A 55,193-nucleotide genomic window follows, 5' to 3' on the forward strand; every position below is an offset into this window, starting at 1 on the left:
CCGGTTTGTGCAGACCGGTCAGATCGTCGCCGTCGACGGCACGGTGCTCGACGTCGCCGCCGACTCGGTGTGCCTGCACGGGGACACGCCCGGAGCAGTGGAGCATGCCCGCCGCGTCCGCGCGGCGCTGGCCGCCGCGTCCGTCGACGTGCGCGCTCGATGACGGCAGGCACGACGGCGAAGGTTCCCTCGGAGAACGCCCGCGGAATCGCCGCAGGTTTCGGCGCCTACGCCCTGTGGGGGCTGTTCCCGATCTTCTTCGACGCGCTGCGCCCGTCGGGACCGTGGGAGATCCTCGCCCACCGGATCCTGTGGACCCTGCTGCTCTGCGCGATCGTCCTCGCAGTGCTGCGCGACTGGCGGTGGATCCTGCCGCTGCGGCAGCAGCCACGACTGCTGGCGGGCGTGACCGCGGCCGCCGTGTTCATCGCGATCAACTGGGTGGTCTACGTGGCCGCGGTGACCTCGGGGCACACCAGCGACGCGGCGCTCGGCTACTTTCTCAATCCCCTCACGACCGTCGCCCTCGGTGTGCTGGTGCTGCGCGAACGGCTCCGCCCGCTGCAGTGGGCGGCGGTCACCGTCGGCGTGGTCGCCGGTGCCTACCTCGCATTCGCCGCGGGGACCTTTCCGACGACGGCACTGATCCTGGCGTTCTCGTTCGCGCTGTACGGCTTGGTGAAGAAGAAGGTGGGCGACACGCTGCCCGCGCTGCACAGCCTCTCGCTCGAGACCGCGATCCTCGGCCCCGCCGCGGCGATCATCCTGGTGATCGTCGCATTCAGCACCGCGGGCGCCACGTTCGGCAACGGCGTGACCCACAGCGGACTGCTGGTGCTCTCCGGGGTCGCGACGGCGATTCCGCTGCTGCTCTTCGCAGCCGCAGCGCGGCGCATCCCGCTCGTCACCGTGGGACTGATCCAGTTCATCACGCCGATCATGCAGTTGCTGTGCGCGGTGCTGGTCCTCGACGAGCATCTGCCGCGCGAACGCTGGATCGGCTTCGGCATCGTGTGGATCGCCCTGCTCCTCCTGGCCACCGACAGCGTGCTCAAGGCTTGGTCGACTCGGTCTTCTTCCATTCGCGGCTGATCGACGCCGCCGTCTGCATCAGCCAGGTGCGCACCGTCTGCGCCGCATCCACCACCTGTTTCTGCAGCGCGCCGGCCTCGGGCGTCGGATGCTCGACGACGCCCTCGGCGCCCGGATGCAACTCGATCGTCAGGAACGCCGCCGCCACCATCAGGACCGCCGTGATCAGCAAGAACCCACCGACCACACCGCTCGTCGCCATCTCGACGGCCAGATAGCGCGTCGAGACCAGGATCCCGGTGAACGTCACCGCACCGACGGCGATCACACCGGCACGATGCCGGGTCCACCCCAGTTCCGGACGCGTCAGCGCGGCTTCGAGGGTGAGGGTGAAGATCGCGCCCGCGAGGACGTCGATCGCATAGTGGAAACCGAAGCCCAGCGTGGCCCCGGTGGTCCCGATCAGCCAGGCCGTGCCGAAGATCTTCGACGGCAGCGGTCCGCGCCAGCCGTGCAGGAAGATGCACATCGCCCACGCCGTGTGCAGGCTCGGCATGCAGTTGCGGGCAATGCTCTCGTCGTAGAACAGTGCCGTGGGCTCGCCGATGATCGGCAGGTGCAGCGGCCAGACGTCCTGCCACCCGGCATTCGCGAGTTCGTGCCCGAACGCATAGGTGGGGCCCACCACCGGAAACAGAAAGTAGACCACCGGGCCGATAATGCCGATCAGCAGGAACGTCCGGACGATGTGGTGTCGAGGAAAGCCGTCGCGCGCGCTGTGGCGAAGTTGGAAGAAGGCGATCACCGCGGCGGCGACCGGCAGGTAAACGTACACCTTGCTGAGCACTTCGGTGAGCCACTGCGTCTGTGAGACAAGCGAACCGACCATCCACGACGGACTGCCGAGGGCGCGGTCGGCCAGCTCGACGTACTCGTCGAAGACAGTCGGATTGGCGCGGCTGGACAGCACCAGCCACACGTCGCCGACACGGCCCATCACGATGAGCAGCAGTCCGAGTCCGGCAGCCTTCACTGCGGCGGCACGCTCGGCTCCCCGCAGCCGCCACGCGGCGAAACCGAGGACTCCCGCCAGGACCAGCAGGATCCCGTTGCCGACGGTCACCTCGTGCCCGACCGCCAGGCGCTGCAGATTCCATACCGTCTCCACCGCCACCGCGACGCCGAGCACCGGCAATCGCAAACGCGAGGGCAGACAGACCAGCGCCAGCAGCAGGCCGGCGACCTTGATCTCACCGATCTCCGGACGGCCCACAAGGTCCGTCGCGAGCAGACTCAGCGGACCCCGGATGTGGTTGACCCGGGCGACGATCTCGATGGCGAGGGCAAAGGTGACGAGCACGCCGACCACCAGTGCCCACAGGGCGCCGGAGACCTCGACGCGCCGACCCGAGCGCAGCTGCGCCGACACCGACCGCACGGAATCCCCAGTGAACATTCAGTACACGTTAATGAACAACTACTGAACAGCAAGCACTGGGTGATGCAATCGTCATTCATTTGCTCGACGATCAGCAACCTACATGCGATAGTTTGCCGGATTGGCGAAATTTCACCCGTCCGGTACCGGACAACAGGGTCCCGCCGCAGGTCAGCCGATCCGACGCTGCCGAGCGAATTCGGCGAGCACCACGCCAGCAGCGACCGACGCGTTGAGGCTCTCAACACTGCTGGCGATCGGAATCGACAGGATCGAGTCGCAGTTCTCGCGCACCAGTCGCGAGAGCCCCTTGCCCTCGGACCCGACGACGATCACCACGGGACCGGTGCCGTCGTACTCGTCGAGCGAGACGTCGCCGCCGGCATCCAGACCGACGATCTGCGCACCCGTCTTGGCCCAGTCGACGAGCGTGCGGTTGAGGTTCGGTGCGGTGGCGACCGGAAGTCGTGCCGCGGCGCCCGCGCTGGTGCGCCACGCGACCGCCGTCATTCCAGCGCTGCGTCGCTGCGGGATCACCACGCCGTGTCCACCGAACGCCGCGACGGAGCGAATCACGGCGCCGAGGTTGCGGGGATCGGTGATGTTGTCGAGGGCCACCAGCAGCGGAGCCTGGGCACTGGCCCGCGCGTCGGCCATCAGGTCGTCGGGGTGCGCGTACTGGTATTCGGGCACCTGCAGGGCCAGTCCCTGGTGGAGTCCGTTGGGCGACATCCGGTCCAGTTCGGCGCGGCTCACCTCCAGAATGGAGATGCCACGATCACCGGCGGTCTGCACAGCTTCCTTGACGCGCTCGTCGGCGTCGATGGTGCCCATCACGTAGAGCGCGGTCGCGGGCACCTCGGCGCGCAGGCACTCCACGACGGGGTTGCGGCCGACGACGTGCTCGGGGCCGCCGTCCTCCGACTTGCGGTGGGTACGACGACCGGCGACCTTGGCCGCAGCCTTGGCCTTCTTGTGGGCCGGGTGGTACTCCCGGTCGACGGCCTTCGGTGTGGCGCCGCGACCTTCCAGACCGCGACGACGCTGACCGCCGGACCCGACCGTCTGGCCCTTCTTGCTGCCGGTCTTGCGTGTTGCGCCGCGGCGCTGCGAGTTCCCCGCCATCAGTCTTCCTTCGAGTTGAGCGCCCAAGTGGCGCCGTCGGGAGTGTCGGTGACTTCGATGCCTGCGCGTGCCAGGCGATCGCGGACTTCGTCGGCCACCGCCCAGTCCTTTGCGGCCCGCGCCTGTGCCCTCCGGTCCAATTCTGCCTTGATCAAGACATCGAGCGCAGCATGAGCGTCGTCGTCGGCTCCGGAGGTGCTCGACCACTGCGGATCCAGCGGATCGGTGCCGAGCACCGCGGTCATCGCGCGGATCTGCCCGGCGATCGCTCGGGCACGCTCTCCGTCACCGGCTTCCAGCGCGGTGTTGCCCTCGCGGACGGCGTTGTGGACGGCGGCGAGCGCAGCGGGCACGCCGAGGTCATCGTCGAGTGCGGCGGCGAACTCGTCGGTCACCTCACCGACCGGTACGTCACCGGCCCGGTCGACGACGCGGTGCACGAACGATTCGATCCGCCGGTATCCGGCCGCGGCCTCATGCAGTGCCTTATCCGAGTACTCGAGCATCGAACGGTAATGCGCGCTCCCGAGGTAATAACGCAGTTCGACCGGTCGCACCTGCTGCAGCATCACCGGAATCGAAACGACGTTGCCGAGCGATTTGCTCATCTTCTCGCCGCTCATCGTCACCCAGCCGTTGTGCAGCCAGTACTGAGCGAAACCGTCGCCCGCACCGTGGCTCTGGGCGATCTCGTTCTCGTGGTGCGGGAAGATCAGGTCCATGCCTCCGCAGTGGATGTCGAACTCGGCGCCAAGCAGCGAGGTGGCCATCGCCGAGCACTCCAGATGCCAGCCGGGACGTCCGACGCCCCACGGAGTGGGCCACGACGGCTCACCCGGCTTGGCGGCCTTCCAGAGCGTGAAGTCGAGCGGGTCGCGCTTCCCGGTGCCCGCACTCTCGCCCTGGTGGACGTCCTCGAGCTTGTGCCCGGACAGTGAGCCGTACTCGGGAAGACTGCGGACGTCGAAGTAGACGTTGCCGTCCGCGGCATACGCGTGACCACGGTCGATGAGTCGCTCCATGTAGGTCACCATCTGGGTGATGAACCCGGTGGCGCGCGGCTCGGCGGAGGGCGGCAGCACCCCGAGGGCGTCGTAGGCCTGGGTGAACTCACGCTCGTGGGTCGCGGCCCACTCCCACCACGGCCGGTCCGCGTCGGCGGCCTTGCGCAGGATCTTGTCGTCGATGTCGGTCACGTTGCGCACGAAGAGGACGTCGAGACCGCGGTAGGCGAGCCACCGACGGAGCACGTCGAAGGCGATGCCGCTGCGGACGTGGCCGATGTGGGGAACTCCCTGCACCGTCGCACCACACAGGTACACCGAAGCCGTTCCGGGTCGAAGGGGAACGAAGTCGCGTACCTCGCGGGTGGCCGAGTCAAACAGGCGTAGAGTCACGGCCTGCCATTCTACTTCAGGGTGAGCAGCGCTGTGGCCACCGCCGCGATCCCCTCACCGCGACCGGTCAGCCCCAGTCCGTCGCTGGTGGTCCCGGACACCGACACCGGCGCCCCGAGAAGCTCCGACAGCCGCTGCTGCGCCTCGGCGCGACGCGGCCCGATCTTGGGTCGGTTGCCGACGATCTGCACCGCGGCGTTGACCGGCGCGAAGCCTTCGGCGTCGAGTAGTTCCCGCACGTGCGTGAGCATCGCGGCGCCGGTGACCCCATCCCATTCGGGACGGCCGACGCCGAAGACCGCGCCGACGTCGCCGAGCCCCGCCGCTGACAACAGTGCGTCGCACAGCGCGTGCGCGCCCACGTCGCCGTCCGAGTGCCCGGAGCAGCCGTCGGCGTCGTCGAAGAGCAGGCCGACCATCCAGCAGTCACGGCCCGGTTCGATCGGGTGCACGTCGGTGCCGATACCCACTCGCATGTCCACGTCGGGTCAGCGCTCCTGTTCTCTGGTCTGGTCTTCGCGGGTCTGCATCCGGATCATTCTGGCCAAGGCGAGATCGAACTGCGTGGTCACCTTGAACGCCATCGCATCGCCCGGCACCACCTGAACGCCGATCCCGAGCGCTTCCACCAGCCCGGCGTCGTCGGTCGCGTCGCCCCCGCCATCGTGGGCCTGCCGCAGCACCGCGGCGGTGAAGCCCTGCGGGGTCTGCACCGCACGGAGCGGGCTCCGGTCCGGAGTGTCGAGGACCCGCCCGTCGGCGTCGACCCGTTTGAGAGTGTCGGTCACCGGCACCCCGGGAACGACGGCGCGCGCCCCGCCCGCCAGCGTCTGCACCACGGAGGTGAAGAGCGCGGGCGGCGTGAGCGCGCGGGCGGCGTCGTGAACGAGAAAATAATCGGCGTCGGGCGCTGCCGCGAGACCTGCCCGAACCGAGTCGCTGCGCTCGGCGCCTCCCGCGACGACGACGGCGTCGGGAACGAGTGCAGCCGCTTGGCCGAGGAGCTCGGCGGGTGCGGCGACCACGATCCGATCCACCGATCCCGAGTGGCGGACGGCGTCCGCGCTGAGTTCGAGCAACGTGGCACCGCCGACATCGACGAAGGCCTTCGGGACGGCCTCGCCGAGACGAGTGCCCATCCCCGCTGCAAGAATCAACGCGGCCACCCGGCCGCGACGGTTGTCTGTCAGGACGCTTCGGCCAGGATCTCGTCGAGCATGCTGTCAGCCTTCTCGTCATCGGTGTGCTGAGCCAGCGAGAGCTCGTCCACCAGGACGCGACGGGCACGGGTCAGCATTCGCTTCTCGCCCGCCGAGAGCCCGCGATCCTGCTCGCGACGCCACAGGTCGCGAACGATCTCGGCGACCTTGATGATGTCGCCCGAGATGAGCTTCTCCTGGTTGGCCTTGAAACGGCGGGCCCAGTTGGTCGGCTCTTCGGTATGCGGGGCTCGGAGAACCTGAAAGACCTGGTCCAGACCTTCCTCACCGACGACGTCGCGGACGCCGACGTACTCGAGCTTGCTCGACGGAATCTGAACCGTCATGTCACCGTCGGCAACCTTCAGAACGAGGTACTCGACCTCTTCTCCCTTGATGGTCCGGACGACGATGTCTTCGACGTGAGCCGCACCGTGATGGGGATAAACAACCGTGTCGCCAACTTTGAAATTCAATGTCCACTGCCCCTTTCGAATGTAATCAGTCTAACACGCATCGACCGGGGACCTTGACCAACGGTGCAGGTCAACCTATACGCAAGCAGGTGAAGGGTGGTATAGGCGCCTGGTTCGGTCGGCACTGGACCTGCGATTGCCGCCGGATCCGAGCGGTCGCGGCGCTACGATCATCGAGACGTTTCGGCGACCCGGAAGAACTTTTCCGACGCCTCCCCACTACGCTGCGTAGTGAAGTCCCCCGCATCGGTGGACAACCGCGACGATCACCCGGAGGAAATGGTGTCAGTGCTCAATCGGTCCACCCGACGTCTGGCCTCGACAGTTGCTGTCGGCGCATTCGGCATCGCCATCGCTCTCGGCACCACGGCCTGCGGCGCGGGCAAGATCTCGCAGACCGCGAATCAGGCCCCCGCAGTCCCCGGTGCCGCAGGAACCATCAGCCTCGGTACCAGTGATGTGAACGGCGACGAGATCGAGAACGGCTCGATCGCGATCCGCAACGTTCACATCCTGTACCCGGACGAGAGGGCCGATCAGATCTTCGGCGACGGCGGCCCCTTCAAGGTCGCGTTCCTCGCCGCGAACGACTCGCCGAGTCGGATCGTCCGGCTCGACAGCATCACCGCCAAGACCGGCTCGGTGAAGATCACGCCGCCGTCGACCTCGACGGTCGACGATCCCGCCAAGCTGCAGCCGACCGCCGCGGTGCAGGCAGGCGAGCCCGCCGGAGCGATCACCGGTGCCGACGACAAGACCGAGGTGCCGCGCCTGGACGTCGAGTTGAGCAACACCGGCACCACCGTCGCCGCCGGTGTGACGACCCCGCTGACCTTCAACTTCTCGGTCTACGACCTCTCGGGCAAGCAGCTCGACAAGGTCTCGACCACCATCGACACCCCGGTCGACGGCGGCACGCTGCCCGATCGCCAGGACGTGGTCCGCGACGCCCAGGGCGAGTGACGCCGCACCCTGCTGAGCTTCACCTGCTGCACCCCGGTCCCATTGGGATCGGGGTGCTGTCGTAGGCGTCGCCTACAGTGACTCCCGTGGCGAAGGCGAAATCGATCTTCCGGTGTTCCGGGTGCGGCCATCAGGTGGCGAAGTGGTTCGGGCGATGCCCCGAGTGCGGCGAGTGGGGAACCATCTCCGAGTCCGCGCCGGCGGCGGTGGCGGCACGCACTGGAACCGCCTCGGTCGCGCCGTCGAGCCCCGCCGTTCGCATCACCACGGTGCGGTCGGACGCCGCGACGGCGACGCCGACCGGCATCGCCGAATTCGACCGCGTCCTCGGACGCGGCGTCGTCCCCGGATCGGTGATCCTGCTGGCGGGCGAGCCCGGCGTCGGCAAGTCCACGCTCCTGCTGGAGACGGTGAAACATTGGGCGACGCAGGGTAAGACGGCCCTCTATGTGACCGGGGAGGAGTCGGCCGGGCAGGTCCGACTGCGCGCCGAGCGCACCGACGCGGTGCACGAGAACATCTTCCTGGCGTCCGAGACCGATCTCGCGACCGTCCTCGGGCACGTCGAGGAGGTCTCCCCCACGCTGATGATCGTCGACTCGGTGCAGACCATGGTCGCGACCGGCACCGACGGCGTGACCGGCGGCGTCACCCAGATCCGCGCGGTCACCACCGCGCTCGTCTCGCTGGCCAAGACCAGCGGCATCGCGATCATTCTCGTCGGACACGTCACCAAGGACGGCAATGTCGCGGGCCCGCGGTCGCTGGAGCACTTGGTCGACGTGGTCTTGGCGTTCGAGGGCGACCGGCATTCGTCGTTGCGCATGGTCCGCGGCATCAAGAACCGTTTCGGACCGTCCGACGAGGTCGGTTGCTTCGAACAGCGGGCCGACGGCATCCACCAGGTCACCGACCCGTCGGGAATCTTCGTCCACCATCATCAGTCCGACGTCCCCGGCAGCGCCGCGCTGGTCGCGATGGACGGACGCAGGGCCATGGTCGGTCAGATCCAGGCGCTGCTGAACGACACCCAGATGACCTCGCCACGCCGCGCGGTGTCGGGTCTGGACTCCGCGCGCGTGGCGATGATGCTGGCGGTGGCGGAGAAGCACGCAGGCATCGGCGCCAGCAAGAAGGAGGTCTACGCGTCGACGGTCGGTGGGATGAAGGTCACCGAACCCGCCGCCGATCTGGCGATCTTCCTGGCGCTGTACTCGTCGCACAAAGACGTACCGATCCCGTCATCGACGGTCGCGATCGGCGAGGTGGGACTGGCGGGCGAGATCCGTCGGGTGTCGTCGATCGCCCGACGCGTCGCCGAGGCCAAGCGACTCGGTTTCGACCATGCGATCGTGCCTGCGGGCAGCGACGAGGAGCTTCCTCGCGGCATTCGGGTCAGCCGCGCCACCAACCTGCTCGAGGCGTGGGAGGCGGCCGCGTCGTCGACGCGTGAATTGGCCGACGCCCCGTTCTGAGTCAGCTCGGGTGCACGGCCTTGTCGCGGTAGTCGGCGAAGTGCTGCTCCAGGTCGATCACGATGAACAACGCGTGTGCGCCCGCGACCGGCGCGTCCGGGTCACCGAGGTGCGCGTACGAACGCGTGTAGATCTTGCGGCCGATGCCGCCGATGATCTCGCAGCCGAAGTGAACGGTGCTGCCGAGCGGGATCGGCTTCGCGTAGTCGATCGCCAGGTGGCCGGTGACGACCGGTCTGCGCAGCAACAGCGGCACAGTGCCCATCACCTCGTCGAACGCACCCGACAACACACCGCCGTGAATGACGCCCGGACCGCCCTGCATCCAGTTCTCCACCTGCATCGTCGCAGTGGCCGTGAGACCCTCGCCTGCGGTGACAGCGATGCGGAGCCCCACCTCCGCGTCGGCCCCGCAGCCGTAGCACATGCTGTGGTGCAGATCGATCTTCTGCCCGGGACGGGTGGCGTTCGGGTGACGCGTCAGCGGCTCGATGCCCGTGGGCAGCACGAATGATGTCTTCACGTACCGCTACGCTAGTCCAGGTGAACGATTCCGTGATGCCCGAGCCCCGTCTGGGCGAGCAGCTTCGGTCTGCGCTGCGCCGCGTGGCCCCCGGCACCGGTCTCCGCGACGGCCTCGAGCGGATCCTCCGCGGCGGCACCGGCGCACTCATCGTCCTCGGGTACGACGACGACACCGAGCGCATCTGCGACGGCGGCTTCCACCTCGACATCGAGTTCGCGCCCACCCGACTGCGTGAGCTGTCGAAGATGGACGGCGCCGTCGTGCTGTCCGACGACGGCAAGCGCATCGTCCGCGCCAACGTTCAGCTGATGCCCGATCCGAGCATTCCGACCGAGGAGTCTGGGACGCGGCACCGTGCGGCCGAACGGACGGCGGTCCAGACGGGCGTGCCGGTGATCTCCGTCAGCGCATCGATGTCGATCGTCAGCGTCTACGTGTCCGGCCAGCGTCGCGTCGTCGAGAGCCCCGACGCGATCCTGTCGCGCGCCAATGTGGCCCTCGCGACGCTCGAACGCTACAAGTCCCGACTCGACGAGGTGAGCAGTCAGCTCTCGCGGGCCGAGATCGAGGACTACGTGCTCCTGCGCGACGCGATGAGCGCCGCGCAGCGGATGGAGATGGTGCGCCGCGTCTCCGTGGAAATCGAGGAGTACGTGCTGGAACTCGGCGTCAACGGCCGCCAAGTCGCGTTGCAGCTCGAAGAACTCATCAGCGACAACGACACGATGCGGGAGCTGCTGGTCCGCGACTACCACGCGAGTCCGGAGCCGGCGAGCACCGAACAGGTGCGGCAGATCCTGGAGGCGGTCGAATCGCTGACCGATGCCGATCTGTTGGATCTCACCATGGTCGCAGGCGCATTCGGTTACCCGACGTCACTGGAGGCTCAGGACACGGCGATGAGTCCGCGTGGCTACCGGCTGCTGGCTCGGATCTCGCGCCTGCAGTTCGGCCACATCGACCGGCTGGTCCGCCACTTCTCCACGCTGCAGGCGCTCCTCGCGAGCAGTGCCGCCGATCTGCAGGGAGTGGAGGGCATCGGCAGCATCTGGGCCCGACACATCCGCGAGGGGCTGTCCCGTCTCGCCGAGAGCAGCCTGGAGCGGTTCGACTGACCCGCTGTCTCGAGCGGCGTTCGCGCGAACAGCGTTACGCGCCCGGCGCCTTCGCCGGCTCGACGACGTTGAACGTGATCGGCGCCGACTCGCGTTCGCCGATCTTCGCGATGGCCTGGTAGCCGCCGGCAGCGATCTGCACACGCTTCTTGGTGCAGCCGGGGCTGCTGGTGGTGCCGGACCAGGTGGTGTCGTCGCGGACCTGCTGGCCCGGCTGGAGCACCTGGATGTTCACGGACTTGTCGGGGGCGCAGTCCTGCGCCGACCACAGCGTGCGGGCGCCGTCCAGGGTGCGGACGGTGACGTTCTGCGCGGCCTTGCCGACGTCGCGCGAGCAGGGCGCCAGGCCCCCGTTGGTGGTGACGATGGTGAAGACCGGTTGGTCGCCGACGCTGTAAGTCGGCTTGTCGGTGTAAAGGACCACGGAGAGACCCTGGTCCGAGCATGCTGCGACGCCGGTCTGCTTGGCCGGATCCTCGGCAGGCGTGGTCGCCGGAGTACTGGGTTCGGCGCTCGGGTCGCCGCCCTGACCGTGGTCGCCGCCGCCGCTGGGGGCCTCACTGGTGGCCGGAGTGCTCGCCGCAGTGCTCCGCGGGGCCGGCGCCGCGGTACTGGCTGCCGACTTCGCCGCAGCGTTCTTCGAATCGGGTGCACTGTCGTCCGAACCGCCGCTGAGCGCGATGATCAACAGGATGACCGCAATGACCGCAACCACGATGCCTGCACCGGCGACGACACGTCGACGCCAGTAAACCTCGGGTGGCAATGGTCCTTGTGGTTCGATCACGGCCTCAACGGTAGCGTCGTTGCTCCGGGATCTGGGCCGCCGACCTCGGCGTGTCGTGGAATTGGACGGTCGTCACTCGCCGACGTCGCCGATGGCGTTCACGAACTCCACCTTGCCGTCCTCGAGGTGGTAGGTGAGCCCGACGATCGCGAGTCGTCCGTCCTCGATGCGGTCGGCGATGATCCGGCTGCGCTCGACGAGCAGTTCCACGGTCTCCTGGACGTGCCTGCCGACGAACTCGTAGTAGCCCGTCAGGCCTTCCGCGCGTCCGGCGAGCACGCTCGGCGCCACCTTCTCAACGATCGTGCGGACGTATCCGTTCGGAATGGTGTTGTTGTCGAGCGCCTCGAGGGTGGCTCCGACCGCACCGCAGTTGCTGTGGCCGAGCACGACGATCAGCGGAATCTCGAGTTCGTCCGGTCCGAACTCGATGGTGCCCAGAACCGCTTCGTCGAGGACGTGCCCGGCAGTGCGGACGACGAACATGTCGCCAAGGCCTTGATCGAAGATGATCTCGGCGGCCAGCCGGGAGTCGCCGCAACCGAAGAGGACGACGTGCGGCGTCTGCCCACCGGCGAGCGCTGCCCGTTGCTCACTACTCTGGTTGGGATGGATCACTTGCCCCTGGACAAACCGTTCGTTGCCCTCTTTGATGACCTGCCAGGCCTGTGCCGGGGTTAAATTCTCCATGTCGAAAAGTATGCCACCGCACCTCATCCTCGATTGGTTCGCCCGGTCACAGCGCGACCTTCCGTGGCGCGCACCCGACATCTCGGGCTGGCACGTCCTCATCAGCGAGATCATGCTTCAACAGACCCCCGTCTCCCGCGTGCTCGGCCCCTGGCGCGAATGGGTCGAGCGCTGGCCGACGCCGTCCGCGATGGCCCGTGAGAGCAGCGGCGAAGTAGTGCGCGCGTGGGGCAAGTTGGGGTATCCACGGCGTGCGATGCGCCTGCACGAGTGCGCCGGAATCATCGCCGAGCAGTACGACGACGTGGTCCCCGACGACGTCGACACCCTCCTGTCGCTGCCGGGCATCGGCGATTACACTGCGCGCGCCGTCGCCTGCTTCGCCTACGGGCAGAGCGTTCCGGTGGTCGACACGAACGTGCGGCGGGTCATCGCCCGCGCCGTCGACGGCCGCGAGCAGCCCGGTTCGCCGGCCAAGCGCGACCTCGCCGCCGCCGAACGACTCCTCCCCCGCGACCCCGCCGGCGGCTACGCCGACACCGCTCCGATGTTCTCTGCCGCGCTCATGGAACTCGGCGCGCTGGTCTGCACCGCACGCGAGGCGCGGTGCGACGTCTGCCCGCTGGAGTCCTCGTGCGAGTGGGTCCGCCGCGGCCGTCCCTCACACGACGGCCCTGTCCGCAAGACCCAGAGGTACGAGGGCACCGACCGGCAGGCGCGTGGTCGACTGCTCGACGTCCTGCGCAACACCACCGGCCCCGTCGAACAGTCCGCGCTCGATCTTGCGTGGGAGCGGGATCCTGGCCAGCGGGCCCGCGCCCTCGACTCCCTGCTCGTCGACGGACTGGTGGAGGTCACCGACGACGGCCTGTTCTGTTTGGCGGGCGAGGGCTAGGCGGGCAGTCCGGACAGGAAAGCCTCCACCGCGCCCCGATAGACGTCGGGCTGGTCGTCGTGCACCAGGTGGCCTGCGCCCGCCACTCTCGCGTACCGGGACTGCGGGCCGCGCCGGGACATCTGCTCCATCTGCCCGGCCGGTGTCACCGAGTGCTCGGCCTCGATGAGCAGCGCGGGCGCCTGCACGGCGTCCCACTGGGTCCAGAAGTCACGGGTTCCCCACTCCTCGGCGATCGCGGCCCAGACCGGGATGCTGCCGTGCAGTCGGCCGTCGTCGAACGCCTCGTAGAAATAGCGTCCGGCGACGTCGCCGAACAGTGCAGTGGCCTCGGACAGATCCGCGAATCGCTCGGGCCACGAATTGAACCAGGGAGCCCAGTCACCGGTGGTGCGGCCCTGGAAATCGGGGGCCATGTCCTCCACCACGATCGCGGAGACCAGCTCCGGGAACTCCGCGGCTGCGCACCACGCGTGCAGACCGCCCATCGAGTGGCCGACGAGCACCGCGGGCCCGCGGTCGATCCAGGTGATCACCTCGGCGACGTCGGCGACGAATCGTTCGGTCGCGATCTCCTCCGGCGTCGGCATCGCGTCCGATCCGGACGCACCCTGATGAAAGGCGGCGTCGAAGGTGAACACCTGCCCGTAGCGACGCAGCCACGGAATCTGTCGACTCCAGGTCCGGCCGCGTCCCATCAAGCCGTGCAACAGGATGATCGTGCCGTGCCCGGGCACATCGCCGTTACTGTCGTCGCTGCCGAGTCCGCCGTAGTCGAGGAGACCAATCACACCTTCCGACCCTAATTGGATCCCGTGGCGCGTCAGTAGGCTGGGCGGCATGGCTGTTGTGAAAATCAATGCGATCCAGGTCCCCGAGGGCGCAGGCCCCGAACTCGAGAAGCGCTTCGGCGCCCGCGCGGGCGTCGTCGACGAGGCCGAGGGCTTCCTCGGCTTCCAGCTCCTCCGCCCGGTCAAGGGCGACGACCGCTACTTCGTCGTGACGCAGTGGCGCGACGACGAGAGCTACGAGGCGTGGGCGAACGGTGATGCGCGGGCCGCGCACAAGAGCGATCGCAAGCCGGTCGCCAGCGGTGCCGATCTCCTGGAGTTCGAGGTGGTCCTGGACGTCGCGCCGAAGGCCTGACCGACATTCTCGAGGGTTCATACCCTGGCGGCGTTTTAGAACGTGTTCTAGTATCGGGGCAAACGGTTTCCCGATACTAGGAGCACGCATGACCGAGCCCATCGAAACCACCAAGCTGTACATCGGCGGATCCTGGGTGCAGCCGCACTCCACCGAGGTGCTCGAGGTGTTCTCGCCCGCCACCGGAGAGAAGGTGGGTTCGGTCCCGGCCGGCGACGCCCAGGACGTCGACACCGCGGTCCGTGCCGCCCGTGCATCGTTCGACTCGGGAGTCTGGCGAAACACGCCGCCGGCCGATCGAGCTGCGGTTATCCGCCGCGCAGCCGAGTTGATCAACGAGCGCGGCACCGAGATCGGCGCGTTGGTCTCGGCCGAGATGGGAGCCACTCCCGGGGACGTCGCCACCCTTCAGCAACTCGCCGGGACGGGCTGCCTGAACGCCTACGCGGACGCTGCCGACGAGTACTCCTGGGAGGAGAAGCGGACCGGCCTGTTCGGCGAGACCCTCGTGGTCCGGGAGCCGGTCGGCGTGGTCGGTGCGATCATCGCCTGGAACGTCCCCCTGTTCCTTTTCTGCAACAAGTTCGGGCCCGCTTTGGCGGCCGGTTGCTCAATTGTGCTCAAGCCCGCGCCGGAGACTCCGCTCAACGCCAACCTGCTCGCGGAGATCTTCACCGACGCCGGCGTCCCCGAAGGGGTCATCTCGATCGTGCCCGGCGGAGTGGAGACCGGCCAGGCACTCGTGAACCACCCCGACGTCGACAAGATCACCTTCACCGGATCCACCCAGGCCGGTCGTGCGATCGCCGCAGCGTGCGGCGACCAGCTGAAGCGGTGTTCACTGGAGCTCGGCGGCAAGTCCGCGGCAATCGTCCTGGACGACGCCGACGTCGCCGCCAGCGCACCGATGCTCGTCTTCTCCGGCATCCTCAACTCCGGGCAGGCGTGCGTCGCGCAGACCCGAGTGCTGGTGCCGCGCGCCATGCACGACGAGGTCGTGGATGCGATGGTCGCCGTCGCCTCCACCTTCACGCCCGGACTCCCCGACGACCCGGAGACCAAGGTCGGCCCCATCATCAACAGCCGTCAGCACGAGAAGGTGACCGGCTACATCGCCAAGGGCAAGGAAGAGGGCGCGACCGCAGTTCTGGAGGTTCCCGCTCCCGAGGTGGGTACCGGCAACTTCGTCGGACCGACCATCTTCACCGGCGTCACCAACGACATGACGATCGCCCGCGAGGAGATCTTCGGCCCCGTCATCAGCGTCATCGCCTACGACGATCTCGACGAGGCCATCGCGATCGCCAACGACTCGGATTACGGGCTGGCTGGCTCGGTCTGGACCGCCGACATCGCGAAGGGAGTCGAGATCGCCAAGCAGATCCGCACCGGAACGATGGGCATCAACTGGTACGCGATCGATCCGTCGTCGCCCTTCGGCGGCTACAAGAAGTCCGGCATCGGCCGCGAGAACGGCCGCGAAGGCCTGGAGGGCTACCTGGAACACAAGGCGATCCTGATGCCGATGGGCTACACGTCGTAACCCACCCGGAGACGGCGCCCGCCCCGAATCACCCCGGGGCGGGCGCTATTTTCCGGCGAAACCGACTAACCCAAACGCTACCTTCGCACCCCACCCTGCAAAGATCTGCCCGCACAGCAGCCGCCGAGGGCAATCTGCCCTCGGCGACCGCTGTGCGGGCAGATTTTTGCGTCAGTCTCCAGCAGGTGCGGATCGACGATGCCGAGTCGATTCCAACGCTCGAGGGGTCCTTGCGAGCCCCGTTACAGCGATGAAAGCTCTTGCGTTCCAGCGAAACTCACGAAGGTCTCGATACACCGCCGGCTCGCTCCGCTCGCTGGCGGCACTCGACCAGCGTGGGGGTGGCAGCGTGAGCGCGGGGCGGCAGCGTGGGGGTGTCGATCAGCCGGCGGGCGGCGCTGCTGAGGTGCTCGGCGGGCCGGGGATCGGGACGGCGTTCGACGGCGGGGTGCCGTCGCCGGTCTCGACGTTCTGATCCAGACTGTCGTCTTCGAGGATCTCGATCTCGTTGATCTTCCAGGTGTCGCCCTGCTTCTCCATGGAGAAGATGACGCGGCTGGCCGCGAGTTGGACCTCGGCCGCCTGGTTCCGCGTCGACGACTGGTTGATGAACAGCAGCACCCGTGCGGTGTCGCGCGTGTTCTCGATGACTCCGGAGCCCTGGATGGTCAGCTGGGTCGAGACGCCCTGCTTCTTGACGTTCTCGGCGACCTTCTCCTTGACGATGTTCTTCTGATACTCCGTCTTCGCGGCGCCGATCAGGCGGCCCATCGTCGCGTTCACGTTCGCGTCGATGGTCTTCGGGTTCCAACTGAACATGTCGACCACGTAGCTGCGCGCCGAGTCCAGCGCGGAATCGCGGGCACGTTCCTCGGCTGCGGCATTCGCGTACATCACGCCGAGCGTGACCGTCACCGCGACCACCGTCACGACGATCACGCCGAGGACGGGAAGCAGCCACCGCTGCGCCCGGGTCATCAGGCGACCCAATCGAGGTAGGTCATCTTGAGCGCACCGTTGAGACGGGTCATGTCGACGCGCAGCCGGAACGACGCCGACTGCGCAGACTTCTTGTCCTTGCTCGGGTAGCCTTCCCAATCGAGGACCACCAGCACCGAGCCCTCGTCGGCGGACGCCTTCGAGACGGCGTCGGCGAGGACCGTGGTCTTGGTGACCATGTCGCCTTCGCGGATCATCTTCGCGGTGTTCTTCATGTTGTCTTTGAACATCTGCCGGGCACGACCGCTCGTGTTGTCCATGACGTTCTTGTACATCTGGTCGGCGTTGTCCGGGTTGAGGGTGAACATCGAGACCACCATCTGCCGTGCGAACGACGAGTACTCGGCGCGGAGCTCACGGTCTTTTCGGATCTGGTAGTACTGCACGCCGAAGACCGCCGACAACACGATGCCCGCGACGACGAGCAGCGACGTCAGCGCGAGCGCGACGAGGGTCAACGATGAGCGGTCGCCCGCCTTGCGCCCGGTCGCCGTCCGCCGCACCACTGCACGGTTGCGGCGTCGTTCGCGGTACGCGGCGTTCCTTGCCACCTCATCGGCATCGGGTTCCACACCGGCGGATTCATCCGCATCGGAGTCGTCGGCACCGGGCTGAGCGATCTCGGGCTCGTCGGCGTCGGCCTCGCTCGCGCCGGCCTCGTCGATCCCAGTCTCGTCGATCCCAGTCTCGCCGACTGCAGTCTCGTCCGCGGAACTCGTCGCGGCATCGGCGTCGACCGCAGGCTTCGACTTCTTCCGTCGACCCAGCGGGCTGGATCGACGCACCGCCTGCGGCTGCGGCGTGTCCGGCTTCTCGTCCGGGGAGTTCACTCCACCGTCTTCGTGATCAGGTCGTACCATTTCGTCTTCTGGCCGTTCGCCTTCGGCTTCTGGGCGGCATCGGTCGTGTACGTCTTGCCGTCCGGGCCGATGAACTTGCCGGTCTCGGGGTTGTAGGTGGTCGCGTAGACCGCCGGGGAGGGGTCGTAGTCGCTCGGCGTACCCGGAACGACGTACCCGGCGGGCTGCTTGGGCAGGTTGGTCCCGGGGAAACCGTTCGGCAGCGCCACGTTGTCACGCGCAGACGGCTTGAAACCGGTCTTGCACTCCGCCGGTGTCGGGGCACGGCGGCCAGGGTACTCCACACAGGGGAAGTTGCGAGCGCCGCGAACCGACGTCTGCGCATCCTGCGGGAGGCGGCACAGCATCCCCTCGGGAAGATCCTGTGCGTCCTGCACCGACGGGAACCGCCAGTCCTCCGGCGGCAGGAAGCCGACCGTGCAGGTGGGCGGGTCCTGGAAGCCGAGCGTGAAGTTCACGTTGGGCCCGTGCCGGTTGGAGCCGGAGTTGATGGCCGTGATCAGCGCCGACAGCACGCGGGGATACAGCACGATGGTCTGCCGCAGGTTCGGCAGGTACACGGCCATCGTGTGCGCGGCCACCGACAGATTCGAGATCGCGAGCGGGAACGAGGTGTTCATGTCCTTGAACAACTGCTGGCTCTGCGACGCGACGCCCGGCCCCTTCTCGAGGATGTCGGTGATGTCCGGCCTACTCGCCCGCAGCTGATCGGTGACCCGCGTGAGGTCCTTGGTCCACGAGCGGATCTCGTCCGCGGTTCGGTTCTGGGTCGCCAGGATCGGTCCGGCCTGGTCCACCAGGTCGATCACACTGCCGACGTTCTTGTCGAGTTCGCCGACGAACAGCGTCATCGAGTCCATCAGCCGCTGCAGGTCCTGCCCGGTGCCGTTGAACGCGAGGAAGGCCTCATCCATCACCGAGCGAAGCTTGGTGTCGCTGACCTCGTTGAGAAGGTTGTCGGCTTGGTCGAGCATCGCCGAGATCTCGACGGGCAGGTCGTCGGAGGTGATCGTGTCGCCGTCGCGCAGGTTGGCGTCCGACGGGTGATCGTGCGGCGGTGTGAACTCGACGAACTGCTCACCGACCGCCGAGACGCTCCGCACCGAGGCCTTCGAGTTCGCCGGGATCTCGGTCCCCGAGTCGATGCGCAGGTCGGCGGCCACACCGTTCGGCGTCAGCCGGACACCGGACACCTTGCCGACGTTCTCGCCGCGGAAGCTGACGTTGGCGTTCTGATACAGTCCGCCGGTCGACTTCAGGTCCAGCGTCACCGAATAGCTGCCGATACCGAACATCTTCGGAATCTGGATGTAGAAGACCGCCATCGCGACCATCGCGATCACTGTGACGATGCTGAAGATGATCAGCTGCATGCGAACAAAGCCCGTGATCTTCATCAGTTGCCACCTTGGTTCTTCGGCAGCAGATCGGACGGCAGCACATCAGACAGGGACGGGTTGCCCGGGTTCTTCTGCTTCTTCTCGGTGACGCCCTTCTGCGTCGCCTGGTACGGGTTGGCCCCGCCGCGCGCCGCACCCGCGGGCTTGCCCGACACCACCTCGGGACCGACGACCGTCGTCACCGACGCGAGCATGGTCTTGTTCAGCCGGCTCCACGTCAGATCCAGCACCAGATCGGAATTGACGTAATCGCCCTTCACCACCGTGGGAATCTGTTCCTCCAGGAACGGGAACGTCAGCAGGATGCGCAACGAGTTCGACAGCGCAGGCCCGGTCATCGAGAGCTGCTCCATGAGCTCGCGCAGATTCGGCACGATCACCTTGATGTCGTCGCTGTTCTTCTTCAGCACCTGGTTGGCCGTCGCGGACAGTTTGCCGACGCTGTCGAGCGCGTTGACCAGGTTCTTACGCTGGTCGACGAGCAGTTGCAGGATGCGCGGCCCGCTCTCGAGTGCACGCTGCACCGTCGGCGTCTGCGCGTTGATGGTCGCCGACAGCCGGTCGAGCCCGTCCATCGCGCCGATGATGTTGGTCGTCTGCTTGTTCAGATCGGTGACCAGCGTGTTCAGCCGCGGAATCAGCTTCGACAGGGTCTTCTCGTTGCCGCCGAACACATCGCCCAACTCGTTGACGACGTCACCCATCTGGGAGAGCCCGCCACCGTTCAGCACCACCGACAGCGAGCTCAGCACTTGCTCGGTGGTCGGGTACATGCATGGATCGATGTGCTGCGCCGAGGTGACGTCCGGGATCTTCTCCGGGCCGGTCTGCGGCAGGTTGGGCTGCTCGGGACAGTTCGGCAGCGCCAGCGACCCGCCCTCGGAGAGGTACGTGCTGCTCGGCTTGTCCGGCGGCACGATCGCGATGTGCGACGACCCCAGGACGCTCGTCATGCCGATCATCGCGTGCGAGCCGACGGGCACCTTGACGTCGCCGTTCAGTCGGAGGGTCACCTTGGCACGCCAGTCGTCGATGACGATGTCGCCGATGCTGCCGACGGTCGCGTCGCGCATCATCACCGGTGCGTTGCGGACCAGACCGGCGGCCGACGGGATCAGCGCGGTGATCTCGTAGGCGTCCGCGCCGGTGCCCGGTGCGCCGATCGCCGACAGCGTCGAGATGCTGTCGCTGCTGCAACCGGCCGTGACCGGAACGAGGACCAGAGCCGCGGCCACCACGGCCGCCGCCGCCTTCGCCGCCCGCATCAGCCCTCACCTCCGAACGGCACCAGGAGTTTGGTCAGCGGATCGGGCATCGCGGCGCGACTGGCCGCGTCGCGTTCGCGGACCCCGGCCTTGGCCCGAGCCTTCACATCAGAGTTCTGATAGGTGATCTGGTTCGGCTTCGCCGTCCGACCGACCACCGGATTGGCCATGAACGGCGGGTAGTTCACGACGATGTCCTTCAGCACCGGCGCCAGCAGATCGACGCACTGTTCGATGTCCGCCTCGCTGTCGCCGGGACGGTTGGTCGACGCCATGGTTCCGCACAGCAGGGAGATCAGGTTGTTCCCCATGCCCAGACCGAAGACGCCGTCGAGCGAGCCCGTCAGCGGGTTGTAGATGTTGAAGAAGTTCGCGAGCTGGTTGGGCGCCGAGTGCAGCAGTCCGCGCAGTTGTTCGTCCTTGCGCTTCAGCGTCCCGGTCAGTTGGGCGAGTTTGCTCATCGTCGAAGCGACGGTGCCGCTGTTGCGGCCGAGGAAGCCCTCGAGTTCGCCGATCGCCTGGTTGAGGTTGCTCATGGCGTCGCCGAGTTCGTCGCTGCTGTCGGACAGCACACTGCTGATGCTGGCCATCCGACCGTTGAACTGCACCAGCTGCTCATGGCTCTTGGAGAGCTCGTCGGTGAGCTGCTGCAGGCTCTTGATGGTCGCGAACACGTCGCCGCGATTGTCGGCGAGGGTGCCCATGACCCGCGACATCTCCTTGATGGAGGTCGCGATCGACGAGCCGTTGCCCGCGAGGTTCTGGTCCATCACGTCGATGGCGTCGGCGGCGGTGCCCCGGTCGGCTCCGTGCGGTCCCACCGCCTGGGACAGCTCATCGAGCTGCTTCTTGACGTCGTCCCACTCCATCGGAATGACGGTCCGCTCCATGGGGATGCTGTCGCCGTCCTGCAACTGGGGGCCCTTGGTGTACACGGGATTCAGCTGAATGAAGCGGCCCGAGACCAGCGACTGCGCAACGATGACGGCCTTCGCGGTGGCGGGGATCGGTGTATCGTCGTCGATCCGCATGGTCACCTTGACGTCGCCGCGGCGCGGCTCGATGGACGTCACTGAGCCGATCTTCACGCCGATGACCCGCACCGCGTCGCCGCTGTACAACCCGGTCACCGACGGGAAGTACGCGGTGATGGTACGCGTCGTCGCCTTCTGGACACCGACGAAGACGACCGCTGCGATCACGATCAGCACGACGACGGCGGCCACCGCCGCCCAGACACGTTTCGAGAGTGCCATGTCAGTCTCCCGTCCCGTGTCGTTGGCCCGGCTTGAGGTCGTTGTTGTTCTGCGGCGCCTGCGGCATCGGCGTCGGATTCTGGCGCTTCGGCGTCGGCCTGCTCACGTCGGGTGCTCCGGCAGGCGGTGCGGGCGACCAGTTCTTCGGGAACAGCGGGTTGCCGGAGAACTCGTAGAAGTAGCGCGCTGCCTCGGGGTACTTGCGCTGCAGCACCTTCAAGAAGGTGCCGAAGTAGTCGCCGAAGGTGGGGATGCCGACGAGGGACGAGAAGTACGGTCCCGAGCTGACGGCCTCACCCAGGATGTTGGCGTACGGGCCGAGGCGGTCGATGGCCTTGCTGAAGTTGTCCTCGTTGTCGTTGAGGATGTCGAGGACGCCGTTGAACTTGTCCAGCACCGGCTTCAGCTGGTCGTTGTTGTCAGTGACGAATCGCGTGATCTCCGCGGTCACATCGCGCGTGCCGGTGATGATCTGACGCAGTGCCTCACGGCGGAGGTTCAGCTCGCCGAGGAGTGCGTTCGCGTCGATCAGCATCTGGCGGACCTGTCCGCTGCGTTGTCCGACGACCTCGGTGACCCCGCGCGCCCGCTTCAGCAGATCGTTGAGCGCGTTGTCGCGGTCGGCGATCGCCTTCGACAGCCTGCTCACGCCTTCGACGGCGCCGCCGACGTTGGCGGGCGTCTTGGAGAAGGTCTCCGTCAGTGTCTCGAGCGCCTTGTTGAGCTGGTCTGTGTCGGTTTCGTCGAGGGTGTTCGTCGCATCGTCGAGCGCGTCGGTCAGCGAGTACGGCGACACCGTCGATTCGACGGGGATCTCGCCGCCGGGGCGGATGCGTCCGGTGCCGATCGGCGTGATCGTCAGATTGCGCCGTCCCAGGACGGTCTCGGTCTTGATCGACGCGCGGGTGCGCTCGCCCATCACGACGGTGTCGTTGAGGCGGAATCGCACCTTGGCCTTCATCCCCTGATCAGTGTCGGCGAGCGTGATCCCCTCGACCGTGCCGACGTTCACGCCGGCGACCAGGACGATGTCGCCGTTCACCAGCCCGCCGGCGTCGTCGAAGTAGACGTCATAGGTGCTGACCTGCGCCAGATACGGCAGGCGGTCCATCTGCATGGCCATGATCACGATCATCGCGGTGATGAGGACGCCGATGATGCCGACCTGGTACTTGGGTCGGCCCGCCCGCGCAAACGGTTTGGCGGGCCGATCCTGCGACGCCTGTTCCGCCGCGGGATCGGTGTTGTCCGGGTTCTCGCTCACGTCGCGCACCTCCCGCCTGCCTTGGTCGAATCCCCCATCACGTCGATGGCGGTGAAGTAGTACTGGGTGTTCCCCGGCCCCGGGAGCAGCAGGCGGATGCGGCAGAAGTAGATCTGCAGCCAGGCGCCGTAGCTGCCGAGGTTGGAGAGCATCTTGAAATCACCCGGCAGCCGGCCGAGGAGATCGCGGATGAAGTCCTCACTCTTGAGCGCTTGCTCGCTGGTCTTGCCGAGTGCGCTGACCGTCTTAGTGACGTCGGGCTCGATCACGTTCATCAGGCTCGCCAGGCCGGTGGTGGCCCGGCTGGTCTGGGTGATCGACTCCCCGATCACCGAACGGTCGCCTGCCAGCCCGCTGATCAGTTGCTGCATGCGGTCGACGCTCTGGTCGAGTCCCCGGTGATCGTCCTCGAGGGTGCCGAGAGTCTGGTTCAGGTTGTCGATGACGCTGCCGATGAGCGCGTCACGGTCGGCGATCTGGTCGGTGAACTCCGCGGTGTTGGCCAGCAGGTTGTTCAGTCCGGCGCCCTGGCCTTGGAAGACCGCGATCAACGACGACGACAGTTTGTTGACCTGCTGCGGGTCGAGTGTCCGGAACAGCGGTTTGAATCCGCCGAGAAGCTTGTCCAGGTCCAACGCGGGTTCGGTCTGGCTGACCGGGATCTCGTCGCCCGCCGCCAGTGTCTTGGTGACGTCGCCGGTGCCGGGCTGCAGTTCCAGGTAGCGGTCGCCGGTGAGGTTCTGGTAGCGGATCAGCGCCTGCACGGAGGTGGGGAGCCGGTAGTCGTGGTTGACGCTGAAGTGCACGCGCGCCTGATTGTTCCGCGTGAGCGCGACGTCGCTGACGCTGCCGACGTCGACGCCCGCGATCTTGACCACGCTGCCGTTCTTCAACGATGAAGCACTGGTGAAGACGGCGGTGTACTTGTCGCTGCTGCCCCCCTGATAGCGGCTGAAGACCAGCACCAGACCGACGAGAACCAGAATCATCGTGACGGCGAAGGCACCGAGTTTGATGACCGTCGCACGAAAAGCGCGTGCGCGACTATCCACGAGGAGTACCTCCGAACAACAACTGGAAGAGCTTGCGCGACTCCACTTTCGGAGTGGTGCGGGGCTGGTAGGGCTGCGGCGCGTTGTCGACCACGTAGAACGGGACGTGCTCTTTGGACTGGATGTCGGTCAGGCCGGCCTGGCACGTGGGCGGACCGTCGCCACGTACCTCGGGGAGGTCGTTCGGGTACTTGTACGGGTCCTGGCCGGGAATCAGCCCCGCGTCGAGCAGCAGCATCCCGTTGCGACCGCCGAGCAGCGGCGTCGCGATGTCGGCGGCGTCGGACGCCGCGGTGATGAAGCAGCGCAGCCCGGGCGCCTGCCTGCCGAGCAGGCGGGAGACCGGATTCAGATCGGTCAGCGTCGACATGAGGTCCTTCTTGGAACGCGACAGCACGCCGTTGATCGTGTTGCCCATCCCGGTGACGTTGATCAGCAACGCATCCAGATTGGCGGAGTTGTCGACGAACGTATTGCCGAGCACAGTGGCGTTGTCCACGATGCGCATCAGATTCGGCATCGCATCGGCGTACACATTCGTAGCCCCGGACGCTTCCCGCAGGAGCCGGTTCAACTCCGGCAGGTGCGGATTGGTCTTACCGAGGATGTCGGTGAGCTGGACCAGCGAGTCGCCGATCTGCTTGCCGCGACCGGACAGGGCCTCGTCGACGGCGCCGATCGTGACGTTCAGCTTGTCGGGCTGCAATTGTGCGAGGACGTCGACCAACTGCTGGTAGACGGTGTTCAGTTCGACGACGACGTGATCGGCCGTGATGACCGAGCCCGCGCCCAGCGTGCCTTGGCCACCGGACTCCGGGATCTCCAGGTTCACGGCTTTGGCACCGAAGATGGTGTTGGAGCTGATGTCCGCCCGCACGTTGGCCGGAATGTACTTGAGCTGACTGGTCTGCATGTTCAGATCGATGCGCGCGCGATCGCCGTCGGTGGACACCGACTTCACCCGCCCCACCTCGACGCCGCGCAGCCGCACTCGGGCATCCGGATTCATCACCAGCCCGGCACGGTCCGCGTACAACGTCACGTGCGCGGTGCTGGCGAACCAGCCGAGGAACTGGGCCGACGCCACCGTGACGATGCCTGCCAACACGCCGACCATGACGACGGCGGCGATCTTGCGGGTCGCATTGCTGTACCCGTGGTTGCCTCTGCTCGCCATCGGTGTCAGCCCGCCAGGTTGAAGTTGCCGTCGGCGCCGTAGATCGCGAGCGACGTGAGGAGAGTGATGACGACGACCACGACCAGGGAGGCCCGGACCGCATTGCCCACGGCCACACCGACGCCGACCGGTCCACCGGACGCGTTGAAGCCGTAGTAGGTGTGGATGAGCATGACCGCGACGGCCATGCAGATGGCCTGGACGAATGACCACAGGATGTCCGACGGGATCAGGAACGTCGAGAAGTAGTGGTCGTACACTCCGGACGACTGTCCGTACAGGAAGACGGTCGCGAACCGGCTCGCCAGGAACGACGCCAGGGCCGCGAGCGAGTACAGCGGGATGATCGCGACGAGGCCGCCGACGATGCGTGTGCTCACCAGGTACGGCACCGACGAGATCGCCATGACCTCGAGTGCGTCGATCTCCTCCGAGACGCGCATGGCGCCCAACTGTGCCGTCGCGCCGGCGCCGATGGTGGCCGCGAGCGCGATGCCCGCGATCACCGGGACGGCGATGCGCACGTTGATGAAGGCCGAGAAGAAGCCGGTCAGCGCTTCCACGCCGATGTTGGCGAGCGAGTTGTAGCCCTGGACGGCGATGGTGCCGCCGGTGAACAACGTCAAGAATCCGACGACGACCACGGTGCCGCCGATCATGGCCAGGGCGCCGGTGCCCATCGAGATCTCAGCGATCAGCCGCAACGTCTCCTTCTTGTAGAGACGCAGGGCGCGCGGGATCGAGATGATGGCGTCCCAGTAGAACAGGGCTTGATCGCCGATCTTGTTCCAGTCCTCGCCGAAGCGCTTGAGCGCGACGCGGGCAGTGAGAAGTCGAGTCGTACCAGGAAGGACCATCAGTTAACCCATCGTCGCCTTGAGACCGACCGCAGTGACGACCACGTTCACGACGAACAACGCCATGAACGAATAGACGACGGTCTCGTTGACGGCGTCACCGACGCCCTTGGCTCCGCCCTTGACATTGAGGCCGCGGTAGCAGCCGACGAGCCCGGCGAACAGACCGAACAACGCGGCCTTGATCATCGAGATGATCAACTCACCGAGGCCGGTCAGCAGGGTGAGGTTGGCGATGAACGCACCGGGGTTCACGTCTTGCAGGTAGACCGAGAAGACGAAACCACCCGCGATGCCGATGGTGCAGACCAGGCTGTTGAGCAGCAGTGCGACGCCGGTGGAGGCGATCACCCGCGGAACCACCAGCCGGTGAACCGGGTTGATGCCCAGCACTTTCAAGGCGTCGATCTCCTCGCGGATGGTGCGTGCGCCGAGGTCGGCACAGATGGCGGTGGCACCGGCGCCCGCGACGATCAACACCGTGACGATCGGTCCGATCTGCGTGATGGTGCCGAGGGCCGCGCCGGCGCCGGACAGATCCTGCGCACCGATCTCGCGAAGAAGGATGTTCAGCGTGAAGCTGACCAGCACGGTGAACGGGATGGCGACGAGCAGCGTCGGCACCAGCGAGACACGAGCGATGGCCCACGACTGCTCAATGGTCTCGCGCCACTGAAAGGGACGACGAAACAGTTCACGAGCGGCTTCTACTCCCAGGGAGACGAACTCCCCCACTCCGTTCATCGGGGCTGCGAGTTTACTCGACAAAACCCCTCCTCCCGCTCCAATGCTTGGCAACCTACCATGTGCGCGAAACTGTGCCCGGCGTTACAACCCAAGCCGCAACACTCTAGATAGATGCGTGCTAGGCCATCAAATCCGACGCTGAGAATGTGCCGACGCCCTCGGCCGCGAAGTATTCGGTCATCACGTCGCCGAGCCCCTCCGGCGACCACTGGTCACCGTCGGCTGCGAAGACCTCTTGCACGGTCGGCGCCGCCATCAGGCTGACCTTGGGTCCGTAGACGACGAAGACCTGTCCGGAGACGTTCTGCGCGGCCGGACTGGCGAGGTACCGCACCAGGGTCACCACATGGTCGGGCGACAGCGGGTCGACGGCGCCCTCGGGGGCGGCGCCGAACACGTCGGCGGTCATCGCGGTGCGCGCACGGGGGCAGATCGCATTGGCTGTGGCGCCGTAGCGGGCGAGGGCCCGGCTCGCCGAGACGGTCAGCATCGCGATGCCTGCCTTCGCCGCCGAGTAGTTGGCCTGGCCTGCGCCGCCGAGCAGCGCAGCCTCCGACGAGGTGTTGATGAGGCGACCGAAGACGGGCGCTCCGGCGGCCTTCGACGCGCTCCGCCAGTGGGCTGCGGCGTTTCGGTTCAGCAGGAAGTGCCCGCGCAGATGGACGCGCTGGACCAGATCCCACTGCTCGTCGGTCATGTTGAACAGCATGGCGTCGCGAGTGATGCCCGCATTGCTCATCACCACGTGCAGTCCGCCGAGGTCCTCGACCGCCACGCGCATGATCTCGGTCGCAGTGGCGGAATCGGCGATGTCGCCTGCGACGGGGACCGCGCGCCCGCCCAACGCTGCGATCTCGTCGACGACGTCGCTGGCGTCGAGGGCCTGCTGCAAGTCGTTCACGATGACGGTGGCGCCGTCGCGCGCCAATCCGATCGCCTCGGCACGCCCGAGGCCCGCACCGGCACCCGTGACGACCGCGACCCGGCCGTCCAACGATTCACTCACCGTGATTCCCTTCGATCCACCAAAACTAGAACATGTTCTAACACAGTTGGCCCCGAGTGGCTAACCGATTGGGAATGACGACGTGTCAGTCATCGACGATGGACAAGGCCGAGCGCGGACAGCTCGCAACCACCTGGCGCATCTCCTCGCGACGCTCCTCGGCGACGTCATCCTGGAGAATCACCAGGTAATCGTTGTCATCGAGTTCAAAGACGTCCGGAGCCATGCCGACGCAGACGGCGTTCGACTCGCATAGATCGAAGTCGCATTTGATGTGCATCTGTTTCTCCTCCAGTCGGAGTCCGGGACAGTTGACGGACTCGGCATATACACGTTAGAACGTGTTTCAATAATAGGAAACCATCTGCGGAGCCGAGTTGACGGCCGGATGCAGAATCGACAGCGGCGGGAGAGCCATGCAGATCGCCTACACGCAGGCACAGGAGGAGCTCCGGGCCGAGCTCCGCACGTATTTCTCGGACTTGATGACGCCGGAGCGCCGCGCGGCCTTGACCGGCGGCGACGGCGAACTCGGCGAAGGCGACGCCTACCGCGACGTGGTCCGTCAGATGGGTCGGGACGGATGGCTCGCGCTGGGCTGGCCCAGCGAGTTCGGCGGCGCCGATCGGTCGATGATGGATCAGTTGATCTTCACCGACGAGGCGGCGATCGCAGGCGCACCCGTTCCCTTCTTGACCATCAATTCCGTGGCGCCGACGATCATGCACTACGGCACGGAAGAGCAGAAGAAGTTCTTCCTCCCCAAGATCGCGGCGGGCGAACTGCACTTCTCCATCGGCTACTCCGAGCCCGGCGCGGGCACCGATCTGGCGGCACTGCGAACCAGTGCGGTGCGCGAAGGCGACGAGTACGTGATCAACGGCCAGAAGATGTGGACGTCGCTGATCCCTTACGCGGACTACGTGTGGCTCGCATGCCGCACCGATTCACACGGGGCGAGCGAAGCGACGGGAAGTCGACACGGGGCGAGCGAAGCGACGGGAGATCAACGCCGGTCCAAGCACAAGGGCATCTCGATGGTGATCGTGCCGACCACCGCCGAAGGCTTCTCGTACACCCCGGTGCACACCATGGCCGGCGTCGACACCAGCGCCACCTACTACCAGGACGTGCGCGTCCCGATCTCGAACCTCGTCGGCGAAGAAGGCAGCGGCTGGGGGCTGGTGACCAACCAGCTCAACCACGAGCGGGTGGCCCTGTGCAGCGCGGCACCCATCCAGACGGCGCTCCGCGACACTCTCGCGTTCGCAACCACCGAGGTCGACGGCCGTCGCCCGGCCGACCAGCCGTGGGTGCGAGCCAATCTCGCCCGCGTGCACGCCAAGGTGGAGTTCCTCAAGCTGGTGAACTGGAAGATCGCGTCGATCGCCGCATCCGGCGGTTCGCCCTCACCGGCCGACGCCTCCGCCACCAAGGTCTTCGGCACCGAGTTCGCGACCGAGGCGTACCGACTGCTGATGGAGATCGTGGGGCCGGCCGCAACGCTGCGCGCGGGCAGTCCGGGCGCCCATCTGCTGGGCCGACTGGAGCGCTTCGCACGCACGTCGTTGATTCTCACGTTCGGCGGCGGCACCAACGAGGTCCAGCGCGACATCATCGGCATGCTCGCCCTCAAACTTCCCCCCGCCCGCCGCTGACCCGCCGCTGCAGACAAGGACGACTCTCATGGACTTCACTCCCACCGAAGCGGCGACCGATCTCGCGGCACTGACCTCCGACATCGTCGGCCGGATCAGCCCGGCCGAGCGCGTCGCCGAACTCGAGGCCGCCCGCGCCGCGATCGACGAACGGCTCTGGGCGGAGCTCGCCGCCGCCGGACTGCTGGGGCTCGCCGCCCCCGAATCGGTCGACGGCGCCGGTCTGACCACCCTCGAGACGGTCGCCGTCGCCACCGAACTCGGTCGCGGACTGAGCCGTGTCCCGTATGGACCGCACGCCATCACGGGCGTCCCGATCGTGGCCGAGCACGCCAGCGACGCACTGGCCGCGAGGCTCTTGCGCACCCTGGTCGACGGCAGCGCGGTGATGACGGCCGCCGTCGAAGAGGACGGTGGCTACCACGTGCTGGCACCGCGCACCCGGCTGTCCGGGTCGACGCTGACCGGGACCAAGGTCAACGTCCCCTACGCGGGCGCTGCCGGCGTGCTGCTGGTCTCGGCAGACGTCGGCGACGGCTCCGCGCTGGTCGCGGTGCCCGCCGACCGAGACGGGATCGGCATCGTCGAGACCGCAGTCACCGGGCTCACGCCGGTGTACACGGTGGAGTTCGACGGCGTCGTCGTCGACGAGGCCGAGGTGCTCGGCGGCGGGAGCGGCACCGTGGCGCAGGCCGTCGACCTGCTGCGGCTGGCCGTCGCCGCCGATCAGGCGGGCACCGTCGACGCGGCGCTGACCGCGACGGCCGAATACGCGCGCGAGCGCGAGCAGTTCTCGCGGCCGATCGGATCGTTCCAGGCGGTCGCGCAGCGCCTGGCCGACGGCTATATCGACGTGCAGGCGTTGCAGTTGAGCGTGACGCAGGCGGCGTGGCTGCTGTCTGGGCTGGCCGACGCCGACCCGGGCGAACCGACCGCAGCCATCGACACCGCCAAGTTCTGGGCTGCGGAAGCCGGTCACCGGGTGGCGCACACCGCGGTGCACGTACACGGCGGCGTGGGGCTGGACACGAGCCACACCGCGCATCGGTACTTCCTGCGCGCCAAGCAGAACGAGTTCACGCTGGGCAGCGCACCGGTGGTGCTCGACGAGCTCGGCGATCTCCTCACTGCGAACCCGTGACGGCACAGCCGACGGCGGTCACCGACGCCCGCACCCTTGCCGACCTGCTCACCGCACTCGGCGAGGTGGACGATCGGGGCCTGTACTTCGAGGATCGCTTCCTCTCCTGGCGTGAGCACCTGGTCGCCAGCACTCGATGGTCGGCGGTGTTGCGCGGGCGTCTCGACCCGAGTCGTCCGCCGCACGTCGGCGTCCTGCTGCCCAACGTCCCCGAGTTCAGCATCCTGTTCGGTGCCGCGGCCCTGGGCGGAATGGTCCTCGTCGGGCTCAACGGCACTCGGCGCGGGCAGGCGATCGTCGACGATGTGCGGCGAGCGGACTGCCAGGTGGTGATCGTGTCCGACGAGACGGCTGCGTGCCTGCCCCGCCTCGAGGACGTCACGACGATCAACATCGACGACCCAGAATGGGCGCAGTCGGCCGCTTCCGGCGTCGCAGCCGCCGAGGTCACCGCACATCCGGACGATCTGCTGATGCTGATCTTCACGTCCGGGACCACCGGCGCGCCTAAGGCCGTGCGGTGCAGCCAGCGGAAGTTCGCCGGCCCCGGAGTCATGCTGGCCGAACGCTTCGGCCTGGGCCCAACCGACGTCGCCTACCTCTCGATGCCGATGTTCCATTCCAACGCGTTGATCGCCGGTTGGTCGGTGGCCGTCGCCGCCGGGGCGTCGATCGTGCTGCGTCGGAGGTTCTCCGCCAGCGGTTTCGGCGACGACCTTCGACGCTACGGCGTCACATACGCCAACTACGTCGGCAAGCCGCTGCAATATGTGCTCGCGACCCCGGAACGTCCAGACGACGCCGATGTCGCCCTGCGGATCATGTACGGCAACGAGGCGAGTGCCGCCGACCGCGCCGCGTTCCAACGACGGTTCGGCGTGCGCGTGGTCGACGGCTTCGGCTCCACCGAGGGCGGCGTCTCCATCACCCGCACCCCGGACACCCCCGACACCGCGCTGGGACCGCTGCGTCCGCCCAACGCGATCGTCGATCCGGAGACCGACGCCCCGTCGCCGGTCGGCCGGATCGGCGAGATCGTCAACGCCGCGGGCGCCGGTCTCTTCGACGGCTACTACGGCGACGACGTCGCCACCGCCGAGCGACTCCGCGGCGGCATGTACCGCACCGGCGACCTCGGGTGGGTCGACGCGGACGGCTACGTCTATTTCGCCGGCCGCCTCGGCGACTGGCTCCGGGTGGACGGCGAGAATCTCGGGACCCGGCCGATCGAGCAGATCCTGTTGCGGCACCCGCTGATTCGCGAGGCGGCCGTCCTCGGCGTGCCCGCCGAGATCGGCGAGTCGGTGGGCGCCGTGCTCGTCGCCCCCGGGCTCACGCATGCGTCGCTGGACGAGTTCCTGCGCGCCCAGACCGATCTCGGCCCAAAGCAGTGGCCGACGACGGTCTGGCTCGCTGACGCGATCCCGGAGACCGCGACCTTCAAGACCGCGCGGGCGGCGTTGACGGCATCACTGGGCGAGCCGACCTGGGTGACTGATTCGAGTGCCCGTGGCGGTCGCTGCAGTCGGTGCCACGAGAGTGGGTGAACCGGACCGCCGAGAGTCGCAGGACACTAGTGCTGGTGCGCTGCAGGAATCGCCCACGGCGGAAGCGGATCGGGGTACCCGCGCCACGCTGCCGGCCCCTCACCCAGTTCGTCGTCCGTCAGAAGCGCGCCCGACAGGAGTCCGGTCAGCGCGTCCCGATCGATCCGCACCCCGATGAGCACCAATTCCTGACCGGGGCCGGCGGCGGGGTCGTCGTCGGGCGCCGTCCAGTACTGCGCGGGCTCGAGCGTCAGGTTCGGGCCCGCCTGCGACCACACCGCGACGATGTCGGGTCGACTGGCGATCCAACAGAATCCCTTGCTGCGCACTACTCCTCGCAGTCCGTCGAGGGCGAGCGCCAGGCGGTCTGGATGGAACGGCCGATCGGAGCGGAAGGCCATCGAGGAGATGCCGTACTCCTCCGTCTCGGGCACGTGATTGAACATCACCTCGTCGTCCCATCCGGCGATCGACGACGCCGCCTCGTGGTCGAACAAGCCGGTCCCGACCACCTGGGTGATGTCCACGCGACCGTGATCGGTGACGATCACCCTGGCCCGCGGATTCATTCGCGTCACGGTCGCCTCGACGGTCCCGCGGACGGTCGGCGACACGAGGTCGGTCTTGTTGAGGACGATCACGTCGGCGAACTCGACCTGGTCCACCAACAGGTCCGAGATGGATCGCTCGTCCCCGTCGGCCGCCTGGAGGTTCCGCGCTTCGAGCTGGTCGCCGCGGGCGATCTCGGTCAGGAACGTCGCGCAGTCGACCACCGTCACCATGGTGTCCAGGGCTGCCAGCTCCGACAGCGAGCTGCCGTCGTCGAAGACCCAGTCGAAGGTGGCGGCGACCGGCATCGGCTCGGAGATCCCGGTGGATTCGATGACCAGGTGGTCGAAGCGGCCCGTCTTCGCGAGGTCGCCGACCGCGTCGATCAGGTCTTCGCGGAGCGTGCAGCAGATGCACCCGTTGGTCAGCTCCACCATCCGCTCCTCGGTGCGGTCGAAGCCGCCGAGTTCGACCAGCGAGGCGTCGATGTTGACCTCGCTCATGTCGTTCACGATCACCGCGATCCGCAGGCCGTCTCGGTTCGCCAGCAGTTGATTGAGCAGCGTCGTCTTGCCGGATCCGAGGAATCCGGACAGCACTGTCACCGGTAGCACGGCGGTCATCCCGAGTACGGCAGCAACGCCATTTCACGGGCGTTGCGGACCGCGAGCGCCAGACGACGTTGCTGCTGCATCGATAGCCCGGTCACCTCCCGCTTCCGGATCCGCCCGCGGTCGGTGAGGAATCGGCGCAGGGTCGCGGTGTCCTTGTAGTCGAAGGTCAGGTTCGGTTCCGCATTGCGCTTCTTCACCGGACGCTTCTTGCCGGGCTTCTTCATCACCAGCTCGCTTTCTGAATGCCGGGCAGTTCGCCGCGGTGGGCCATCTCGCGGAATCGGACGCGGGACAGTCCCGCCTTGCGGAGGTAGCCGCGCGGCCGGCCGTCGACAGCGTCGCGGTTGCGCAGCCGGGTGGCGCTGGCGTTCCGCGGCTGCTTCGCGAGCTCCACCTGCGCAGCGCGCCGAGACGCGGCGTCCTGTGTGGGGTCGGCAATGATCTTCTTGAGCTCAGCACGACGCTGGGCGTACCGCGCCACCACGGCACGACGTTGCGCATCGCGCGCGATCTTCGATTTCTTCGCCATCAGCGGTCCTCCTTGAACTCCACGTGGCGGCGGACCACCGGGTCGTATTTGCGCAAGACCAGCCGGTCGGGGTCGTTGCGACGGTTCTTGGTGGTCACGTACGTGTAACCGGTGCCCGCGGTGGACCGCAGTTTGATCACCGGTCGGATGTCGGTGCTCTTCGCCATCAGATCCGCTCCCCCTGCTTCTGCAGGCGGGCGATCACGGCGTCGATTCCGTCACGGTCGATCACCTTGATGCCTTTCGCGCTCACCCGCAGGGTCACGTTCCGTCCCAACGACGGCGCCCAGTAGGTCTTGCGGAAAAGATTGGGGCGCCACTGCCGTGACGTGCGCCGATGCGAGTGCGAGACCCGCTTTCCGAATCCGGGCTCGCGCCCGGTCACTTGACATCTCGCCGACATCACCACTCCTTATCGGTAACGATTCGCATTAACAACACCGCAGACGGTACAGTGAAACTCGTTGGAAATGAAAATCACTACCATTAAGGAGTGAGTCTGTGGAACCGACCGACTCCACGGCCCGCACCCCGTTGACGCTGGTCACCGGACTCGACCGCACCGCATCCGCGCGAATCACGCTCGCCATGCACGCCCCCGGAACCGCCACGGTGAGCACCGACCTGCGCAACCTCGACAGCGGAACCGTCGTCCAAGTGGTGCACCGGATCGACGCCGACGGAGTGGACCACCTGAGCGTGGACGACGTGCACCTGGAACACGGCTGCGTCTCCTGCACCCTGCGGTTGAGCCTGATCCCCCTACTCCAGGAACTGCACCGGGATCCGTCGATCACGCAGATCGTGCTCGCGCTCGACCCCGCCTTGGAACCGGAGAAGATCGCCCAGGAGATCCGTTCGCGAGCGGGCGACGATCTCGCGATCGTCGACACCGTCTGCGGTGTCGACGCGGGCAGTTGGCTGACGGCGGCGACCGGCGAGATCACGCTCGCCGAGGCCGGCCTCTCGATCGGGGAGGACGAGCGGACGCTCGCCCAGATCGCCGTCGCTCAGATCCGGTTCGCCGACGCCATCGTGATCGAGGGCGCCGACAGTGCGGGCGGGGCCTGGGAACTCGCGCGGCTGCACTCGGTCCTGATCCGTCTCGCACCGGCCGCGGGCATGCGCACGCTGAACAGTCAGCAGACGCTCGACGCCGCCCTCCTCGCGGGGCTGCGCGCGTCGGAGACCGCGGCGTCGCCGCACGGTCGGCCGCGCCGTCCGTTCGATCCGCTCCTCGCGGGTCAACCCGCACTCGAAGAGGACTGCGGCGTCGCGCTGATGACGTTCGAGGCCAGTCGGCCGTTCCATCCCGAGCGTCTGCACGAAGCCCTCGACGTCCTGCTCGACGGCGTCGTCGCCTCACAGGGCCGACTGTGGATCGCGTCGAATCCGGACGACATCCTCTGGCTCGAATCTGCAGGTGAGGCACTCGGCATCCACCACGTCGGGCACTGGCTCGCCGCTCGACCGGACGGCGACGCCGACCCGGAGCACCGCCTGGCCGCCGCGCTGTACTGGGACCAGACCCACGGCGACCGCCACTCCAGCATCTCGGTGCTGTGCCACCGCAGCACCCCCGAGGCGGTGCACGCGGCCCTGACCGCAGCGCTCGTCACCGACGCCGAGTTCAGCCGTGGACCGGACTTCCTGGCCGACCTGCCGTCACCGTTCGGCACCGGCCATCAGGATCCGTGCGACGACTTCCCCGTCACCGACCGCGACGACCGCACCTACTCAACCGACAACTCCGAAGGAGAAACCCGATGAAACCCGGAATCCACCCCGACTATCGCCACGTCGTCTTCCGCGACGCGACCACCGGCACGCAGTTCTTGACGCGCTCGACCACCACGTCAGACGTCACCGTCGACTGGCACGACGGCAACACCTATCCGCTCGTCACCGTCGACGTGACCAGCGACTCTCATCCGTTCTGGACCGGGACCACGCGCCTGGTCGACACCGAGGGACGCGTGGAGCGGTTCAAGCGGCGTTACGGCCTGTAGGGGGCTACTCAGTCCAGCGTCGCGTTCATCCGTGCGACGGCGTCGGCGTACTCCGCCACCAGCCCGTCGACCAGCTCCTGCACGGGGGTGATCGCATTGCACCGGCCGACGATCTGTCCGGCGGGCATCGCCACCACCTTGGGGTCGTCGGACGCGGAGATCCGGGCGTGCGCTTCGCCGACCAGAAGGTTCTGCAGCGGCATCGGCAGCGGATCGGGGGCGCCGGGTGCATCCCAGGCGTCGGTCCACGCGGTCTTGAGCAGACGTGCGGGCTTGCCGGAGTAGATGCGACGGCGAACGGTGTCGCGGGAGGTGGCTGCCAGCAGCGCCTGCTGTACGGTCGACGGCTCACCTTCGGTGTGCGCGCCGAGGTTGTACTCGGCGGCCGTCAGCCAGTAGGTGCCCATCCACACGCCCTGCGCGCCGAGCGCGATCGCCGCGGCGATCTGCCGTCCACTGCCGACCCCTCCCGCGGCGAGGACCGGATGGTCTCCGACGGCGTCGACGAGTTCCGGCCACAGGATCATCGAGGTGACCTCACCGGTGTGGCCGCCACCCTCGTAACCCTGCGCGATGACGATGTCGACGCCCGCATCCACGTGGTGCAGCGCGTGCTCCTTGGCGCCCGCGAGCGCGGCGACCGCCACGCCGTTCTGATGCGCGAGGTCGATGACGTCCGCAGGCGGCGAGCCGAGCGCGTTCGCGATCAACTTGATCTGCCCGTACTTGCGAGTGTGCTCCATCGCGACGTCGACGTGCGAGCGCGCCACCGAGTGCAGCCAGCCGAGCACGCCGGTGTTGACGCGGTCGCCGCCGTCGGGCAACGGCGGGACGCCGAGGTCGTCGAGGGTGCGCTCCACGAAAGCGCGATGCTCGGGCGGGATCATCGTGTCGAGATCGACCTTCGATCCCTCGGTCGGGATCTTGGCCGGCATCACCACGTCCACGCCGAACGGCTTGCCGTCGGTGTTCTCATGCATCCATTCCAGGACCGCGTCCAGCTCTTCGGTCTCGTTGAAGCGCACGCAGCCGAGCACGCCGAGGCCGCCGGCCCGACTGATCGCGGCGGCGACTTCCTCGCTGGGCGTGAAGCCGAAGATCGGATACTCGATCCCGAACTTGTCACACAGTGGGGTTTTCATCAATGTCCTTGTCGTTGAAGGGAAGTGTCAGCGCGCTTCGTCGGCGTCGCGTTGTTCGGTGACCTCGCGCGCCCAGCGGTAGTCGGGCTTGCCTGCGGGCGAGCGCTTCATCTGATCGACGAACCACACGCTGCGCGGACACTTGTAGCCGGCGAGTTCGGTGCGGACCACCTCGCCGAGTGAGTCCAGCGTTGGTGCGGCCGCGCCGTCGCGCACCTGCACGACGGCGGCGACGCGCTGCCCGAAACGCTCGTCCGGCGTGCCGACGACCACCGCGTCGAAGACGTCCGGGTGCGCCTTGAGCGCGGCCTCCACCTCCTCGGGGAAGACCTTCTCGCCGCCGGTGTTGATCGACACCGAGCCGCGGCCGAGCATCGTGATGGTGCCGTCGGCTTCGATCGTGGCGAAGTCGCCGGGCATCGAGTACCGGACCCCGTCGTAGAACACGAAGGTCTCGGCCGACTTCTCCGGCGCATTGTGGTAGCGCAGCGGGATGTGGCCCGAGCGCGCCAGGCGTCCCACCTCGCCGGTTCCCGGTTGCAGCAGGCGACCGTCGTCAGCCAGGACGTGGGTGTTCGGGTCGGCTTTCACCGTGGGCGCACCGACGCGGCTCTGCCCCTTGACCGCCATACCCATGCCCCCGAAACCGGTCTCGGACGAGCCGATCGCGTCGACGATGACCGCGTTCGGGAATCGGTCGAGGTACCGGTCCTTGATCGATGCCGAGAACAGCGCCGCCGACGAGGCGACCGACACCACCGTCGACGTGTCGTAGTCGCCGGCCTCCAGCGCATCGATCATCGGGCGGCCCATGGCGTCGCCGGTGATGAAGATGACGTGCACCCCGTGGCGTTGCACCGCCGCCCAGATGGCGTCCGGTTCGAACTCCGGGTACACGACGGCTTTGCCACCGGCGAAGAGCGATTGGAAGACGGCCCACTGGCTGCCGCCGTGAATGAAGGGCGGGATCGCGAAGCGGACCAGTTGCCCACCCTCCGCACCGGTCCGGGCGAGCTCCCATTCGTCGTCGATCGGCCGCCCGGTGTACCAGTCGATTCCGCCGCCGAGGACTCGCCACACGTCTTCCTGCCGCCAGATGACACCTTTGGGCTTTCCGGTGGTGCCCCCGGTGTAGAGCATGTAGAGGTCGTCGTTCGTGCGCTGCTCGAAGTCGCGGTCGGTGGACGACGACGCGATCGCGTCCTCGAAGGCAGTGACGGCGGCGTCGCCCTCGGTGCACTCGATCGGGACGTCGGAGCCGTCGTCGACGACGATGCGGTGAGTGACGTCGGTCGCCGATTTCGATAACACGTTACAGACGCGGGGGGTGTACTGCCGCTCGTGGATCAGGACGGCCATCTGCGAGTCGACGAAGATGTGCTCGAGCTCGTTCTCCACGTACCGGTAATTGACGTTCACCATGACGGCGCGCGCCTTGAAGATCGCGAGCATCGCCTCGACGGCTTCGATGGTGTTTCTGCTGTACAGACCCACTGCGTCGCCGGGCTTGACGCCCAACTCCCGCAGCGTGTGGGCGAGCGCATTAGCGCGCTGATCGAGTTCTGAATACGTCCGAGAACGCTCACCGGATTCCAGTGCGATTCGGTCGGGCATGAGGTCGACGGCGTGTTCGACGAGGTCCGCCACAGTGAAGGCCATGCCTCAAAACTAGAACGTGTTATCGTTCGCGGCAAGGTATTCGTTGCACCAGGAGGAAAAATGACTGTCGAGAGCACCACCGACGCTCCGGAATGTCTCGTCGAGAAGCGCGGGCACGTCCTGATCGTGACGATGAACCGACCTCACGCGCGCAACGCGCTCTCCGGACCGATGATGCGGATCATGGAGGAGGCCTGGGATCAGGTCGACGCCGACCCCGATGTTCGGGTGGCGATTCTGACCGGCGCGGGCGGCTACTTCTGCGCGGGCGCCGACCTCAAGGCCATGAATCAGTCCGCCCCCGGCGACTCCTTCGCCAAGGGCGGCTGGGACCTCACCCGACTTCCCGCCCTCCTCAAGGGGCGCCGTCTGACCAAGCCGCTGATCGCCGCCGTCGAAGGCCCCGCGATCGCCGGCGGCACCGAGATCCTCCAGGGCACCGACATCCGCGTCGCCGCCGAGAGCGCCAAGTTCGGCGTGTCCGAAGCCCGGTGGGGACTGTTCCCGCTCGGCGGCAGCGCCGTCCGCCTGGTCCGACAGATTCCATACACGATCGCCGCCGACATCCTCCTCACCGGCCGTCACATCACCGCCGCCGAGGCCAAGGAGTACGGCCTCGTCGGTCATGTGGTGCCCGACGGCTCCGCCCTCGACAAGGCGCTCGAGATCGCCGACCAGATCGCCGCGAACGGACCACTCGCGGTCCAGGCCATCCTCAAGACCATCCGCGACAGCGAAGGACTGCACGAGGAAGAGGCGTTCAAGATCGACGCCGAGCTGGGCGCGAAAGTGTTCCAGTCCAAGGACGCCAAGATCGGGCCGCGCGCCTTCGCGAACAAGGAGAAGCCGGAGTTCGCCGGGGAGTAGGGGATGCTGCGCGGTGCAGCCGTTGCCCAACACCCCAACAAGCCACTACCAGTGATCTGTAACACTATCGGCCATTCAGACGACATCCCGACTAGAACCAGCACCACTTCGAGCGGAGCCACGATGTCCACCCGATCAAGCCGTCCGACGACCCTCACCCGCCTCGCCGCCACGGCGGCGGCTGCCGGCGTGCTCGCCGCCGCCTTCGCCGTCCCCGGCACCGCGCAGGCCGCCGACGCCAAGGAGTACCCGCTCCACGACTGCATCAACATCAGCCCGAACATCGTCGACATGCCGTACATGCCGCATCGGGTGATCGTCTCGAAGTACGAGTCCAACACCTACCTGCAGATCGACTACACCAGTTACTGGATCGGCGTCGGCTACGACTCGTCGGTGCGGCTGGACTGGAAGAACTTGAAGACCGGCCAGAAGGGCACCACCTTCCAGCGCAATCACATCTCGCCGCCATACCAGGGCACACACAACTTCACGATCCCGACCGCGAAGCTGGGCCCGGGCAAGGTGAAGCTGACGATGAGCACGGTGAACAGCAACGCGCTGTGGGCCGTCCCCGCCCGCAGTTGCAGCGGCACGATCGTCACCCCGTGACCGCAGTCGTCATTCGGACATCGGACAACCGTCCCCCGAACATCCGATAGCCGGAGTATGAAGGAAGTACCCCATGACTTCCTTCGGCGACGCGGCGACGGTATCGGATCCCCGATGCCGTCGTCGCTAAACGTTGCGGCTACACCAGCGCGCCCAACTGCCGCACCGTCTCGACATCCTTCGCGGTGACCATGAGCGTGGTGACACCTGCGGCTTCCCACTCGGTGATCTGCTCGCGGACGTCGTCGGCCGTTCCGACGAGCATCGTCTCGCGAACCATCTCGTCGGGCACGGCCGCGAGCGCCTCGTCTCTGCGGCCGGCGCGGAAGAGGCGACCGATGTCGTCGACCGCCTCGCCGTAACCCATGCGGCGGTACAGGTCGGCGTGGAAGTTCTTCTCCGCGGCGCCCATGCCACCGACGTACAGGGCCGTTGACGGCCGGTAGCGATCGATCGCCGCGGCGACGTCGTCGGTGATGACGCACTGGACGGTCGCGGCGATCTCGAAGTCGGCCCGCGAGCGGAGTGCGCCGGGCCGAGCGAAGCCCTCGTCGAGCCACTCGTCGTACATGCCGCACAGCCGCGGCGTGTAGAAGATGGCCAGCCAGCCGTCGGCGATCTCAGCAGTCTGCGCAACGTTTTTCGGACCCTCCGCGCCGAGCCAGATCGGAATGTCGGCCCGGAGCGGATGCACGATCGGCTTCAACGGCTTGCCGAGTCCGGTCGCACCGACGCCGTCGGGCAGCGGCAGCGGATAGTGCGGGCCGGCGCTAGTGACCACACCCTCGCGTGCCAGGACGTCGCGCACGATGCGCACGTACTCGCGGGTCCGGGCCAGCGGCTTCGCGAACGGCTGGCCGTACCACCCCTCGACGACCTGTGGCCCGGACACGCCGAGCCCGATGATGTGCCGACCGCCGGAGAGATGATCGAGCGTCAGCGCCGCCATGGCGAGCGACGTCGGCGGTCGTGCCGACAGCTGCGAGACCGCGGTGCCGAGGCGCAGCCGGCTCGTCGCGGCTCCCCACCAGGCCAGCGGCGTGTACGTGTCCGAACCCCACGATTCTGCGGTGAACACCGAGTCGAACCCGGAATCCTCTGCCGCGCGCAACAATTCGGCCACATTCGTCGGCGGTTGCGCGCCCCAATATCCCAGTTGCAGACCAAGTTTCACTTCGGAACCCTTTCACCATCCCTTGCGGAACAATACTAGAACGTGTTCTACTTTGGCTGTGTCCAATAGTGCAACCCACCCGACTCCCGAGGTGCAGGTACCCGCACCCGAGTCACACATTCTGTCCGCAGAGCTGACCAACAGCTTCGCTTACACCCGCTCGCTCGGGCCGGTCCTGTCGCAGTTCGCGCTCGCTCTCCGCGACGGCCGGATCGTCGGCAGCCGCGGCGCCGACGGTCGCGTCACGACGCCGCCCACCGAGTTCGACCCGACCACCGGAACCCCGACCACCGACCTCGTCGAGGTCGCCGCGGTCGGTACCGTCCAGAGCTGGTCGTGGCAGCCCGATCCCTACGACGGGCATCCCCTCGACCGCCCGTTCGCATTCGCGCTCATCAAGCTCGACGGTTCCGACACGTCGCTGCTGCACGCCGTCGACGCCGACGCGCCGTCGCAGTTGAGCGTCGGAGCGCGGGTGCACGCCGTGTGGCGTCCGGTGCGGACCGGCGCGATCACCGACATCGCACACTTCAGCCTCGGCGACTCCCCGACCGCGGCCCCCGACCCGACCGGCGAGATGACCGTCGACGACGCGGGCAACGTCGTCATCAGCACCCCGATCACGACGACGATCACCCATGCCGCCGCCGAATCCGAGAGCTGGTACCTGGAGGGGCTGAAGCACGGCAAGCTGATCGGCGGCCGCGTCCAGACCGGCGAGGTGTACTTCCCGCCGCGCTACGTGAGCCCGGCCGACGGCAGCCCCACCGTCGAGCGCGTCGAGGTCGCCGACACCGGCACCATCACCACGTTCTGCATCGTCAACGTGCCGTTCCTGGGTCAGCAGATCACGCCGCCGTACGTGGCCGCCTACGTGCTGCTCGACGGTTCGGACATCCCGTTCCTGCACCTGATCCTCGACGTGCCCGCCGAGCAGGTCCGCATGGGCATGCGGGTGAAGGCCGTCTGGCGCCCGGAAGCCGAGTGGGACCACACCATGCGCAACATCAGCCACTTCGCCCCGAACGGCGAGCCGGACGCCGACTTCGAGTCGTACCGGCACCACCTGTAGAGCGGGAAGGAAAACATATGAGTTCATCGAATCTCCCCGCGTCGAGTCTGCCGAGCATCGCCGTCGTGGGCTTCGCCCACAGCACCAACGACCCCGCATCCACCGGCACCACCAACGGTGTCGAGATGCTGGTCCCCTGTTTCCAGCAGTTGTACGCCGACCTGGGCATCAGCCGCACCGACATCGACTTCTGGTGCAGCGGCTCGTCGGATTACCTTGCGGGCCGAGCGTTCTCGTTCATCTCGGCGATCGACGCCATCGGCGCCGTGCCCCCGATCAACGAGTCGCACGTGGAGATGGACGGCGCCTGGGCGCTCTATGAGGCGTGGATCAAGATCGCGACCGGTGAGGTCGACGTCGCGCTCGCCTACGGTTTCGGCAAGGCGTCGGCGGGCCACTCCGACCGCACGCTCGCCCTGCAGACCGATCCGTACACGGTCCTGCCGCTGTTCCCCGACGCCCGCTCGCTCGCCGGGCTGCAAGCCCGCGCCGGTCTGGAGTCGGGCGCGTGGACCGAGGCCGACATGGCGGCCGTCGCCGCCCGCACCACGGGCGCGTCGGTCGACGAGCTGTTGGCCGCCGACTACGTCGCCGATCCGCTGCGCGCCCACGACATCGCGCCGTATACCGACGCCGGCGCCGCCGTCATCCTCGCCTCCGCAGACCGTGCGCGAGAACTCGTCGAGAATCCGGCATGGATCACCGGCTGGGACCACCGCCTCGACACCCCGAACTTCGGCGCGCGCGACCTCACTCGCTCACCGTCGACGGCATTGGCCGCCGACCGCGCGTTCGACGGGCGCTCGCGCGATGTGGACGTCGCCGAGATCTATGCGCCGTACACGCATCAGGAACTGATCGTGAAGCGCGAGCTGGGCCTCGGCGAGCGCACGCGGATCAACCCGTCGGGCGGCGCGCTGACCGGGCACTCTCTGTTCTCCGCAGGTCTGCAGCGCATCGGTTACGCCGCGCACGAGATCCTGACCGGCGCGGCCGACACCGCCGTCGCCCACGCCACCAGCGGCCCGCTGCTGCAGCAGAACATGGTCGTCACGCTCGCGAGCCAGAAGGCACTCGCAGGAGGAGAGAACTGATGGGCCGCAATCGCGTCGCCGTCCTCGGAACCGGTCAGACCAAGTACGTCGCCAAACGGCTCGACGTCACCATGGCGGGCCTGGTCCGCGAGGCCATCGACCGCGCGCTCGCCGACGCCCACCTGACGATGGACGACATCGACGCCATCGCCATCGGCAAGGCGCCCGACCTGTTCGAGGGGTCGATGATGCCCGAACTCGCCATGGCCGAGGCCATCGGCGCGGTCGGCAAACCCCTGCTGCGGGTGCACACCGCGGGTTCGGTCGGCGCGTCGACCGCGATCGTCGGATCGTCGATGGTCGGCAGCGGCATCCACCGCCGCGTGCTGGCGGTCTCGTGGGAGAAGCAGTCGGAGTCCAACGCCATGTGGGCACTGTCGATCCCGGTGCCGTTCACCATGCCGGTGGGTGCGGGGGCGGGCGGCTTCTTCGCTCCCCACGTGCGGTCGTACATCCACAACTCCGGCGCCCCCGCTCACATCGGCGCGATGGTCGCCGCCAAGGACCGCCGGAACGGCGCCAAGAATCCCCTCGCCCACCTGCATCAGCCCGACATCACCGTCGAGAAGGTGATGGCCTCGCAGATGCTGTGGGACCCGATCCGCTTCGACGAGACCTGCCCGTCGTCCGACGGCGCGTGCGCGGTGGTGCTGGGCGACGAGGCGACGGCCGACGACGCGATCGCCGAGGGCCGCACCGTCGCCTGGGTCCACGCCACCGCCATGCGCACCGAACCGCTCGCCTACTCGCACCGCAACGTGGTGAGCCCGCAGGCCGGTCGCGACGCCTCGGCCGCCCTGTGGAAGGACGCGGGGATCACCAATCCGCTCGACGAGGTCGACGCCGCCGAGATCTATGTGCCGTTCTCCTGGTTCGAGCCCATGTGGCTGGAGAACCTCGGGTTCATGCCGGAGTACGAGGGCTGGAAGCTCACCGAGGCCGGCGAGACCGAGATCGGCGGCAAGCTGCCGGTCAACGCCTCTGGCGGCGTGCTGTCGTCGAACCCGATCGGCGCCTCGGGCATGATCCGCTGCGCCGAGGCTGCCATCCAGGTGATGGGCAAGGGCGGCGACCACCAGGTCCCCGATGTCCGCAAGGCGTTCGGCCACGCGTACGGCGGCGGATCGCAGTACTTCTCGATGTGGCTGCTGGGGGCGGACAAGCCGTAAGTCCCGCTTCAGCGAGAACAAATGGTGACATACCCGGGTCCTGAACCCGGGTATGTCACCATCTGTATCCGTTGCGCGTTCTTGACCCGGCAGAATCTCCGGGTTCGGCCCGCTACCTGGTGCTGCGCCCAGAACACCTACGCCACTTGCTCGGGCATGTTGTCCTGAACCGCATCGACGAGGGCTCGGACGGCGTTCGCCACGGCTTCGCCCGCCGGAGTCAGCGCGTACTCGGGGTGCGCGGGCTTCTCGTCCGACATCGCCCGGGCCACCAGACCGTCGCCGGCCAGCACCTTCAACGTCTGCGTCAGCATGCGATCGCTGATGCCTTCCACTTCCTTACGCAATTCCCAGAATCGCTGAGGAGTGGTGCTCAACTTGCCCAGCACGAGAGCGCCCCAACGCCCGGTGACGTGCGAAAACACGGCACGCGAGGGGCACTGTTTCGCAAAGACGTCGAACGCCACCATGCCTTCAATGCTAGCTCGCTCGGGTTGAACTTACGAAAAGTAAGTGCTTGAATCTTGACGTCGCCCCACCACCTGCGGGGCATCGACCCCTCAACAAGGAGCCCCGCTGTGAACAACATCAAGCTCGGCCAGTCGCTGGCCGTCACCGTCGGCCGCGTCATCCTCGGCATCATCTTCGTCATGCACGGCGGACAGAAGTTCTTCGTCTACGGCATGGACAACGTGCCCGCCAGCTTCGAGGCGATGGGTGCCCCCGCCCCCACCCTGTCCGCCTGGCTCGCGGCCATCGCCGAGCTCGTCGGCGGCAGCCTGCTGATCATCGGCCTGGCCACCCCGATCGTCGCACTCATCCTGATCCTCGACATGATCGGCGCCCTCTTCATCACCCACATCAGCAACGGCTTCTGGATCGGCGACGGCGGTTACGAGCTCGTGCTCGCCCTGATCGGCGGACTCCTCGCCGTCGGCTTCGTCCGCCAGGGTCCCCTGGCCGTCGACACCTACCTGCTCAAGGCTGCAGGCAAGGACTCCGCCGTCACCGGCGCGGCGATCAAGCAGTCCGTCGACGCATAGTCCACATCGCATGGCTCGAGCCCCGTCCATTCAGTGAATGGACGGGGCTCGAATCGTGTCCGGGCCGACTCGTCAGGCCTTCCGCGTCGAAGCGATGGTCGCCTCGACCTCCCAGTAGGCGCGTAGCGCCTGCATCTTGCCGTCGGCGTCAGCCCGGTACGTGAACACCCCCTCTGCCTCGGAGACGTGTCCGGCGATATGGGTGACGATCTTGCCGATGTAGGCCACCTCGTCACCGCAGATGATCTCCTTCTCGAACTGGAAGTCGATCTTCTCCGTCGGCGCGATCGCCTTGTCCCAAAACGCCGACAGCCCCTCGGCGCCCCGGTGCCCCTTGGCTTCTTCGTCGAACATCGACGGCCCCACCGGGTCTTCCACAGACCCAGTGGCCGAGAAGTTGTCGAGCCACGCCTGCTTGTCACGGACTTCGACGGCGTCGCGAGAACGTCGACCGGCGAGCACCGCCGGATGATTCTCGCGATCGATGTTCAGATAGGCGGGCGTCTTGTCAGTCACGGGTCCCTCACTCGGTTCCGTAATCGACCTGGAGTTCCTTGATGCCGTTGATCCACCCGTGCCGCAGACGACGCGGGGCGTCGAGCTTGGTGATGTCGGGCACGAGGTCGGCCAGGGCGTTGAACATCAGGTTGATCTCCATGCGGGCCAGGTTGGCGCCGATGCAGAAGTGCGTTCCGTTGCCACCGAAGCCGACGTGCGGGTTCGGGTCGCGGAGGATGTCGAACGTGTACGGATCGTCGAAGACGTCCTCGTCGTAGTTCGCCGAGCCGTAGAAGAGACCGACGCGCTGCCCCTTCTTGATCTCCACCCCGCCGACGGTGGTATCGACCTTGGCGGTGCGCTGGAAGCAGTTCACCGGCGTCGCCCAGCGGACGATCTCGTCGACGGCCGTCGCCGGACGCTCCTTCTTGAACAGTTCCCACTGGTCGGGGTGGTCCATGAAGGCGTTGATGCCGTGCGTGATCGCGTTGCGGGTGGTCTCGTTGCCCGCGACGGTCAGCAGGATGAAGAAGAATCCGAACTCGGCTTCGGTGAGCCCGTGTCCGTCGATGTCGGCTTCGACCAACTGGGTGACGATGTCGTCGGCCGGGCACTTGCGGCGCTCCTCGGCCATGTTGTACCCGTAGCCGAGGATCTCCATGTTCGCGGTCAGCGGATCGATCTCGAAGTCGGGGTCGTCGCCGTTCATCATGGCGTTGGACCAGTCGAACAGCTTGGTGCGATCCTCTTCGGGTACGCCGAGGAGATCGGCGATGGCCAGCAGCGGCAGGTCGACGGCGACCTGTTCGACGAAGTCGCCCTTACCGGCCTCCGCAGCCTTGGTCACGATGCGGCGCGCGGCCTCGTCGAGCTTCTCCTCGAGGGCGTGGACGGCCTTCGGCGTGAAGGCCCGCGAGACGATCTTGCGCAGACGTGTGTGCTCCGGCGGATCGTGGTTGATCAGCAGCGACTTGGTAACCTCGAGCTGCTCGGGGGGCATCTCATCGTCGAACCGCATGATGACGCCGTTCTCGTTCGCCGACCAGTCGTCGGCGTTCTTCGAGATCTCCCGAATGTCGTCGAGCTTGGACACCACCCAGTAGCCGCCGTCATGGAACCCACCGCCCTTGCCCGGCAGTTGCGCATTCCACCAGACGGGCGCAGTCCTGCGGAGTTCGGCGAACTCCTTGACCGGGAGCCCCTGCTGCAACAGGTCGGGATTGGTGAAGTCCCACCCTTCCTGATGCATGAACGGACATGTGCCGGACGCGCTGTCGCTCTGCGTCTGGGTCACGTCATCACCTCAATTCTTGAGCGTATGCGGATTCCCCCGACATAACGAGAACCCGTTACAATTTTGGTAGCTCTCACTCTGCCACACTGGATAGACGCGAACAAGAACTTGTTCTAGTTTTGACGCAGATGCTTTCAGGAGAGAAGGAGTTGCCATGGGTGTGCCGGTGATTGTCGAAGCAGCTCGGACGCCGATCGGAAAACGGAACGGTTGGCTGTCGGGCCTGCATGCGGCCGAGATCCTGGGCGCCGCCCAGCGGGGTGTCATCGAGCGTGCGGGTATCGACCCCGCCCTCGTGGAGCAGGTGGTCGGGGGCGCCGTGATGCAGGTCGGCGAACAGGGAAACAACGTGACACGCACCGCCTGGCTGCACGCCGGACTGCCGTGGCAGACCGGCGCCACCACCATCGACTGCCAGTGCGGCTCCGCACAGCAGGCCAACCACATGATCGCCGGGCTCATCGCGACCGGCACCATCGACGTCGGCATGGCCTGCGGCGTCGAATGTATGTCGCACGTCCCCCTGGGCGCCAACGTCGGCGAGAACGCGGGACCGCGGCGCCCGGAGTCGTGGAACATCGACATGCCCAATCAATTCGAGGCCGCCGAACGGATCGCGAAGCGCCGCGGGATCACCCGGGCCGACGTCGACGCCTTGGGCGTCCGCTCGCAGGCCAACGCCAAACGTGCGTGGGACGAGGGCCGCTTCGATCGCGAGATCCTGACGGTCAAGGCCCCCGAGCGCACCAGAGAAGGCGAGCTCACCGGACAGGTCCTCGAGGTGAACCGCGATCAGGGACTGCGCGAGACCACACTCGAATCCCTCGGCGGCCTGAAGCCGGTCATGGAGGGCGGCATTCACACCGCGGGCAACTCGTCACAGATCTCCGACGGCGCCGCCGCGGTCCTGCTGATGGACTCCGAGCGCGCGACGGAACTGGGGCTGCGTCCGCGCGCCCGTCTGGTGAGTCAGGCGCTGGTAGGCGCCGAACCCTACTACCACCTCGACGGCCCCGTGCAGGCCACCGAACGCGTCCTGTCGCGATCGGGCATGAGCATGAGCGACATCGATCTGTTCGAGATCAACGAGGCCTTCGCTTCCGTGGTCCTGAGCTGGGCCCAGGTCCACGGCGCCGACATGGACAAGGTGAACGTCAACGGCGGCGCCATCGCCCTGGGCCATCCCGTCGGCAGCACCGGATCCCGACTGCTGACGACCGCGCTGCACGAGCTCGAGCGCACCGACAAGCAGACCGCGCTGGTCACGATGTGCGCCGGCGGCGCCCTATCGACGGCCACCATTCTCGAGCGCATCTGACCGGCAGGCAGGGACAGTGGATCCGAATGCGCGTCCGGCACAGCTCGATTCACCCGTGGTCGCGCGGATCATCAAGGCGGGTTCGCGGCTCAACACGCGGATGTACCGACTGACCCGTGGCAAGCTCGGCGGCACCTGGCGGGTCGGCGCCGCACTGCGCAAGCCCACCCCTGTCTGCCTGCTCACCACCATCGGCCGCAAGTCAGGCCAGGAGCGGACGGTGCCGCTCCTCTACCTGCGCGACGGCGACGCGATCGTCGTCGTCGCGTCGCAGGGCGGACTCCCGAAGAATCCTGCGTGGTATCACAACGTGCGCGCCGAGCCGAACGTCCGTATTCAGACGGGCGGTGTCGACCGCCCGTTCCGCGCCCGCATCGCCGACGCCGCCGAGCGCGCCGACCTGTGGCCTCGCCTCGTGGAGCTGTACGCCGACTTCGACACCTACGCCGCGTGGACCGATCGTGAGATCCCGGTCGTGATCTGCGAACCGGCGGGGCGGTCTCCCGGGTGACGCAGCGACGCCCTCGCCTGCGAGCGCCGGACGCGCATCGAGATCACCGTGCGTCAGGGGAGGTCGACCGGCTTCCCGTCGGCGAGGAGCGTCAGCGCTGACTTCGGGCAGCGGGTCACCGCGGCGATGACCCGGCCCTCGGCCTCCTCGGTCACGTTCTCGTCGGTCACGACGACGAAGCCGTCGTCGTCGAGTTCGAAGTGGTCCGGCGCCGCTTTCACGCATTCGCCGTAACCGTCGCACAGGTCCAGATCGGCGACGACGGTCAGCGTCGGCGAATCATCGATCGCACTCATCCGACCGCACGACCCGCACCGTCCCAGAACTGCGCCCGGAGGGCCTTCTTATCCGGTTTGCCGAGCGCGGTCAGCGGCAGCGCGTCGACGAAGACCACCTGCTTCGGCGACTGCACGGCGCCCTTGCGCTCCTTCACCGCCGCCTGGATGTCCTGCACCACAGCGGCTTTCGCCCCCTCGCCGGCGTCGGCGTCCGGACGCAGCACCACCACCGCCGTCACCGCCTCGCCCCACTTCTCGTCGGGCACGCCGATCACTCCCACCTGCGCGACCGCCGGATGCTCGGCCACCACATCCTCCACCTCGCGCGGGAACACGTTGAAGCCGCCGGAGACGATCATGTCCTTGGTGCGGTCGACGATGAACCAGAAGCCGTCGTCGTCTTCGCGCGCCACATCGCCGGTGTGCAGCCAGCCGTCGACGAAGGTCTCGGCCGTCTGCTTCGGAAGTCCCAGATAGCCGCCCGCCAGCAAGGGACCGGACACGCAGATCTCACCGGGCTCGCCGCGCGGCACCCGGTTGCCCTCGGGATCGAGCAACGCGGTCCGCAGGAACGCCGAGGGGCGACCGCAGCTGCCGAGCCGTGCCTGATCATGCTCGTCCTTGCGGAGGTAGCTGATGACCATCGGCGCCTCGGACTGCCCGTAGTACTGCGCGAAAATGGGCCCGAATCGTTCGATCGCCTCGGCCAATCGCACCGGGTTCATCGGCGAGGCGCCGTAGTAGACGGTCTCCAGCGACGAGAGGTCGCGGGTGCGAGAGTCGGGGTGGTCCATCAGCGCGTACAGCATCGACGGCACCAGCATGGTGGCGGTGATCCGTTCGCGTTCAATGGTTTCCAGCACCTCAGCGGGATTGAAACCGCCGAGGACCAACATGGTGCCGCCCTTGATGAGGGTCGGGACGAAGAATGCGGCGCCCGCATGAGAGAGGGGCGTGCACATGAGGAACTTGGGACGCTCGGGCCATTCCCATTCGGCCATCTGGATCTGCGTCATGGTGAGCATCGCGCGTGCGGTGCCGATGACACCCTTCGGTTTGCCGGTGGTGCCGCCGGTGTAGGTGATGGAGACGATGTGCTCGGGATCCAGGACGGCGGCCGTCAATTCCTGCGCAGCGAAGGCGTCGGCGGCGGCGACGATGTCGACGCCGACATCGGCCAACTCGGCAGGCACCGGCCCCAGCGTCAGCACCTGCGTGAGGCTCTCGACCCGCTTGACCAGCTCGACGGCGCGCTCGACGAAGGTCGGATTCGGGTCGATCACCAGGGTCGAGACCGCAGCGTCAGCGAGGACGTACGCGTGGTCGTCGAGCGACCCGAGCGGGTGCAGTGCAGTCCGACGCCACCCCTGTGTCTGGCCGGCCCCGATGACGAAGAGGACCTCGGGCCGATTCAGCGCGAGCAGGCCCACCGCGGTGCCGGTTCCCGCCCCCGCGGCCTCGAACGCCTGAATGTAGCGGCTCACCTGCTCTGCCATCTGCGCACCGGTCAGCTCGGTCTCACCGAGCCGCAGGACGGGAGCGTCTCGATGTCTACTGAGTGCGGCGACCATCAGATCGCCGAGATGTACCGGGTTGCGCAGCACGTCGACGGTGTTCGGTTCAGATCCCATAGCCGAATACTAGAACGTGTTCTAACTTTTCGGAAGGTGGTGACCGAAAACCGTTGCCACACACTTTCACACGATCTCGGCGGGTCGCACCGACTCGCCGACGACATTTCGACCCGCACGAGAAAGAACAAGCAGACAGCTCCGATCACACTTACTATCGAGCTATGACTGATCTGGACCAGGCAGCAACCCGACGAGACATCACCGACGCGCTGTTGACGGCGATGGAACGACGACACGAGGTCCTCGACGTGATCGTCGAGGCCGAGGATCGCGACGCCGCCGCGACCGCCATCGCCGACCTGCTCGGCAAGTCGAAGCTGGGCGCCGAGGCCATCCTGAACATGTCGTTCTACCAGCTCACCAAGACCGAGCGTCGTAACAACCAGGCCGAACTCGACAACCTCAACGAGGCCGTCACGTTCACCCTCGCCGAACGCCCCGCCAGCTCCGGCGACAGCCTCGACCTCCGTCCGTTCTCCGCCGACGAGGACGCCGACCTCTTCGCCGAGCGCACCGCCGAGCAGGGCGTGGCGGGCGACGGCTCCGGCGCCCCCGCGGGCGACGTGGGCGACGAGATCGCCAAGGGCGTCGGCCGCGTCGACGCCGAGGACGCCGTCTGGCTCGTCGCCGTCGAGGGCGACGCCAAGATCGGCATCGTCTTCGGTGAGCTCAGCGGAGGCGAGGTGGACGTCCGCATCTGGATCCGCCCGTCCGCTCGCAAGCACGGCTACGGCACCGCAGCGCTCCGCAAATCGCGCGCGGAGATGGCCGCACTGTTCCCCGGCGTTCCCATGGTGGTCCGAGCGCCCAGCGCCTGACGGTCTCGATCACGAGGGCAGGCCCGATCCGCACCGGACCGGGCCTGCCGTCGTTCTATGCGTCGGGCACCGGTGGCGCGTCCGCGCCCATCGTGTGCTCGAGCAGCGCCCGAAAGCCCGCCCGCAGCGCGGGCAGCGACGGAGCGGTGCTCATCTGGTAACCGATCATCAGGTACATCGCGACCTGCGCGAACGCGTCGGCTTCGTCCTCGTCCGCAATCACTTCGGCAGTCGTGGCCGCGATCACCTGCGCCCGCTCGCGGTCGACCTCTTGCAGATGTCGTCGCACCTCGTCGTCGTGCGTCGCCCAGACCCGGATCGCCGACTCCGACGCCCGGTCGAGCGTCAGGCCGATGTCGGTGAGCACGGCGACGCGCTCGCGCGGATCCGCGACGGCCAGCGCGGCGTCGATCAACCGTCGGCTCTGCTCGTGCCGCCAGTACGCGATGAGCGCAGTCTTGAAATCCGCCCAGTTCCCGAACGCGTGGTAAAAGCTCCCGGTGGTCGCGCCCGCCGCCCTGCAGACCTGCGCCAACTTCAGCCCCGCATGACCGCCCTCGCCGAGCACCGTCAGGCCGGCGTCGAGGAAGCGCCGCCGGGCGTGTTCGGACGGAACCGACTTCTTCGCCATGCGAACCAGCTTTCCACATCGAGAGAAGGCCGCCGGGGCGGCGACCAACCGCATGCCGGAGAGTGATCGGACGGCGAAGCGCCGGGATCTCCACAAGTGACCCCTTGCACAAAACTATAAGTTGACTTACAGTTTTGCCACGACCCGGCAAGGAGCTCCGAACATGACACTCAGCACGCTGACCTCGAAGGCATTGGCCCCGAAAACGTGGAAGAACACCACGTCGCTCACCGCAGGAATGGATCCGGAGGCGCAGTACCACGAGATCTACCGCGTCCTCGCCACGTACGAGTTTCCGTGGGACATCATGCAGTCGTTGAGCTTCGCACTCTTCCGCACGTACGCCGTCCCCAGTGTCGGCGAGCTGCTGGACGAGACCCGTGAGTTCCGCGATCGCGCGCAGAAGCGGTACGACGACACCGCGATCCTTCTCGAGATCCCCATGATCAACGGCTTCGACAGCCGCGACGGCAAGAGCGCGATCCGGCGCATCAACCAGATGCACAAGATGTACGACATCCCGAACGAGGACATGCTCTATGTGCTCGCGACCTTCGTCGTGGTCCCGGTTCGCTGGATCGCCGATTACGGGTGGCGGCAGCTCACCGCCGACGAGATCCGCGCGATGACGCTGTACTACCGGGCGCTCGGCCGCCACATGGCCATCAAGAACGTGCCGGAGACGTACGACGAGTTCGCCACGCTGATGGACTCCTACGAGGCCGAGCACTACGTCTCGGGTGGCACCCCGGGCGTGCGACGCACCGGCGACGCGACGATGGACCTCTTCGCATCCTTCTACCTGAAACCCGTTCGGCCGCTGATCAATCCGTTCAGCCGCGCGGTGATGGACGATCCCCTGCTCGACGCGTTCGGCTACCGTGCTCCGCACCGGTTGTTCCGCGCAGCGTCCATCGCCGGGCTCAAGCTCCGCGGCAAGGCGGTCGCGTACCTGCCGAAGCGACGCCGTCCACAGCTCATCCAGGACATGGCACGCGTGAAGTCGTACCCCGACGGCTTCCAGATCGACGCGCTGGGCACCTTCGCGAAGTCCGGTTGCCCGGTCAAGCACTGACCGTCGTTCTGCGGCTACTTCCCCTGCCAGTTCGGTTCGCGCTTCTGCGCGAAGGCGAGCGGACCCTCCATCGCATCGGCGGACGTGAAGACCGTGACAGCGAGATCGCTGTTGACCGCCCAGGGCTCCTCGGTGCCCCACTGCCCGTTCCAGTCCGACAATCCCTGCTGCGTCCGGTGCATCATCTGCTTGGTGTACTGCACCGACAGCGGAGCATTCGCCGCGATCTTCCGCGCGAGCTCCAACGCGGTGTCGAGCACGGCGCCGGCGGGGACCACGCGATTGACCAGGCCCCACTCGCGCGCGACCTCGGCCTCGACGCCGTCACCGGTCAGGGCGAGCTCGAGTGCGCGCTTGAGCGGGAGCTGACGCTGCAACCGGATCACGCCGCCCGCCGCGGCGATCAGGCCGCGCTTCACCTCCGGTAGACCGAAGACCGCGGTGTCGGCGGCGACCACCAGATCGCAGGCCAGCGCGAGTTCCGTGCCACCACCCATCGCGAAGCCGTTGACCGCGGCGATCACCGGCTTCGCCGTCCAATACTGTACGAAGCCCGCGAAGCCCCACTCCGGATGCCCCTCCGGCGCAATCGATTCGCCGCGCGAGATGGCCTTGAGATCCGCCCCCGCGCAGAACGCCCGACCCGCTCCGGTCAGCACCACCGCGCGGACCGCCGGATCGGTCGACGCAGCTTCCAGCGCCTCTCCGACCGCCGTCGCGAGCGCCGAGTTGACGGAGTTCATGGCTTCCGGCCGGTTGAGGGTGAGGACGGCGATGCCGTCGGTGACCTCATAGCGGACGGGATCAGAAGACGTGTCCGACACAGCGGATTCCTTTCGTTCGGGTGGTCAGGCCTTGCGGCGCGGAACCGAGAAGGACGCGACGATCGAGGAGATCTCCCCGGCGTCGGTCACCACGAACGACTCCACCACGCGCGCGGCCAGCCCGAGCGGTTTCGGATGAACATGCACGTAGTACGTGGTGTCGACGGTGTCGCCGTCGACGGTCGCCGTGAATTCGCTGATCCGGTGGATCAGTTTGAACTGCGGTCCGCTGTTCAGACTGCGTCGGATGTGATCCCCGTTGCGGCCGGTCTTGACTCCCAACTCCACTCGGGTACAGCCCGGGGTCAGCGGGACGTTCGACGCGTCGTGGCTGACCAAGGCGTCGACGTAGGCACGAGCCGCGGCGATCCGGTCGGCGTCAGCGAGCGCCATATGCCTTCACCTGCTGGGGCGATGCGGCGACGAGTTCGGTGACCACCGATGTCAGCTCGGCGGGCTCCCAGCGGGCGCCCTTGTCGCGCGAGGCCGCGCGCTGCCAGCCGTCGAGCACGGTGACGGCGCCGCCCTCCACCTCGAAGAGTCGGCCGGTCACCGCAGCGGACTCGGGCGAACCGAGCCAGACCACCAGCGGCGAGATGTTGGCGGGGTCCATGGCGTCGAACGAGCCGTCGGCCGGGGCCGCCATCTGCGCGGCCATCGCCTCGCCCGCGCCCATCGTCATCTGAGTTCGTGCCGCGGGGGCGATTCCGTTCACGGTGACACCGTAACCGCCGAGCTCCGCG

Annotated in this window: 62 protein-coding genes (2 of these 62 running past the window's edge); 23 read left to right on the forward strand and 39 right to left on the reverse strand. The window is 67.2% G+C overall.

Annotated elements, in window-relative coordinates:
• On the forward strand, window positions 1-163 hold the end of the coding sequence (locus GH2_RS07195; RefSeq protein WP_066165089.1) for a 5-oxoprolinase subunit PxpA. Its footprint begins 593 nt before the window's first position; only the last 163 of its 756 coding nucleotides appear in the window; its start codon lies beyond the left edge, outside the window; its stop codon occupies window positions 161-163.
• Window positions 160-1,092, forward strand: a complete 933-nt coding sequence (rarD, locus tag GH2_RS07200) for an EamA family transporter RarD (RefSeq protein ID WP_066165092.1) — start codon at window positions 160-162, stop codon at window positions 1,090-1,092. Before GH2_RS07195 ends, rarD begins: the two co-directional genes overlap by 4 nt.
• On the opposite strand, the gene GH2_RS07205 is transcribed toward rarD, so the two are convergent.
• The 6 genes from GH2_RS07205 to GH2_RS07230 all read right to left on the reverse strand — a co-directional run bounded on the left by GH2_RS07205 (window position 1,052) and on the right by GH2_RS07230 (window position 6,667).
• The gene (locus tag GH2_RS07205) at window positions 1,052-2,488 is read right to left on the reverse strand and encodes a phosphatase PAP2 family protein (RefSeq protein WP_084247354.1); all 1,437 of its coding nucleotides are present in this window, start codon (window positions 2,486-2,488) and stop codon (window positions 1,052-1,054) included. The genes rarD and GH2_RS07205 overlap by 41 nt on opposite strands.
• 153 nt (window positions 2,489-2,641) lie before the next feature.
• On the reverse strand, window positions 2,642-3,595 hold the full coding sequence (gene rlmB, locus GH2_RS07210; RefSeq protein WP_066165095.1) for a 23S rRNA (guanosine(2251)-2'-O)-methyltransferase RlmB: 954 nt from the start codon (window positions 3,593-3,595) through the stop codon (window positions 2,642-2,644).
• On the reverse strand, window positions 3,595-4,992 hold the full coding sequence (gene cysS / locus GH2_RS07215; protein ID WP_066165098.1) for a cysteine--tRNA ligase: 1,398 nt from the start codon (window positions 4,990-4,992) through the stop codon (window positions 3,595-3,597). The genes rlmB and cysS overlap by 1 nt, the downstream gene beginning before the upstream one ends.
• Window positions 4,993-5,003: 11 nt before the next feature.
• On the reverse strand, window positions 5,004-5,468 hold the full coding sequence (ispF, locus tag GH2_RS07220; RefSeq protein WP_066165507.1) for a 2-C-methyl-D-erythritol 2,4-cyclodiphosphate synthase: 465 nt from the start codon (window positions 5,466-5,468) through the stop codon (window positions 5,004-5,006).
• Window positions 5,469-5,480: 12 nt separating this feature from the next.
• Complete coding sequence (gene ispD, locus GH2_RS07225; RefSeq protein WP_084247355.1) at window positions 5,481-6,158, reverse strand: 2-C-methyl-D-erythritol 4-phosphate cytidylyltransferase; 678 nt, start codon at window positions 6,156-6,158, stop codon at window positions 5,481-5,483.
• Window positions 6,159-6,178: 20 nt separating this feature from the next.
• Window positions 6,179-6,667, reverse strand: coding sequence for a CarD family transcriptional regulator (locus GH2_RS07230; protein WP_062394013.1), 489 nt, complete (start codon window positions 6,665-6,667; stop codon window positions 6,179-6,181).
• Between the two features lie 231 nt (window positions 6,668-6,898).
• Between GH2_RS07230 and GH2_RS07235 the strand changes: the two genes are divergently transcribed.
• Both GH2_RS07235 and radA read left to right on the forward strand, forming a co-directional pair.
• On the forward strand, window positions 6,899-7,630 hold the full coding sequence (locus GH2_RS07235) for a copper-binding protein (protein ID WP_244885328.1): 732 nt from the start codon (window positions 6,899-6,901) through the stop codon (window positions 7,628-7,630).
• Window positions 7,631-7,716: 86 nt separating this feature from the next.
• On the forward strand, window positions 7,717-9,105 hold the full coding sequence (gene radA, locus GH2_RS07240; protein WP_066165104.1) for a DNA repair protein RadA: 1,389 nt from the start codon (window positions 7,717-7,719) through the stop codon (window positions 9,103-9,105).
• Between the two features lies 1 nt (window position 9,106).
• On the opposite strand, the gene GH2_RS07245 is transcribed toward radA, so the two are convergent.
• The gene (locus GH2_RS07245; RefSeq protein ID WP_066165107.1) at window positions 9,107-9,628 is read right to left on the reverse strand and encodes a PaaI family thioesterase; all 522 of its coding nucleotides are present in this window, start codon (window positions 9,626-9,628) and stop codon (window positions 9,107-9,109) included.
• Between the two features lie 35 nt (window positions 9,629-9,663).
• On the opposite strand from GH2_RS07245, the gene disA reads away from it, so the two are divergent.
• Window positions 9,664-10,746, forward strand: a complete 1,083-nt coding sequence (gene disA / locus GH2_RS07250) for a DNA integrity scanning diadenylate cyclase DisA (protein ID WP_157086033.1) — start codon at window positions 9,664-9,666, stop codon at window positions 10,744-10,746.
• Between the two features lie 34 nt (window positions 10,747-10,780).
• On the opposite strand, the gene GH2_RS07255 is transcribed toward disA, so the two are convergent.
• Together GH2_RS07255 and GH2_RS07260 are read right to left on the reverse strand one after the other, a co-directional pair.
• Window positions 10,781-11,533 (reverse strand): hypothetical protein, encoded by a 753-nt coding sequence (locus GH2_RS07255; RefSeq protein ID WP_066165114.1) that lies wholly within the window; start codon window positions 11,531-11,533, stop codon window positions 10,781-10,783.
• 72 nt (window positions 11,534-11,605) lie between these two features.
• On the reverse strand, window positions 11,606-12,223 hold the full coding sequence (locus tag GH2_RS07260) for a carbonic anhydrase (RefSeq protein ID WP_066165116.1): 618 nt from the start codon (window positions 12,221-12,223) through the stop codon (window positions 11,606-11,608).
• On the opposite strand from GH2_RS07260, the gene GH2_RS07265 reads away from it, so the two are divergent.
• Complete coding sequence (locus tag GH2_RS07265; protein ID WP_066165119.1) at window positions 12,222-13,118, forward strand: HhH-GPD family protein; 897 nt, start codon at window positions 12,222-12,224, stop codon at window positions 13,116-13,118. The two genes, GH2_RS07260 and GH2_RS07265, sit on opposite strands and share 2 nt — an antisense overlap.
• Here GH2_RS07265 and GH2_RS07270 read toward each other — a convergent pair.
• Window positions 13,115-13,960, reverse strand: a complete 846-nt coding sequence (locus GH2_RS07270; RefSeq protein WP_066165122.1) for an alpha/beta fold hydrolase — start codon at window positions 13,958-13,960, stop codon at window positions 13,115-13,117. The genes GH2_RS07265 and GH2_RS07270 overlap by 4 nt on opposite strands.
• Between GH2_RS07270 and GH2_RS07275 the strand changes: the two genes are divergently transcribed.
• Both GH2_RS07275 and GH2_RS07280 read left to right on the forward strand, forming a co-directional pair.
• Window positions 13,959-14,264, forward strand: a complete 306-nt coding sequence (locus GH2_RS07275) for an antibiotic biosynthesis monooxygenase family protein (RefSeq protein WP_066165125.1) — start codon at window positions 13,959-13,961, stop codon at window positions 14,262-14,264. The two genes, GH2_RS07270 and GH2_RS07275, sit on opposite strands and share 2 nt — an antisense overlap.
• Before the next feature lie 88 nt (window positions 14,265-14,352).
• A complete protein-coding gene (locus GH2_RS07280) occupies window positions 14,353-15,807 on the forward strand; it encodes an aldehyde dehydrogenase (RefSeq protein ID WP_066165128.1) in 1,455 nt (484 codons plus the stop codon).
• Between the two features lie 381 nt (window positions 15,808-16,188).
• Here GH2_RS07280 and GH2_RS07285 read toward each other — a convergent pair whose 3' ends face one another.
• From GH2_RS07285 to GH2_RS07340, 12 genes are all read right to left on the reverse strand, one after another.
• Window positions 16,189-16,785, reverse strand: a complete 597-nt coding sequence (locus tag GH2_RS07285) for a hypothetical protein (protein WP_066165131.1) — start codon at window positions 16,783-16,785, stop codon at window positions 16,189-16,191.
• The gene (locus tag GH2_RS07290) at window positions 16,785-17,636 is read right to left on the reverse strand and encodes an Rv1363c family protein (RefSeq protein WP_244885331.1); all 852 of its coding nucleotides are present in this window, start codon (window positions 17,634-17,636) and stop codon (window positions 16,785-16,787) included. Before GH2_RS07290 ends, GH2_RS07285 begins: the two co-directional genes overlap by 1 nt.
• Window positions 17,633-19,063, reverse strand: coding sequence for an MCE family protein (locus GH2_RS07295; RefSeq protein WP_066165137.1), 1,431 nt, complete (start codon window positions 19,061-19,063; stop codon window positions 17,633-17,635). The genes GH2_RS07290 and GH2_RS07295 overlap by 4 nt, the downstream gene beginning before the upstream one ends.
• Window positions 19,063-20,331: an MlaD family protein gene (locus GH2_RS07300; RefSeq protein ID WP_066165140.1), complete on the reverse strand. Its 1,269-nt coding sequence runs from the start codon at window positions 20,329-20,331 to the stop codon at window positions 19,063-19,065. Before GH2_RS07300 ends, GH2_RS07295 begins: the two co-directional genes overlap by 1 nt.
• On the reverse strand, window positions 20,331-21,587 hold the full coding sequence (locus GH2_RS07305) for an MCE family protein (RefSeq protein ID WP_066165142.1): 1,257 nt from the start codon (window positions 21,585-21,587) through the stop codon (window positions 20,331-20,333). Before GH2_RS07305 ends, GH2_RS07300 begins: the two co-directional genes overlap by 1 nt.
• A gap of 1 nt (window position 21,588) precedes the next feature.
• Window positions 21,589-22,851 (reverse strand): MCE family protein, encoded by a 1,263-nt coding sequence (locus GH2_RS07310; RefSeq protein WP_066165513.1) that lies wholly within the window; start codon window positions 22,849-22,851, stop codon window positions 21,589-21,591.
• Window positions 22,848-23,903, reverse strand: coding sequence for an MCE family protein (locus tag GH2_RS07315; RefSeq protein WP_066165146.1), 1,056 nt, complete (start codon window positions 23,901-23,903; stop codon window positions 22,848-22,850). The genes GH2_RS07310 and GH2_RS07315 overlap by 4 nt, the downstream gene beginning before the upstream one ends.
• Entirely contained in the window at window positions 23,896-25,080 is a 1,185-nt protein-coding gene (locus GH2_RS07320) for an MCE family protein (RefSeq protein ID WP_066165149.1), read from the reverse strand. Before GH2_RS07320 ends, GH2_RS07315 begins: the two co-directional genes overlap by 8 nt.
• A gap of 5 nt (window positions 25,081-25,085) precedes the next feature.
• Window positions 25,086-25,937: an MlaE family ABC transporter permease gene (locus GH2_RS07325; RefSeq protein ID WP_066165152.1), complete on the reverse strand. Its 852-nt coding sequence runs from the start codon at window positions 25,935-25,937 to the stop codon at window positions 25,086-25,088.
• A 3-nt stretch (window positions 25,938-25,940) separates the two neighbouring features.
• Complete coding sequence (locus GH2_RS07330; protein WP_066165155.1) at window positions 25,941-26,705, reverse strand: MlaE family ABC transporter permease; 765 nt, start codon at window positions 26,703-26,705, stop codon at window positions 25,941-25,943.
• A gap of 97 nt (window positions 26,706-26,802) precedes the next feature.
• Window positions 26,803-27,690 (reverse strand): 3-oxoacyl-ACP reductase, encoded by an 888-nt coding sequence (locus GH2_RS07335; RefSeq protein ID WP_066165158.1) that lies wholly within the window; start codon window positions 27,688-27,690, stop codon window positions 26,803-26,805.
• Between the two features lie 85 nt (window positions 27,691-27,775).
• On the reverse strand, window positions 27,776-27,970 hold the full coding sequence (locus GH2_RS07340; protein WP_066165162.1) for a ferredoxin: 195 nt from the start codon (window positions 27,968-27,970) through the stop codon (window positions 27,776-27,778).
• 136 nt (window positions 27,971-28,106) lie between these two features.
• Between GH2_RS07340 and GH2_RS07345 the strand changes: the two genes are divergently transcribed.
• From GH2_RS07345 to GH2_RS07355, 3 genes are read left to right on the forward strand one after another with little or no spacing between them, the layout of a single operon-like run.
• Window positions 28,107-29,348, forward strand: coding sequence for an acyl-CoA dehydrogenase family protein (locus GH2_RS07345; RefSeq protein ID WP_066165165.1), 1,242 nt, complete (start codon window positions 28,107-28,109; stop codon window positions 29,346-29,348).
• Between the two features lie 28 nt (window positions 29,349-29,376).
• The gene (locus GH2_RS07350) at window positions 29,377-30,489 is read left to right on the forward strand and encodes an acyl-CoA dehydrogenase family protein (protein ID WP_066165168.1); all 1,113 of its coding nucleotides are present in this window, start codon (window positions 29,377-29,379) and stop codon (window positions 30,487-30,489) included.
• Window positions 30,486-32,036 carry an AMP-binding protein gene (locus GH2_RS07355; RefSeq protein WP_066165171.1) on the forward strand — a complete coding sequence of 517 codons (1,551 nt, stop codon included), beginning with the start codon at window positions 30,486-30,488 and terminating at the stop codon, window positions 32,034-32,036. Before GH2_RS07350 ends, GH2_RS07355 begins: the two co-directional genes overlap by 4 nt.
• A 26-nt stretch (window positions 32,037-32,062) precedes the next feature.
• Here the strand turns inward: GH2_RS07355 and GH2_RS07360 are convergent, their stop codons facing one another.
• Genes GH2_RS07360 through rpmB form a run of 5 tightly spaced genes read right to left on the reverse strand, consistent with a single transcriptional unit; the run spans window position 32,063 to window position 34,131 of the window.
• Window positions 32,063-33,208, reverse strand: a complete 1,146-nt coding sequence (locus tag GH2_RS07360; RefSeq protein WP_066165174.1) for a GTP-binding protein — start codon at window positions 33,206-33,208, stop codon at window positions 32,063-32,065.
• Window positions 33,205-33,423 carry a 30S ribosomal protein S18 gene (gene rpsR / locus GH2_RS07365; RefSeq protein WP_066165177.1) on the reverse strand — a complete coding sequence of 73 codons (219 nt, stop codon included), beginning with the start codon at window positions 33,421-33,423 and terminating at the stop codon, window positions 33,205-33,207. Before rpsR ends, GH2_RS07360 begins: the two co-directional genes overlap by 4 nt.
• Entirely contained in the window at window positions 33,423-33,728 is a 306-nt protein-coding gene (rpsN, locus tag GH2_RS07370; protein ID WP_066165180.1) for a 30S ribosomal protein S14, read from the reverse strand. The genes rpsR and rpsN overlap by 1 nt, the downstream gene beginning before the upstream one ends.
• A complete protein-coding gene (rpmG, locus tag GH2_RS07375; RefSeq protein ID WP_204700945.1) occupies window positions 33,728-33,898 on the reverse strand; it encodes a 50S ribosomal protein L33 in 171 nt (56 codons plus the stop codon). Before rpmG ends, rpsN begins: the two co-directional genes overlap by 1 nt.
• Entirely contained in the window at window positions 33,895-34,131 is a 237-nt protein-coding gene (gene rpmB, locus GH2_RS07380) for a 50S ribosomal protein L28 (RefSeq protein ID WP_066165515.1), read from the reverse strand. The genes rpmG and rpmB overlap by 4 nt, the downstream gene beginning before the upstream one ends.
• Before the next feature lie 98 nt (window positions 34,132-34,229).
• Between rpmB and mrf the strand changes: the two genes are divergently transcribed.
• Together mrf and GH2_RS07390 are read left to right on the forward strand one after the other, a co-directional pair.
• Window positions 34,230-35,498, forward strand: a complete 1,269-nt coding sequence (gene mrf / locus GH2_RS07385; protein ID WP_066165186.1) for a ribosome hibernation factor-recruiting GTPase MRF — start codon at window positions 34,230-34,232, stop codon at window positions 35,496-35,498.
• On the forward strand, window positions 35,495-35,737 hold the full coding sequence (locus GH2_RS07390) for a type B 50S ribosomal protein L31 (RefSeq protein WP_066165188.1): 243 nt from the start codon (window positions 35,495-35,497) through the stop codon (window positions 35,735-35,737). The genes mrf and GH2_RS07390 overlap by 4 nt, the downstream gene beginning before the upstream one ends.
• An 8-nt stretch (window positions 35,738-35,745) precedes the next feature.
• Here GH2_RS07390 and GH2_RS07395 read toward each other — a convergent pair whose 3' ends face one another.
• Both GH2_RS07395 and GH2_RS07400 read right to left on the reverse strand, forming a co-directional pair.
• On the reverse strand, window positions 35,746-36,879 hold the full coding sequence (locus GH2_RS07395) for an NAD(P)H-dependent flavin oxidoreductase (RefSeq protein WP_066165191.1): 1,134 nt from the start codon (window positions 36,877-36,879) through the stop codon (window positions 35,746-35,748).
• Window positions 36,880-36,906: 27 nt separating this feature from the next.
• Window positions 36,907-38,538 carry an acyl-CoA synthetase gene (locus GH2_RS07400; RefSeq protein WP_066165194.1) on the reverse strand — a complete coding sequence of 544 codons (1,632 nt, stop codon included), beginning with the start codon at window positions 38,536-38,538 and terminating at the stop codon, window positions 36,907-36,909.
• 60 nt (window positions 38,539-38,598) lie between these two features.
• Between GH2_RS07400 and GH2_RS07405 the strand changes: the two genes are divergently transcribed.
• A complete protein-coding gene (locus tag GH2_RS07405) occupies window positions 38,599-39,405 on the forward strand; it encodes a crotonase/enoyl-CoA hydratase family protein (protein ID WP_066165197.1) in 807 nt (268 codons plus the stop codon).
• A gap of 123 nt (window positions 39,406-39,528) precedes the next feature.
• Entirely contained in the window at window positions 39,529-40,017 is a 489-nt protein-coding gene (locus GH2_RS07410) for a hypothetical protein (protein WP_066165200.1), read from the forward strand.
• Window positions 40,018-40,156: 139 nt separating this feature from the next.
• Here GH2_RS07410 and GH2_RS07415 read toward each other — a convergent pair whose 3' ends face one another.
• Window positions 40,157-41,191 carry an LLM class F420-dependent oxidoreductase gene (locus GH2_RS07415; RefSeq protein WP_066165203.1) on the reverse strand — a complete coding sequence of 345 codons (1,035 nt, stop codon included), beginning with the start codon at window positions 41,189-41,191 and terminating at the stop codon, window positions 40,157-40,159.
• A 52-nt stretch (window positions 41,192-41,243) separates the two neighbouring features.
• Between GH2_RS07415 and GH2_RS07420 the strand changes: the two genes are divergently transcribed.
• The 3 genes from GH2_RS07420 to GH2_RS07430 are packed head-to-tail and all read left to right on the forward strand — an operon-like array spanning window position 41,244 to window position 44,526.
• Window positions 41,244-42,263, forward strand: a complete 1,020-nt coding sequence (locus GH2_RS07420) for a Zn-ribbon domain-containing OB-fold protein (protein WP_066165206.1) — start codon at window positions 41,244-41,246, stop codon at window positions 42,261-42,263.
• Between the two features lie 17 nt (window positions 42,264-42,280).
• Complete coding sequence (locus tag GH2_RS07425) at window positions 42,281-43,357, forward strand: thiolase family protein (RefSeq protein WP_066165210.1); 1,077 nt, start codon at window positions 42,281-42,283, stop codon at window positions 43,355-43,357.
• Complete coding sequence (locus tag GH2_RS07430; RefSeq protein WP_066165212.1) at window positions 43,357-44,526, forward strand: thiolase family protein; 1,170 nt, start codon at window positions 43,357-43,359, stop codon at window positions 44,524-44,526. The genes GH2_RS07425 and GH2_RS07430 overlap by 1 nt, the downstream gene beginning before the upstream one ends.
• Window positions 44,527-44,663: 137 nt before the next feature.
• On the opposite strand, the gene GH2_RS07435 is transcribed toward GH2_RS07430, so the two are convergent.
• A complete protein-coding gene (locus GH2_RS07435) occupies window positions 44,664-44,996 on the reverse strand; it encodes a winged helix-turn-helix transcriptional regulator (protein WP_066165215.1) in 333 nt (110 codons plus the stop codon).
• Window positions 44,997-45,104: 108 nt separating this feature from the next.
• Here GH2_RS07435 and GH2_RS07440 point away from each other — a divergent pair, with 108 nt between their 5' ends.
• Entirely contained in the window at window positions 45,105-45,569 is a 465-nt protein-coding gene (locus GH2_RS07440; RefSeq protein ID WP_084247356.1) for a DoxX family protein, read from the forward strand.
• A 72-nt stretch (window positions 45,570-45,641) separates the two neighbouring features.
• On the opposite strand, the gene GH2_RS07445 is transcribed toward GH2_RS07440, so the two are convergent.
• Window positions 45,642-46,085 carry a nuclear transport factor 2 family protein gene (locus tag GH2_RS07445; protein WP_066165218.1) on the reverse strand — a complete coding sequence of 148 codons (444 nt, stop codon included), beginning with the start codon at window positions 46,083-46,085 and terminating at the stop codon, window positions 45,642-45,644.
• Window positions 46,086-46,092: 7 nt separating this feature from the next.
• Window positions 46,093-47,316, reverse strand: a complete 1,224-nt coding sequence (locus GH2_RS07450) for a cytochrome P450 (RefSeq protein WP_204700947.1) — start codon at window positions 47,314-47,316, stop codon at window positions 46,093-46,095.
• A gap of 199 nt (window positions 47,317-47,515) precedes the next feature.
• On the opposite strand from GH2_RS07450, the gene GH2_RS07455 reads away from it, so the two are divergent.
• Together GH2_RS07455 and GH2_RS07460 are read left to right on the forward strand one after the other, a co-directional pair.
• A complete protein-coding gene (locus GH2_RS07455) occupies window positions 47,516-48,679 on the forward strand; it encodes a steroid 3-ketoacyl-CoA thiolase (RefSeq protein WP_066165224.1) in 1,164 nt (387 codons plus the stop codon).
• A gap of 16 nt (window positions 48,680-48,695) precedes the next feature.
• Window positions 48,696-49,190, forward strand: a complete 495-nt coding sequence (locus GH2_RS07460; protein WP_066165226.1) for a nitroreductase family deazaflavin-dependent oxidoreductase — start codon at window positions 48,696-48,698, stop codon at window positions 49,188-49,190.
• Between the two features lie 53 nt (window positions 49,191-49,243).
• Here the strand turns inward: GH2_RS07460 and GH2_RS07465 are convergent, their stop codons facing one another.
• Window positions 49,244-49,486, reverse strand: a complete 243-nt coding sequence (locus GH2_RS07465) for a ferredoxin (protein ID WP_066165229.1) — start codon at window positions 49,484-49,486, stop codon at window positions 49,244-49,246.
• On the reverse strand, window positions 49,483-51,099 hold the full coding sequence (fadD8, locus tag GH2_RS07470) for a fatty-acid--CoA ligase FadD8 (RefSeq protein WP_066165232.1): 1,617 nt from the start codon (window positions 51,097-51,099) through the stop codon (window positions 49,483-49,485). Before fadD8 ends, GH2_RS07465 begins: the two co-directional genes overlap by 4 nt.
• A gap of 164 nt (window positions 51,100-51,263) precedes the next feature.
• Between fadD8 and GH2_RS07475 the strand changes: the two genes are divergently transcribed.
• Window positions 51,264-51,920 (forward strand): GNAT family N-acetyltransferase, encoded by a 657-nt coding sequence (locus GH2_RS07475; protein ID WP_066165235.1) that lies wholly within the window; start codon window positions 51,264-51,266, stop codon window positions 51,918-51,920.
• A 55-nt stretch (window positions 51,921-51,975) separates the two neighbouring features.
• Here GH2_RS07475 and GH2_RS07480 read toward each other — a convergent pair whose 3' ends face one another.
• Window positions 51,976-52,551, reverse strand: coding sequence for a TetR/AcrR family transcriptional regulator (locus GH2_RS07480; protein ID WP_066165238.1), 576 nt, complete (start codon window positions 52,549-52,551; stop codon window positions 51,976-51,978).
• 163 nt (window positions 52,552-52,714) lie between these two features.
• Between GH2_RS07480 and GH2_RS07485 the strand changes: the two genes are divergently transcribed.
• Window positions 52,715-53,626 carry an oxygenase MpaB family protein gene (locus GH2_RS07485; protein ID WP_084247357.1) on the forward strand — a complete coding sequence of 304 codons (912 nt, stop codon included), beginning with the start codon at window positions 52,715-52,717 and terminating at the stop codon, window positions 53,624-53,626.
• Window positions 53,627-53,640: 14 nt separating this feature from the next.
• On the opposite strand, the gene GH2_RS07490 is transcribed toward GH2_RS07485, so the two are convergent.
• The 3 genes in view from GH2_RS07490 to GH2_RS07500 are tightly spaced (at most 24 nt apart) and all read right to left on the reverse strand, a layout consistent with a single transcriptional unit that may run on beyond the window.
• The gene (locus GH2_RS07490; RefSeq protein ID WP_066165242.1) at window positions 53,641-54,450 is read right to left on the reverse strand and encodes a crotonase/enoyl-CoA hydratase family protein; all 810 of its coding nucleotides are present in this window, start codon (window positions 54,448-54,450) and stop codon (window positions 53,641-53,643) included.
• Between the two features lie 24 nt (window positions 54,451-54,474).
• Window positions 54,475-54,843, reverse strand: coding sequence for a DUF8021 domain-containing protein (locus GH2_RS07495; protein ID WP_066165246.1), 369 nt, complete (start codon window positions 54,841-54,843; stop codon window positions 54,475-54,477).
• Window positions 54,830-55,193, reverse strand: the final stretch of a protein-coding gene (locus GH2_RS07500; RefSeq protein ID WP_066165249.1) for an SDR family oxidoreductase. Its footprint extends 533 nt past the window's final position; the window shows 364 of its 897 coding nt (coding positions 534-897); its start codon lies off the right edge, out of view — the gene reads right to left on this strand; its stop codon occupies window positions 54,830-54,832. The genes GH2_RS07495 and GH2_RS07500 overlap by 14 nt, the downstream gene beginning before the upstream one ends.

Source organism: Gordonia hydrophobica NBRC 16057 (assembly GCF_001592365.1).
Taxonomy (GTDB): domain Bacteria; phylum Actinomycetota; class Actinomycetes; order Mycobacteriales; family Mycobacteriaceae; genus Gordonia; species Gordonia hydrophobica.

Excerpts from the sequence above, each read along its gene's own strand:
- GH2_RS07450 (WP_204700947.1), bottom strand. The coding sequence starts at position 47,316 with ATGCATCAGGAAGGGTGGGACTTCACCAATCCCGACCTGTTGCAGCAG.
- GH2_RS07400 (WP_066165194.1), bottom strand. The coding sequence starts at position 38,538 with ATGGCCTTCACTGTGGCGGACCTCGTCGAACACGCCGTCGACCTCATG.
- GH2_RS07300 (WP_066165140.1), bottom strand. The coding sequence starts at position 20,331 with ATGCGGGCGGCGAAGGCGGCGGCGGCCGTGGTGGCCGCGGCTCTGGTC.
- GH2_RS07205 (WP_084247354.1), bottom strand. The coding sequence starts at position 2,488 with ATGTTCACTGGGGATTCCGTGCGGTCGGTGTCGGCGCAGCTGCGCTCG.
- GH2_RS07485 (WP_084247357.1), top strand. The coding sequence starts at position 52,715 with ATGACACTCAGCACGCTGACCTCGAAGGCATTGGCCCCGAAAACGTGG.
- GH2_RS07430 (WP_066165212.1), top strand. The coding sequence starts at position 43,357 with ATGGGCCGCAATCGCGTCGCCGTCCTCGGAACCGGTCAGACCAAGTAC.
- rlmB (WP_066165095.1), bottom strand. The coding sequence starts at position 3,595 with ATGGCGGGGAACTCGCAGCGCCGCGGCGCAACACGCAAGACCGGCAGC.
- GH2_RS07305 (WP_066165142.1), bottom strand. The coding sequence starts at position 21,587 with ATGGCACTCTCGAAACGTGTCTGGGCGGCGGTGGCCGCCGTCGTCGTG.
- GH2_RS07495 (WP_066165246.1), bottom strand. The coding sequence starts at position 54,843 with ATGGCGCTCGCTGACGCCGACCGGATCGCCGCGGCTCGTGCCTACGTC.
- GH2_RS07265 (WP_066165119.1), top strand. The coding sequence starts at position 12,222 with ATGTCGAAAAGTATGCCACCGCACCTCATCCTCGATTGGTTCGCCCGG.
- GH2_RS07270 (WP_066165122.1), bottom strand. The coding sequence starts at position 13,960 with ATGCCGCCCAGCCTACTGACGCGCCACGGGATCCAATTAGGGTCGGAA.
- GH2_RS07475 (WP_066165235.1), top strand. The coding sequence starts at position 51,264 with ATGACTGATCTGGACCAGGCAGCAACCCGACGAGACATCACCGACGCG.
- GH2_RS07280 (WP_066165128.1), top strand. The coding sequence starts at position 14,353 with ATGACCGAGCCCATCGAAACCACCAAGCTGTACATCGGCGGATCCTGG.
- fadD8 (WP_066165232.1), bottom strand. The coding sequence starts at position 51,099 with ATGGGATCTGAACCGAACACCGTCGACGTGCTGCGCAACCCGGTACAT.
- GH2_RS07345 (WP_066165165.1), top strand. The coding sequence starts at position 28,107 with ATGCAGATCGCCTACACGCAGGCACAGGAGGAGCTCCGGGCCGAGCTC.
- rpsR (WP_066165177.1), bottom strand. The coding sequence starts at position 33,423 with ATGAAGAAGCCCGGCAAGAAGCGTCCGGTGAAGAAGCGCAATGCGGAA.
- GH2_RS07350 (WP_066165168.1), top strand. The coding sequence starts at position 29,377 with ATGGACTTCACTCCCACCGAAGCGGCGACCGATCTCGCGGCACTGACC.
- GH2_RS07390 (WP_066165188.1), top strand. The coding sequence starts at position 35,495 with ATGAAACCCGGAATCCACCCCGACTATCGCCACGTCGTCTTCCGCGAC.
- GH2_RS07325 (WP_066165152.1), bottom strand. The coding sequence starts at position 25,937 with ATGGTCCTTCCTGGTACGACTCGACTTCTCACTGCCCGCGTCGCGCTC.
- disA (WP_157086033.1), top strand. The coding sequence starts at position 9,664 with ATGCCCGAGCCCCGTCTGGGCGAGCAGCTTCGGTCTGCGCTGCGCCGC.
- GH2_RS07285 (WP_066165131.1), bottom strand. The coding sequence starts at position 16,785 with ATGACCCGGGCGCAGCGGTGGCTGCTTCCCGTCCTCGGCGTGATCGTC.
- GH2_RS07410 (WP_066165200.1), top strand. The coding sequence starts at position 39,529 with ATGTCCACCCGATCAAGCCGTCCGACGACCCTCACCCGCCTCGCCGCC.
- GH2_RS07295 (WP_066165137.1), bottom strand. The coding sequence starts at position 19,063 with ATGAAGATCACGGGCTTTGTTCGCATGCAGCTGATCATCTTCAGCATC.
- GH2_RS07360 (WP_066165174.1), bottom strand. The coding sequence starts at position 33,208 with ATGACCGCCGTGCTACCGGTGACAGTGCTGTCCGGATTCCTCGGATCC.
- GH2_RS07275 (WP_066165125.1), top strand. The coding sequence starts at position 13,959 with ATGGCTGTTGTGAAAATCAATGCGATCCAGGTCCCCGAGGGCGCAGGC.
- GH2_RS07425 (WP_066165210.1), top strand. The coding sequence starts at position 42,281 with ATGAGTTCATCGAATCTCCCCGCGTCGAGTCTGCCGAGCATCGCCGTC.
- GH2_RS07340 (WP_066165162.1), bottom strand. The coding sequence starts at position 27,970 with ATGCACATCAAATGCGACTTCGATCTATGCGAGTCGAACGCCGTCTGC.
- GH2_RS07320 (WP_066165149.1), bottom strand. The coding sequence starts at position 25,080 with ATGGCGAGCAGAGGCAACCACGGGTACAGCAATGCGACCCGCAAGATC.
- ispF (WP_066165507.1), bottom strand. The coding sequence starts at position 5,468 with ATGCGAGTGGGTATCGGCACCGACGTGCACCCGATCGAACCGGGCCGT.
- GH2_RS07260 (WP_066165116.1), bottom strand. The coding sequence starts at position 12,223 with ATGGAGAATTTAACCCCGGCACAGGCCTGGCAGGTCATCAAAGAGGGC.
- GH2_RS07480 (WP_066165238.1), bottom strand. The coding sequence starts at position 52,551 with ATGGCGAAGAAGTCGGTTCCGTCCGAACACGCCCGGCGGCGCTTCCTC.
- GH2_RS07405 (WP_066165197.1), top strand. The coding sequence starts at position 38,599 with ATGACTGTCGAGAGCACCACCGACGCTCCGGAATGTCTCGTCGAGAAG.
- GH2_RS07455 (WP_066165224.1), top strand. The coding sequence starts at position 47,516 with ATGGGTGTGCCGGTGATTGTCGAAGCAGCTCGGACGCCGATCGGAAAA.
- GH2_RS07465 (WP_066165229.1), bottom strand. The coding sequence starts at position 49,486 with ATGAGTGCGATCGATGATTCGCCGACGCTGACCGTCGTCGCCGATCTG.
- rpmB (WP_066165515.1), bottom strand. The coding sequence starts at position 34,131 with ATGTCGGCGAGATGTCAAGTGACCGGGCGCGAGCCCGGATTCGGAAAG.
- rpsN (WP_066165180.1), bottom strand. The coding sequence starts at position 33,728 with ATGGCGAAGAAATCGAAGATCGCGCGCGATGCGCAACGTCGTGCCGTG.
- rarD (WP_066165092.1), top strand. The coding sequence starts at position 160 with ATGACGGCAGGCACGACGGCGAAGGTTCCCTCGGAGAACGCCCGCGGA.
- GH2_RS07435 (WP_066165215.1), bottom strand. The coding sequence starts at position 44,996 with ATGGTGGCGTTCGACGTCTTTGCGAAACAGTGCCCCTCGCGTGCCGTG.
- GH2_RS07395 (WP_066165191.1), bottom strand. The coding sequence starts at position 36,879 with ATGAAAACCCCACTGTGTGACAAGTTCGGGATCGAGTATCCGATCTTC.